Below are 55,472 nucleotides of genomic sequence, written 5' to 3'. Positions count from 1 at the left end.
ACAGAACTGATCACCAGCCCTCTCAGTATAGTTCGCGAAGAAAGGGGGTGCCTGTACTGGGTGAGTACGGTACCGGTCACCGAAGTGGCCGAAATGTCTTGGATCCACAGGTACAGGATTTGGATCCTATCGGGCGGATCCATCCATCCGAGGACTCTCTCGCTGCGTATACTGCCTCACAGCGTTCGCAGACGGCCACAATGCGATTATGGTCGCCCAAAGTGATCACCCCGAGAAGTATCCCCCGACCCAGCACCATCAATCCCTATCAGAAATCCTGTGTAGATCACTGTCAAGAGAACTTCAATAGGAAGCGACCACTTCGCACGGCTACTGGACACTCAGGGTCTGAGAACTCCACGGGAAACGACGGGGGTGATCGCTGATGCAGACGACGAACATCAGCTGGGCCGACTATACCTGGAATCCGGTCACCGGCTGTAGCCACGCTGGTCCGGAGTGCTGGAACTGCTACGCCGAATCGTTCTCACTCCGCCAGGGGCGAACAGAGAGCGAATGGACGCAGGAAAACGCCTCGGAGAACGTCACGATGCATCGCGTTCGTCTCGAGGAGGACCTCGACGGCTACACCTTCCCCGAGGGACCGGGCCGCGTCTTCGTCGGCTCGATGACCGACATGTTCCACCGCGAGGTGGATCCCGAGTTCGTCCAAGAGGTCCTCGATCGCGTTCGCGAGCATCCCCAGCACGTCTGGATCTTCCTGACGAAACGGCCACATCACGCGTCGGAGTGGCGGCTCGGCTGGCCAGAAAACGTCTGGCTCGGGACGTCCGTCGGCTCGGGCCCTGGGGGTAAGTTCCCGTCGACGACCCACCGGATCGAGCAATTACGTGACGTCGACGTCGCGACGAAGTGGGTCAGCTTCGAGCCACTGATCGAGCCGATCGGCGAGGTCGCTCTGGACCACATCGACTGGGCGGTCGTCGGCGGCGAGAGTGGGGCGGCCGACGATCGGCGGGAGATGGATCACGCGTGGGCTCGCGAGATCCTCGAACAGTGTCGCGAGCAGGACGTCGCGTTCTACTTCAAACAGAGCTCCGGGCCTCGGCCGGAGATAGGGACACGGCTGACGGTCAAGAACGACGACTGGGGAGTGTACGAACAGCGACGGATCCGCGAGTTCCCACCGCTTCCGGACGTCACGAAGCGCGCCCGAGGTGATGAGTCGAACCGATGAGTGTCTTCGAAGACACCTACGAGCTCTGGGACAACGCCCTCGAGCACGACGACGTCACGACGGTCGAAGATCCGGCCTCGATCGAGACGCTCCTGGAGGCGCGTGACAGCTGGGAGCAGCTGGGTAACGAGCGTCGCGACGGGACGCTCGTCATCTCGATCGAGATGGCTCGCAAGATTCCGCGTGGCTGGGTCGAGATTGAGGGGCCGGCAGTTCCGCCAGGCCACGAGGAGTTCCGGCCGTTCGACGACATGATCTCGATCATCGACGGCACAGATCGTAGCGCGTTCATCTGCCGATCGGATGCCGTCCGACTCGATATGACGATCCTGGATCCCGACGGCGTCGTCGCGATCGACTTCGATGGAGGTGACTAGACCGATGTCTAAGCAACAAGGACGGGACCTTGAGGCCCTCCCACCGAGTGCGAAGTTCGTGTACAAAGTCCTCGAATACGAGGCGCCACTCACACAGAAGGAGATCATTGAGGAGACACAGCTGACTCAGCGGACCGTCTACAATGCGCTCCAAAATCTCGAAAAGGTCGATGTCATCGACAGCCATCCTCTCCGGACAGATCTTCGTCAAGACGTTTACTATCTAAAGTAAGCCTTGTCGTTTCTGGATGATCGCTCAATACAGGTGAAGGCGTTACCGAAGTAATGATCTACCTCTCCGATAGCTATCAGAAACCGCGTGCGAGATACAGAGGATGGATGCAGCAAACCGACATCGTTCATTCCAAGCAATTCATACTGAACCAGTCGGTCAATAGACCTGCGAGCTCAACAGCCTATTCACTTGAAGAGAATCCGGAATTATCTGCACAGCAGTGCTCACTTCATTTCTCGAAACTCCCCACACCCACAAGAACACTCGGATCTTCCTATTGGACCGATGTCGCCCGACAATAGCTCTCTCGCAGCGTACACCCTCCCGCACTGGCAACAAATTGCCGCGAACCGATTTTGTTGAGCCATTGCATTCACCCAAATTCTCAAAACAATTCCTAACCCCTTCAGACTCTACCCATTGTGTTTAGGTCGTTCACTACACGTGTACTGAGCGATCACCGCCTTCGCAGATTAAGCTAAATGTCGGGCAACATTTGCGCCCTGTATCTTGCACGCGCCGAATCATCTACCGAGAATCTGTCAGAGAGAGCCTGCTGAATACAGAGGATTAGTGCAGCACGACGACTTCGTTTGTTTCACGTCGAAGCCAATGAATCGGCTGTTCAGTAGATATGCGAACCTAACGCGGTTACTTCTATCAGCTACCGTTGGTGTTGGTAGAGCCGTGTCCAGTTAGTCAATCCAGCAAAAGAGAAGAGTTTACTTTCTCTCAGCTGAATTTTCAGTTGCCCGTATCGCCTCGACTCCAAACTGAACTACGTTAGGAGGAAGTTCACTTTCCTGTAGCTCTGTTGTCGTATACCATTGCCATGCATCTGCTCCTACTTCATCAGGTTCGGGGGATATGTCACGATTTGGAACAGTAGCGTAGTATACGTGGTCGATATGCTGATGTCCGACATCCCCATCGTGAACATTTATATCGTACAGCATTTGGTGGCGGGGGTGCGGGAGTACCCGACCTCCAGGAGTGTCAACTGATTGTGTGTTATCAAGAAGCGTTGGATCGAGTCCTGTCTCTTCCCGTACTTCCCGAAGGCCAGCTTCATGAGGTAGTTCATCTCGATCAACGTGGCCTGTTGGAGGGATCGTTTTTCCGATATGTTCGTGTTCGTGTAGTGCTGTTGCCCCATTGTTTACCACGTAAACGGTGGCTGTGAAATGGCGAGTTGTCTCCATGATATGGACAGAAAACTATTGCTACATGTATTCTCCGTATTTAACACGCTATTCTTGACAGCTATCGAGAGGATCAATTGTCTCTTCAGTACCTGCTTAACCTGTACTGAGCAAACACTGCCTTCGTAAATTGAGCCAGATTTCGTGCCACATTCGCGCTATCTATTCAGCAGAAGTTGAATGTTCTGTTCGAATTATGTCAGGAGATGCCTGCTGAATTCAGAGGATTAGTGCAGCATGACGACTCCGCTTGTTTCACTCCGAGGTTGATGAACCATATGTTCACTACACGTGTGAACCGAGTGTCCCTCAGGAACGTTATGAAGTGAATGGCGTGATCGCCGCGATCTCTTGTGCGACCGTTGCGATTCGAAGGACAAACGCTATCAAGACCGCAAGCGGTAGCAGTCCAAACACTACCGTAAGGACACTGAGAAGGAACAACTCAGACGTGGGGGGCGACGATCCAGTATAGGTGGTGAGTTGAACCAGTAATGCAATGGGTACCGATATGGCAAATATGCCGATATAGAGGAGCGATTGAGACAGCGTTGCGAGTTCTTCTTTCATAAACGTGGTTGTAAAGTATTGTCGAGCAACGTCGATGTTCTCCAAATCTGATGTGAGCCGATCAAGAGTCATGTGGAGCCGTTCATGGTCGTCTTCATCGAATTTCGCCTGTAGCAGATGGCAATCGTGGATATAGTCGCTGTAGGTGATGCCGAGGATTGGAACGATTACAGCAGACAGATCATCAGATGTCGATTCCATCTGATCGCTAACCTGTTTGCAGTGGCTTGGAAGATCCGTTAAGAGCGGGTCACTCACTTCATCGGTAGTTTTGGGAAGAAAATCTTCAAGTGAGAGCGCGTGTTGGCGCGTCTGCTGAAGAAGTTGGTAAAGAAAGTCCGATGGGTGGGTTGGGATCATCTCTTGGTTAAGCGCGGTCTGGCGATACTCCGCAGTTCGTTCGATTTCATCTCGCAGTGCGCCGGGCGATTCCAGTTCTTGGGAGAGAATCACCTGATTGATCGCCACGACGACAGTGATGAGCGTGACATTCCCTGTAACCAATGCACTCGCCATATACGTTAGCGGAGTTGTATTTTGGATTATGAATCGAGTAAGGTCGGGGATTAGTACCACCCCTGTCATAAGAAGGAGTATTCCGGTGGCAACGAGATACCGATTACCGGAAAGAAGAACCCATCTTTCGATTTGTGATCTCATTTTCTCAACTCCTAATTCAGTACTACTACAAATAAGACCACGGAGAGACCTATTGCTGGCAGTTCCCAAGGGTTTCACCATAGCCACTGAAAAAGAATGCTATGTGAACTCTCTACATTGACCAATCTTCACTGTCACAAATTAAGCCGGATCTCGTGCGACATTCGCGCTATGTATTCAGCACGACCCAGCGAACACCATCGGCACCTGATAGAAATTCCGGCGTTCAGTTTGCACATGTAGTGAACGGTTATTTCCTACCAAAGTATACATATATTATAGAAGTTCAACAGAGATGGTAGAACAATCTGCTTCTTTCTCACAATTTAAGACTCACAATCGCCATTACTGACAGCAACGGCCTTGTCGCCCACGATCCCGGTCCGAGGCAGCGATGACGTCCGGGGTTGGCCGACAGCCAACGGTCTCTCCTCCACCCATGTCCACCACAGCCCACGCCCTCGGCGAAGTCCAGGGTCGCGACGATCCCGATCGGATCTTCCAGCGCTACGTGTTCGAGGACCCCGACTGCTGTTCGTCGTGCTTCCGTCGGATCAAGAGCGATCATGTCCGGATCACGTGGGGGTCGACCGGCCACGACGTCGAACCCAAGGCGACGCGCGCCGAGCCGATCCGACGTCACGAGACCGAAGATGACGAGATCGGGCCTGAAGGGATCTGCATTGGCTCCCGACAGGTCGACAACACGGCGATCGCCAGGTACCCAGTCCGCACTGTCTGCGAGGACTGCGGTGCCATCGCTGGCCGTGCCGATGATGATCCACTCTCTCGGCGAGAGGCGCTCCGTCGAACAGAGAATCTGGCCGATCGACTACACGAGCTCGGCGAGCCGGTGGACGTAGACACCCTCAAACACGCCGTCGGCCACCTGAAGTCCCTCGAGGCGTTCGCCAGCTACGATACAGAGGTCTTCGAGGCCGCGACGACGGTCTGTGTCCGACGGGCCCGGAGGCGAGCATGACAGTCCACTCGATCGACGAAGGCCAACCCGTCGAAGTCCGCTTCGCCGGTCGCGACGTCCAGGGCGTCGTCGACGAAGTCCGCTGGCGGCCGTCCTGGAACCAGCCGATCGAGGAGATCGTCGTCGTTGCCGAGGGCACACGGATCGCGGCTGGCCGTGCAAACGTTTACCCAAAGTAAGCGCCCCCCATGTGGCCACGGTCTGGCACCTACCGTGGCTGAAGGGGATCACCCCCGCTGGATCGCTTCGGGACGGAGGACACACCCCGACTGATAGACTCCAACGGGCCGCCCCAACTTGCGCTGGGATTCGGCACAAGCCTCCCGGAAGGGGCCCGGCGCACCCATTTTCATGCACTGATCAAAATGTTCGAGAACACACCCGATGACGTCGTCTACGTCGGCGGCGTCGCGATCGTATCGCTTCTGGTGATCGGCCGACTCTATGTCGGCGAATACTACTTCAACGACCGAACCCGGTTCTGGAACCCGCTTCGTCGGCACGTCATCCCGCTACTCCACCGGCTGTTTCAGCGACAGGACAGCGACCTCTACGCCGAGACTCGCGTCCGCGAGTCTGAACTCGTCGACGTCGTCGACCGCCGGCCCGAAGCAGTCCTGAAGGACCTTGCGGCCGCCGGCTACGAACCAAACCCACTGGCATCGCTCGCGAAAGACTGGACTGGTAAGTCGGAGATCGCAAGTTGGGCACACTACGAAGGCCCGCGACCGTTCCATGGTGCCCCACACTTCCTGAAACCCCGACAAGTCCATGTCAGACTCTTTCCTCGCGAAGAGGGGACGGCGATTACCGCCCACGAAGAGGCGAATCCCTGGCGGCCAGACCAGTGGCAGGACCACTATCGCGGCGAAACACTGGATGTCGAGCACGGCGTCGCTGTGGCTGCGTTCGATCTCGGCCTCGATCACATCTTCGACGAACATGCGAACGCACACGCGGAGGCCTGACGAGTGATGGTGGCCACGAGCACACTCCGGGTTGTCCTCTGGGGTACCAGCCTCCTGACGGCCGGCGCGGCGTTCGGGATGGACTGGGCGATTCAGACAGTACAGATCCCGCTGTGGGCCTTGCTCGTCGTGACGTTCGTCCCGACGCGAGACCTCGTCGACGCCGTGACCGACGTGCTCGATGCAACCGTTCGAAAGGTGACACAGGGAGAAGGGAGTAAGGAATAACGGAGGGCAATTCTGTTAGAGACGTGAGTATATGATAGGTTTCGCCCCTGCTGTTCAGTGCAAGTGAAGGACTGAGCAGAGACCGGCATTCACGTACATGTTCGGATTTCTGTTTAACTGCGTGCACCGCCAACAAAAATCATGGATAGTATAGACACGACGAGTAGATCGGTCCAAACTCAATACGACTGGGGGACCGCTAAACCGAGTATCGCCATCATCGATGCCATTGCTACCCTCGAAAACGTAGAACCCATTGAGCTGTCGACGGTGCTTGATACCACTCTATTCGATCACGTTGATCCTGAGTCACTCGATACACTTCTCACAGCTGACGGTAACATTTCAATTTCATTTACTATCGGCGAATACACAGTACAGATTGACGGAAACACACTGGTTGTCCACTATTCCTGACGATTCCGGCTTGCTTTCGGTTTCGTAATCAGCCCGCCCCTGTAGTGAACGGTTGTTTCATATCAAAATTCATCTACTGAATAGGATTTCAACTGAGTCCTGAGGATCCCGTCGTAATCGATCCGGCCCCGTTGAACACGCCATGACACAGGGGTCAGTAACGATCACGCCATGACAGACAACACCCTCGAGATCTCGGAGGAGACACCCACCGACGAGGTCGGCCACCCCATCCATCCGGATTCCGACAAGGACTATCGAATCTGTGCCGCCCAAAAGTCGGATCGGACGACGTCAACCGATCATGGCCGTGAACGAGACGACATCTCCTACTGCACACTCGCTGCTGGCTGGGGTGTTGACGGCAAATCCGAGGGTCCGTGCAAGCACCACGCCGGTGGGATCGAGAATCGCGGCGAGAACAACCCCAACTACAAGCACGGCGCTTACTCGGAATTCGTCGACTTCGTGCAGCAGTCGCTGACCACCGACGAGCAGGCGGCGATGGACGCACTCGATCTCGAGGCGAGTGGCGATGAATTCGCGGCAGACGTCGTCAAAGAGGTCTACCTCAAGTACCTCCGAACCGGTGACGATCGGTTCCTTCGCGAGGCCCGACAGTGGGCCAGCGAATTCGGCGTGATCGAGAAGCCGGCCGAGAAACTTGAAGCGACCGTCGACGCGGACGTCGACCAGACGACCACGCAGGAACTCGGCGAGGATGAGAAAGAGATCGCCCGAGAACTGATCAGACAGCAGCAACAGCAGGATGCGGGTGATCCCGATGAGTAGTCTTCTCGAACCCGACGCCGTCGACGCCGGCGCCGAGCAACTGCTCGAGATCGTTTCCGATCCTGAGCTCAAACGCGATCTGCTCAACCCGTTCGAAACGGGCGACTGGATTACGTACGCGAACGAGCTGACGCGCAACTACATGGCCGAGGAGATGGAGGAAGACCAGTACCACCTCCTCGGTGATCACCACGAGCGCTGGCTCGAGTCATTCGACGGCGGCGACCGCGTCCTTCTCTGTCACCGAGACGGCCTGAAGACGACGATCACGCTGGCGTACCTGATCGCCTCCCTCGAGTACAAGGACGGATTCCGCGCAATCTGGGCGATGAACAATCAGGGTTCGGTCAAGAAGAAAGCCGACACCGAGTTCTGGAAGATGGTCGAGCGCAACCCGTGGCTCACGAACCTCAATGGGCCACGAAAGAAAGACACGATCGAGACGAAAGAGTTCGCCAACGGCTCGATCCTGAACTCGGGCTGGCTGTTCGGCGGGATCGAGGGCGATCGCGCCCACCTGCTCGTCCTGGACGACATCATCAAAGAGAAAGGCGACGGAGACACCGCGGACGTCCTCGACTGGATCCAAGCAGTCTCTGTGCCGATGGTCAAGGAGGGTGGGCGCACGGTGATGATCGGGACGCGAAAGCGCCCGGATGACATCTACAACGACTACCGATCGCTCGAGGGCTACGAGTTCGATGAGTACCCCGCGATCCTCGACTACTGGGACCAGCAGTTCGGCGCCGACGATGACTGGGAAGATCGTCGGCCCGACGAGGACCTCTACACTGAGGTCCCCGACCCCTGGAACGACGGCGAGACGCTACAGATCCTCTGGCCAGAGGCCCGCGGGCCCGAGTGGCTCGCGAACAAGCGCGCCCAGATGTCCGATCACCGATTCTGGCGGGAGTACTGCCTCGTCATCATGGGCTCGTCAGGAAACCTGATCGAGGCGACGGACGTTCGAGCACCTGCTCAGGATGGTGGCTGTTCGATCGACGATCGCGATCCGCCGCCGAAGTACCGCGCCGGTCCGGGCGAGGCCATCATTCTCGGCCACGACCCGGCGAACTCACCGACTGGCGACGACGCAGCCTTCTCGGTCTGGCTGCTCCAGCGTGATGGTCGACGTCGCCTCCTGGATGCTCATGCCGAAGCAGGGATGCAGCCCAGTCAGGTGAAAAACCAGCTCGTCGAGTTCGACCGTCGGTACGACCCAGCGATGATCGTGATCGAGGACAACGGGATGCAGAGCTACGTGGCCGAAGACGCGATCGAGTTCGACTCACAGCTTGCTGCGAAGGTGACTGGGCTCTCGACGTCCGGCCAGAAACACAGCTGGGAGAACGGCATCCCGCGGCTGCGGACGCTCGTTGAGAATGGCTACATCCTGTTTCATCGGGGCCACCGGCCGACGGAGGACTTCGTCACCGCGATGCAGTCCCTCGAGCGACGTGACGGGAAATTGCACGGCCACACGCCGGACCTAATCGTCAGCTGGTACATGGCCGAGAAGGGCTTCCGCCGGCTCGAGTCGATGGGTGCGATCGACGACGTCGACGATCATGACCCCGGCGATGCCGAGGATGAAGATGATGACGACGGCAGCGGTGTAAGTTACCTTTAATTTCGAGATACAACCATGAGTGAGGACGAGACACAGGAGACGAGCGTCGAGCTATCAGTCTCGACACTCGGTAACGGAGAGACGATGTCGAAGGCCCGCGAGACGACGCAACTCGACGAGCGTCGGATCGCGACCGATGTCGGCCATGGGATCCAACCGCCGTACAACCCCGAGACGTTGGCGGCCTTCCAGGAGTTGAACGAAACGCATCAAGCGTGCGTTCGGAAGAAATCGCGGTACGAGGTCGGCTACGGTTTCGATATCGTGCCCCATCCCCAGACCGACGATCCAGACCCAGACGGGGATGCCTACGACGCCGTCGAAACCTTCTGGCGTAGCGCCGATTCGCGCTGGCAGATCGGGCCCGAAGGGACGGCCGCCTCGACGCCGGAAGAGGTACTCGAACTCGCCCGTCAGGACTACCACGGCATCGGCTGGGCCGCACTCGAGATTCTCGTCGAGGGCGATGGTACGCCGATCGGACTGGCGCACGTCCCTGCGACGACAGTCCGGGTGCGGAAGACGACCACCACGATCGAGACCGAAGACGGCGAGGAAAAGGAGGTTATCCAGAGCGGTCACGGCTACGTCCAGGTCCGACAGGGTCGACGTCGATACTTCGGCGAGGCAGGCGATCGGTACCGCGACCAGGGCGAAGACGACGACCGCGAACCGATCTTCGTCGACAAGGAGACTGGCCAAGTTGCCAGCAGCGCTGAGGAACTTCCGAACGCCCCAGCGAACGAACTCATATTCATCCCAAACCCGTCGCCACTCTCACTGTACTACGGCATCCCCGACTGGGTCGCGGCCATGCAGACGATGGGGGCCGATCAGGCGGCGAAGGAATGGAACCACGACACCTTCGAGCACCTCGGCATCCCCTACTACGTCGTCAAGGTCACAGGCGGCACGCTCACTGAGGACTCGAAGGACGAACTCCGGGAGTTGATGGACAACCTCAAAGGAACCAGGTATCGGACGGCGATCCTCGAGGTCGAGGAGTTCCAGCAAGAGCGTGATCTCACTGGCGAGGACGGCACCGACATTGAAATCGAACTCGTCCCGGTCGGCTCGCGTGAGGATCTCGACATGGAGTTCCAGGCGTTCCGCGAGCGTAACGAGCACGAGATCGCGAAGGTCCACGAGGTTCCGCCGATCCTCATCAACGTCACGTCGACGTCGAACCGATCGAACTCGAAAGAGCAGGTCCGAGAGTTCGCCGAAGACGTCGTCGCTCCCGAACAGGCAAAGTTCGAGGCCCGGCTGTATCACATCCTCCACCAGACTGCCCTCGGCGTCGACGACTGGACGATCCAATTCGAGCTTCGCGGCGCCGACCGGCCGGAGAAGAACGCTCGTGTCGCCCGTAACCGCGTCGACGCCGCAGGACAGGCCGTCACGGTAGACGAAGCTCGAGAGGCAGCCGGCTGGGACCCGCTCCCAGAGGATCATCCCATCGATGGCGACACGCTACTCATCAACCTTGGCAACAGTGCCAGCGAACCTGAAGACGAACCACCGCTTGAGGACCAGCTCCCGCCGGAGGACAACAAGATCGGCGAGCGCGACTGGGCCGACGTTGAGGCCGACCTCGCGACGAAAGAGATCGAGACGATGCAGTTCGACTCGTCGAACCTTGATGAGGGCCTGTACGATTTTGACGAGCAGGAGCTCTACCTCTCGTTCCAGCGTGATGAGGGCCAGAGCAGCCTCTACGCCTACGTCGACGTCCCGGCGACGGAGTGGTCGGCGCTCACGAGCGCCTCGAGTCACGGGAGCTACCACTACGACTCGATCCGCCTCGAGTATCCGTACATCGAGATCACGAACTTCCATTCCAGGCTGCCGGAGGGGCCGGCACCCGATCCCGGCGAGGAACCCGACGATATCCCGATGTGACGCGATCGCCGATCGCGAACGCCGATGACCCAGGGAGCGACCCGACTCCCCTGCGCGAGGCTCGACCGGGCGCACGTTCTGACCATGACCAACAAGAACCAGGAGCGCGGCGAGAAGCGTGGCGTCCTCTCCACCGGTCGAGCCCGGAAACTCGAGGACGCCGACGCGGACGCCGACGACGATGACGCGGAGGACTGACGCGTGCCTCCAGTAAGCAAAGCCGGAGGGTCGGCCTTCCGTAAGGACGTCGAGTTCGTCGCGAAGGACGACGACGAGCAGATCGCGGCCGGCATCGTGATGGTGCCGGACAAGGTCGACCTCCAGAACGACTTCGCTCGCGAGGAGACCATCCGCGAGTTCGCCGACCAGTTCGAGGCGTTCGTCGAGGCCGGCCAGGCTGGCGGCGGCGTCATGCACGCCGTCTGGCCGGACGACTGGATGGCCCTCGAGCGCAACGAGGTCCTCGACGAAGCCGAGGAAATCGGCGGGACCGAGGCCCCTGCTGGCGCGTGGGTCCAGGAGTGGGCGATCAACAACGACGATCTCTGGTCGGTCATCACAGACGGAATCCTCGAGGGGTACTCGATCGGGGCCATCCAGGTCGACTGGGATGGCCCGTTCGAGCAGGACGCCGACGCGGTCGACGACGTCGCCGTCCCCGACGCGATCGACGACGAGGCGCTCGTCTGGGAGCTCGTCGACGGGATCATCCGCGAGGTCTCGGCGGTTGATATCCCCGCGGTGCCTGACGCCCAGATCCTCGACACGAAGGCCGACACCGAGAAGCGTCTCGGTGACTACCTCGGCGATCGCGACGGCTTCATCGACGAAGCCCTCGAACGCGGCCACTCCGAAGCCGAAGCCGAGCGCCTCTGGGAGCTACTGAACGACGCGGTCGAGACCGAGGGATCGGCCGAACCGGGCAAGCAGTCGATGTTCGCCCGGGCTGGCAAAGCGTTTCTCTCGGCCCTTTCTGGATCTGGTTCCGGGTCCGATGACGACACCGAGGCGAAGACGTCCGAGGCCCCGGATCGCGGCCGCGATCGCGACCGTGAGAGCAATAAAGAGGGTCGCACACTCTCGACGGCAAACCGCAACTCGCTGTTCGCGACGATCGACGCCTCGCTGGACGTCCTCGAGGACGCCGGCGTCGATCACGGCATGACCCGGTTCACCGATCGCGACGACGTCGGCTTCGATCTCTCCGAACACAGCGCTCGCGAGTGGCCCAACCCCGACAACGATGACGAGGAGGACGAAGACGAAGAGAGCGCGGGAACGACTGGACCGCCTTTCGAATCCGCTGCCGGCGGCGAGACGCCGGACGACAACACGACCATGAGTGACAATGATGATCCGTGGGAAGATGCCCCCGAGTGGGCCAAAGACCTGCGGGACAATCAGGAGGAGAACAGCAAGCGAATCGACGAGATCGCCACTACCGACGACGAGGGCGAGGAGAAAGACGCCTGGGAGGACGCCCCGGTGTGGGCGAAGGACCTCAAAGACCAGCAGGAGAAAAACGCCGATCGTATCGACACGATCTCGAAGCAGACCGGCACCAACTCGCAGCAAATCGGGAAGGTCGAGAACGAAGAGAGCGAGAAGGGCACCGGCTTCACGCTGGACCCGCGGAAGGCAGGGAGGTAACCACCAATGACGATCAGTTCCACCCGCACGCAGAACGAAAAGGCACTCGAGAAACTCGACACGACGGACATGGCCGGCGGCGTCCTGCCGCGGGACCTCTTCGAGGAGTGGTACCAGAAGGTCGTCGACTCGGCGGCCATGCTCCAGGGCGCTCGCACGGAGGACCTCCCGCGGCCGCAGATGGACCTGCCGCGGATCAGCGTCGGTGAGCGGATGCGCCGGGGCTCGGCCGAGAACTCTGGGAACGACGGCCAAGGCGTGGTCAACACCGATGCGGTCAGCCTCGACGTCGAGAAGGGCACCCTCGCGTACGACCTCTCGCGGGAGTCCGTCGACGATACGCTCGACAACGTCGACGAGATCGTCCTGGACATGCTGGCCCGACAGTTCGCGGTCGACACGCAGGACCTCGCGATCAACGGTGACGAGTCCGATGCGGACGCGTTCCTCAACCAGAACGATGGCTGGCTGAAGATCCTCTCGACCTCGACTGACACGAACACCTACGACCATACGGACGCCAACGGCAACGCACAGCCGGTCGACACCAGCCTCTTCAACGAGGCGATCCAGACGATGCCGAACAAGTACCTGCGATCGGATCGCTTCGAGCCCGTGGTCTACATGAACGAGAATCAGGTCCAGTCCTATCGGATGGCCCTGACCGAACGTGAGGATCCACTGGGCTCAGCGGTCATCTTCGGTGACGAAGACATCACGCCGTTCTCCTACGACGTCGTCGGCGTCGCGGCCTGGCCCGAGGATCAGGCCGTATTCACGCACCCGCAGAATTTCGTCTACGGGCTCTACGACGAGGTAGAGATCCGTGTCCTCACCGAGACGGACAAAGTCGCCGAGAACGACCTCTTCGCGCGCTACTTCATGCGCGTTCGCGACGACTTCGCGATCGAAGACGAAGAAGCCGCGGTCCACATCACGGGCATCCAGACCTGAGAGGGCCGACAATGACGACTACTAACGAGAAGGTCCGCGAGTCCTACGAGGAGTATCGTATCGTCCGCCAGCTGTCGTCGGATCCCGCTGTAGCCAACCTCGAAGGTGGCGAGATGTGGTACAACACGACAGCAGACGAGTACCGCGGCTACGAGGCTGGGACTGGCATCGTCTCGCTCAGCACGACGGCCGTCTGAGGTGATCGGAGATGCCAACTATTCGGTACACTGGTGACGGCGGCCGCTATCGCGCCGGCGGCGTGACCTTCGAACCTGGCGACGAGGGCGAGGTCTCTCCAGGGCTGGCCGAGCATCTGGTCGATACCGTCGGCGACTTCGAGTACGTGACACTCGAGAATGCTGACGCGGATAAGACCACGAATGGAGACGATGCGTCGGAAGACAGTCTGGCTGGCGAGGACGAGAGTCCGGAAGATGACGATCTCGTCGACGAACTCCAGGAGCTAACCATCCCCGAGATCGGGGCGGAACTGGAGAGCGGCCGCTTCGACGATCGCCTCGACGCTGTCGCAGAGGCAGAACGCGAGGGCAAGGATCGCGCGGGCGTTCACGACGCGATCGGCGTTCGCCGGGCCGAGATCGAGGGCTAACTCATGACCGCTTGGAACGAGACCGTTGTTCTCGCGAACTCCGAGAGCCTCGCAGCTGGGGCGGAGACGAACGCACTGACCGATGGCCTCCGAGACCCGGTCGTCTGTGTCGCTCTCGAGGACCTCGAGGGATCGGCCGACGATACGCTCACGATCGAGTTCGATGGTGCGGCTGGGACCTACGAAGCCGACGAGCGGACGCTCTCGGAGACACAGTCCTACACGGTCGATATCCCGCAATGCGAGAGCGTCTCGGTGACTAGCTCGAACGGCGTCACGTACAGTATCGAAGTGCGATCGAATCCAGACTAACTCAATGGCAACGGGATACTGTACCGTCGAGGACGTCCGTCGAGCGCTGCAAGAGTCCGGCTTCAGCGGCGCGACGGTCGAGGACAACAACCAAGTCGTCGTCGACGCGATCACGAGTCATCAGGAGTGGCTCGAGAAGACGACGAAACGCCACTGGTACGAACCCAACGGGATCACCGAGGATGATCACGGCATCATCCCGACGTCGCCAAAGTCCCGCGACGACGAGGAAGATATCCCGACCGGCGGCGCGGTTGTTGCCGGCGAGCCTGCAACGCCAAAGACCTGGCAGGGCTCGTACACGCGGATCCGGCTGGCCCGTCGCGACGCCGAATCGGTCTCGGAGTTGCTCGTCCGCACACCAGACGGCTACGAAGACTGGACTACTGAGTACAGTGGTGGGACGTGGCCCAACGCGCTTGGCGACGACTACTACTTGCGGGTGAACAACGGCGGCTGGACTGAGTTGTATCTCGACGCCAAGAACCTCCTCGACGATGACGACGAACCGCTGCTCGAGTCGTATGCGAACGCGGTCTACGTGTCGTATACGTACGGTCACGAGGGGATTCCGCAGACGGTCCGCCGTGCGGTCGCAATGAAGACTGCGGCGCAACTGCTCGCGCCCGACGACGACAGTGCCCTCGGAATCCCCGAGAACGCGAGCCTCCAATCGGTCGAGAGCAAGGTCCAGGCACTCGAGCGTCAAGCCGAGGAACTGTTGGAGGTCTACCTGTGAACCTCACATCCAGCTTTGAGGACAATCTTCGCGAGGCGCTCCTGGACGATGTCGAGCAGCGGGCCCGATCGGAGATCGCGCCGGAGGTCCAGGCCCACGCCCACGAGATTCTCGAGAGTTACGGCACCCGCCACGACTACGACGTCTCGACGCTGATCGAGGCCGGCGAGACGTGGGTCGAACGGACCGATCGTGATGTCCGCGTCCGCTGGGGGTGGCCAGAGCCAGCGATCTACTTCGATCGTGGGACGGCCGATCACCAGATCGAGGCGACGAACGCCGAGGTCCTCTCGTTCGTCTGGGAAGACAGGCACGATCCGCCGGCGTGGGTTCGCGAGGAGTTCGATCGCGAGGGCAACGGCTACCGCGTGTTCTTACCCGAGGTCAACGTCGAGGGACTCCCCGAGTCGCGGTTCATCCGTGACGCGCTGCACTTCGTCCGGAGGTGGCTCGAACGATGAGCGCCGAAATGGACTGGATTCTCGACCAACTCGGGAGCGTCGTCGACGGCGTCGGCACCGACTACACGCTGCGGAACGGCGACCCTGTGACGATCAAGCGGATCAACCGGGACGATAGCGGGGTCTACGAGGGGGCGAGCGGCGTCGACATGACCGAGCCGATCCACACGCGCAAAGAGGACCTCGAAAGCGGCATCTTCATCGGGGCTACACTGGCCGATCGGGATACCAATCCGGTCGGCACCGAGTACGACCACCAGATCGAGGCCATCGTCGGACTCACGATCGAGGGGCTGACGACTCGCGGCGGGAACTACGGCCACGTCGATCCGGACGGCCAAAACGGCGTCCCGTTCGACGAGTTGACGCGGCGAGTCCGGCGGACACTCCTGGAGGGTCGCGGCTACCCGGATCCCAGCATGCCCTACACGTCGTACACGGACCTGCTGGTCACGAATGACGACCCGCAGTCGGCCGAATACCGCGACTTCTACCGGTACCAGGTCGACTGCGTCTTTCGCGGCTACGAGGAGCTACCAAGCCAATGATAGACAATACTCGAACTAACGGAGGTATCGCCAGATGACCGGTGCTGGATCGGCACTCCCGGTCGCGTTCGCGATCGAGGAGACGTTCATGGGGGCGATCGTCGACGACGACTCCGACGGCATCCCCGAGTTCTACGTCCCGGGATACAACCCGACGGTCGAAGAACTCGACCTGCAGCGCGAACTCCAGCGGATCCGCGAGCCCGACAGTGCGTTTCCGCTGACGTCGCTCACCCAGACGATCGAGGGTGCGGTGTCGGTCTCGTTCGATCTCGCGACCGACACCTGGCACGAACTCGTCTTCACGAACAGCACGATCGAACCGGGTCTGCGCCCCTCTGGGCGCTGGTACTTCGGCGTCGATCTTGCCAGTGAGACGCCCCAGCGGGTCACGCTCGGGACGATCGTCACGCAAGTCCAGATCCAGTACCAGCAGGGCCAGAACGTCCGCGTCTCGCTGACGATGCTGTACGCCGACGAGGCTGACGAGACGTCCACGGAAGCGGGCGAGTTCTCGGCGACCGACGTCCAGAAACCGAATGCTTCCGACGTCTACGCTCACCACGGCACGACGCTCACGATCGACACCTCGACCGTCGAGACCTATCTGCAGTCGGCCGACCTCACGATCTCGAACATCGCGCGCTTCCGCGAGGGCGCCAGCGTTCGGCCCGTCGACGCCGTGACGGACGCGGTCGAGCCGTCGCTGTCGACGAACGCGACGTTTACCGAGACCAGTCGGCGTGACCTCGCCTACGGCGGGTCGACGCCGGCGTCGCAGTTGAGTGAGGTCACCGCGACCCTCGACTTCACCAACGACGCTGGTACGACGATCGGCTACTCGCTGTCGCTCAAACCGGAGAACTACGCCTGGAACGATCTGGTCGAAGCCGAGACGGACCTGAGCGACGACGTCAACTGGCACGTCTCGGACGTCCAGGTGGTCTAACATGGCCCGAGAGACGGAGTTCTTCGAGTTCGAGACAGAACTCGAGCGGATCCGAGAACAGAAAGAGGAGGTCACCGACAGCATGGTCGAGGTTTCGCGAGACAACCCTGCGTTCGACGATCTCTCGCGGACCTGCAACGACCTCGATACCTACGACGACGCGATGGTGTGGGCCCGCAATGCCCACGAGGACGACGCTCAACCGGAGTGGGACGAGGACGTCGACGGCGTCACGCTCGGCGGGCTCACTGGCGGCGAGGAGGCCGAAGCGATCGATCGCCTCCGATCGACCGGCGGTGGTGGGAAAGCCCGGCGCAACTACTACGTCGCCGCCGGGACAGTCGAGGCGCCCTACTGCAAAGCGCTCGACAACTGGGAGACCGCAAGCGTCGACGAGCGCGTCGCGATCGTCGCTCAACTCCCACCAGCTTATCTCGAGTGGGCGGACGCGAAGGTTGACGAGATGACGTCGGTGGGTGAGGGAAACGAGAACAGCTCCTGGCGGTTGTACGTGGAGAAACTTCGGGCCAAATCGACGGCCGAGTGATGCTCGACTATCTGGTCGGCGTCGCGATGGTCCACGGCCACGACCCTCGCGAGGCCCGTCAGTACAGTCGGCGTGATCTCGAGATCCTCGCGCTGATGCATAACGAACAGACCTTGTAGAACCCTATTGGCGATGATAGGTTTCAACAGTTGTGCTGAATACAGAGGATATCTTCAGCATGACACCGCCGTTTATTTCAAAACTAAACGTCTGAACTACCCGGAAGAGGACGTGCGAACGTATCGGCTACGGCACGGTCTACTCTTCGTTGGCAAGCGTATTAAGCGCGAGCGGGGCGCGTTTGGGGAGTATCGGCCTTGTTGTTCGCATAGGCGCTGTATGCCGAGAGGGCAGCGATGAGCAGGCCGCCGGCGGCGGTGCTCATTGCGAGTTCGCTGCTCCCCATCTCGATCACCGCAGGGGAGACGAGCGCCCACAGCCCGAGCAGCGTGGTCAGCGACGCGATGGCGACGTTCGCCAGGTGATCCCGCGTTAACCGGTAGAAGTTGTACCCGGCGAGTAGGAAGATCGCCGTCCCGGTCATGGTGTCGTTCCAGATCGCCGCCTCCGTCGCCTCGAACACGAACGGGTAGGCCACGAGCCCCAGTCCCGCCAGGGCGACGATCGCGCTCACCCACTGCATCGTGTCCGTGTTGAGGGCATCACGATCGGCTTCGGTACTGCGGGTCGGTTCGGTATCAGTTGGTGTGTCGCTCATGAAGGCATCCTCTGTAGCCGTCGCGGGAAGAAAACGAGGGTGCCTGCACTTGTCGAGTGGCCGTGTGCTGTCCGGTTTGCTCATTTGTTCTGCCTCTTCTACCGCATTCCCCGTTCCGGGATACTCGGCTTGAACATGATGGTATGTATTCCGCCTGTACTGAGCGTTCGTCCCTTCGCGCTGAACGCACTATGAATTCAACAGAGCTAACCACCACTCACAATGAGCGAATTCGAATCTGAAGCCTCGTTAGACATCGTCGTCGAGCAGCAATCGCTCCGCACGGCTCGCCAGCAGGTCGAACAGGAGTTTACACAGACGCCGATCACCGTCGATGTCCAGACGGACGCCAACCGATCGTCCCAAGCTCGACAGACGTCGTCGCCGGATAACACGCGTGCGGAATCGCGAGAGATGGCTGCTCGCGATCGGGCCCGAACGCGACAACTGCTGACCGACCAGACGGCCGTCCTCGAGGACATCGCCGCGCAGGTAGAGACACTCGCCCCCGAGGAGTCTCAAGATCCCCTCGATCTCGCGGAGCCGACACCGGATCCTGTCGAGGAACCGGACCCAGCAGAGAGTGAGCCACCGGGGGACCTCGCGCTCTCGCTGCCCAGTGGTTCCAGTCCGGAGTTCCCAGAGCAGCCACCCCAGCAGACGGACGGGGGTCGTAACGAGGGTCGCCGACGCCGTCGGGAGCGCCGACAGTATCGGTGGGATCGGCAACGGACAGAGAGCCTCGAGGCGGCCGTCGAACTTCTCGCTGGCCTCGAGGGAGACGACGGCGGCGGGGCTGGAGGGATCCTCGACGAACTGCTTGGCGTCGGTGCCGGCGCCGGCGCTGGCCTACTGAGTGGGGCGATCGGGCCGGCACTCGGTTCCGGGATTGGCTCGGCTGTCGGCACGGCCGTCGGCGACGTCCTCTCCGACGAGGAGGTCGCGCTCAACACCGAGGACGTCGAGGAGATCGGCGTCGATGTCCCCGACGATCCGCTGGCCGTCGATCACCCCGAGGACCCATACGCGGTCGACCACCCAGAGGACCCGTACGCGATCGATCACCCGGACGACCCCTACGCCGTCGATCACCCCGAAGACCCGTACGACGTCGACCATCCGGAGGAACCGTACGCGCTCGATCATCCCGACGAGCCATACGCCGTCGAGGACCCCAGCCCGCTCGAGGTCGAAGACGTCGATCCGATCGAGGTCGAGGCCGTCGACCCGATCGAGATCTCGGTTAGTGGGGGAAGAAGCGGTGGAGATCTCGACACCTCATCTGACGAAGATGTGTCGGTGTTCGATCTGGCCGAGACGTTCATCCGCGAATTGCCAGGCGGTGAAACGGCTGCCGTCGCTGGCGAAGGTGTTGGCACCAAACCTCGGACGACCCGCTCGACGGCCACCGACCCGGCGCCAGGTCTTCCCGATGACTGGCAACCGCCGGACGGGGGCGCCACTGGCACGAACGTCACCGTCGAACCCCAACAGGACGTCACAGTGAACCTCGGTGACGTCAGCGTCGACACTGACCTTGACTCGTTCCGTGACGACATCCTCGACGAGACTGAGCGCATGATCGACGACGCGATCCGTGACCTCGAACGTCAACTTTCACAGTGATCTTTATACATGAATAACCAAACGGGCGGCCATGGACCAACCACGCAGTTCCGAGAGTGCTCTGGAGAGAAACGTCCGCGCGCTTATCCTGTTATTCTTCGGCCCCGTGGTTGTGATCGTTCCTCTCATGGTGCTCAATATGTTCCCTGGCAACTCCTGGATCCCAGTGTTTGGCATTGCCGCCCTCGCCACGCTGAGCTACGGCGCCGTCAAGATGGGGCCACCCGACGACTACCCCGAATAGCCTACGGACCACCGTCGTCGCACGGTCACCGCGACGCTGTTTTCGATACACATGCCCGGACTGAGTGACAAAGCCGTCCTCGAGATCGACCTGGACAACCGGACCGGCGTCTTCGAGTTCCGCGGCGGCCTCGGCGAGAGTGGCGAGGTCACCCGCGAGTTCATCCTCTCCAACCGGGGACAGTATCTCCGGCAGGCGTTCGACCTCGCGTCGGGGGCGATCGACGACATCCAGGACGCCGACTTCGAACGGCGGCGCGGATACCACGTCGACGGTGGCGCCGGCGAGCATTCGTTCTCGATTTCGTTCGAAGCCGGCTTCAACGACGGTCGGTGGGGCGACGGCTCGACCGATCCGACCAACCCCGACGACGTCACGCAGTACGACGCCGCCGGCTGCGGCCCGCTGGACCAGAAACAGATCCTCGAACACTACCTCGCCGAGGCTCGGACCGACTCCGGCGGGCGAGCTCGTCTCTACCACGGTCAGTTTACCGACGGCACCTACGCCACTACGGCGGGGGCCTTCGGCGAGCCGCTGGTCGTCGCGATCAGCGAGGCGCGGATCGAGTGGGACGGCGGCGACAGTCCCTCGTCGATCGAGGGGACGATCGAGTTGACGCGGACGGCGCTGCTCCCGGAGATCGAGGAGGCGCTCAACGGCGTCCAGGAGGCGATCGACGACGCCGTCGACGAACTCGCGGATTACGTCCCGGACGTGTGACCTACCATGAAACTGCTCTACAAGATCCCGCTCGAGGAAGCGTCGCACACTAACCAACGCGATGTACGCCGATCGCAACTCGCGGAGGCTGGCGTCCTCGGTGAGAGTGCGGTCGTCGAGCAGGTATCGAGCGGCGCCGCCGATCTCACCCTCGAGGGCCAGTGGCGGACTGGCACGTGGCACGCCGAACTGTTCGCGACGGAACTCCAGGAACTCGCCAACTCGACGATCGAGGCGACCCCGCTCTTTCGCAAGAACGGGACCATCGCGGAGGCGGGCTACTACGAGGTCGAGAGCGCCAACGTCGAACCGGCACACGCCAACGCTCAGGACGTCTACGCGTGGGAACTCGGACTGAAAAAGAAGGGGACGACGCGGGAGAGTTACCGGCAACTGGCGATCAACCGGCGCCAGGTCGATCACGATTTCGGCAGTGATCTGACGGCGCTGATCGGCGTGCCGGCGGCAGCGCAAAAGGTCCAGTGGTACAACCCGACCGACGGCTCGCGATCCCCGGCGTCGGCGTCCCAGACGCGGTCGGCCGAGTTCGCCGACGTCGAGATGTACGACCTCGACGCCGGCGAGACCGCGGTCGGCAGTGACCCGACGCTGATCTACGAGATCGACTACGGCGACGAGCGCTGGCCGGACTGTCGCGTCTACGACACGCTCGGCGAGGCCGAGAAGTACGTCGAGAACGCCGACGGTCGCGTCCGGGTCTGGGAAAGCGTCTTCGATCCGGCCCACGACCCCGAGGGCAACGTCATCCTCGACACCGGGCGGCTGCGCGTGACGCTCGACGAGGCCAACGGGACGCTTTCGGCCGAGCGCTGGGACGCGACGAACACGGTCTGGAGTTCGGTCTCGCTGTCAAAGCCGTCGACGACGGACCTCTACGACGTCGACCTCACGGAGATCGGCATGGTCCGGGTCGTCGCGCAGTTGACGTTCGACGTCGACGGCACGCTCTACGCCCTCGACGCGATCGCCAAGCGCGGTGGTGAGGATGTCCTCTGGCACATCCCCGATAACGAGTCGGGGCCGATCCCGACCGAACTCCAGAACTGGCTCTCGCCGATCGCCGCGACGACGATCGTCGATCCGCAGGGGACGAAGACGCTCGCCTCCAGGACGGAGGTGCGTCGATAGATGGCCGACGAGACGTACTCATACACCGGATCGGTCCAGACCCTCACCGTACCCGATACGACGAGCGGGGGAGATACGGTCGGCGGGATGATCGTCGATATGTACGGCGCAGAGGGCGGTATCGGGTACGCTCGGAATGAAGCGGGCGGGAACGGCGGATACCTGCGTGCCGAGATACGAGACGGGGTCGAACCGGGAGCACAGTTCGACGTATACGTCGGTGGGCAAGGTGGCGAAGGGTCAAACGGGTCCGGAGGTAGTGGCGGATTTAACGGGGGTGGCGCCGGTGGCGACAGTTACAGCGGCGCTGGTGGTGGCGGTGGTGGCGCGAGCGATATTCGACCGACCGGCGGTGCCATCAGTGACCGTCTCGCAGTCGCCGCGGGAGGCGGAGGAGGTGGCGACGCGACCTCCGACTCGGGGTATGACAGTTACAGGGGGAGTTCCGCTGGTGCTGACGGGGGTGGATTGCAAGGTAATGACGCCTCGAACGCGTCGGCGAATAGCGCGAGCGCCACCGGCGGTTCCGGCGGTACTCAGACGAGCGGTGGATCTGGCGGAAACTCGGCCGGTTCCGGTTCGTCAGGGACAGGTGGCGCTGGAGATGGGGCCGGTTCTCTTAGTCCCGACAATGCGAGCGCCGGCGGTGGCGGTGGAGGTGGCGGTTTGTACGGCGGTGGTGGCGGGGGTGCCGATACTTACGAGGGGTCGTCATCGACATGGGCCGCAGGTGCCGGCGGTGGCGGAGGATCGAGCGGCGTCGCGTCGAACGTCGAGCAATTAAACACGACGATCGGAAGTCAAACCGGCGACGGCGTCGTCGAGGTGACGTACGTCGCCGTCAATCCGCCGAATGCGCCGAGCAACCTGACGGTCGACGCGACTCGCGATACCGAGGCCGACCTCTCGTGGACACTCGCGACCGATGGTGCCGACGAGAATCAGGTAAATATCTATCGCGACACGTCGTCGGGGATCGACCCGTCGACGGACACTCCGGTCGACACTCTCCCGGCAGGAACCGAGACGTACACGGACACGGGCCTCAATAACGGCACGACGTACTATTACGTCGTCACGGCGGAGAACGACGGTGGCGAGTCGAACGCGTCGAACGAAGCCTCGGGGACAACGACGGTCCCGGACGTCACCGGCTTCACTCTCGATGGCACTGTCCAGGGCGAGATGCTGGCCGAGGACTTCGATTCCGGATTGAACACGGGCCAATACCGGATCCAGTGGAAGCGATCGACGAACTCGTCGTACAGTGACGAGGCGACGGTCGCGTACAACGCCGATCCACTGGAGTACAACATCACGGGCGTCCTCGACGGCGAGCAGTACGACGTCAGGATCCGGTCTGAGGGTCCAGACGCGGTCGGCACCTACCACACAGCCAGCGAGATCACCAAGCTCCACGCACCGGACGGCGTCACGAAATGCGATGAGTACGCCCTCGAGTTTGATGAAAGTGGAGAGGAGGTAACCGCGTCGAACGACCCGCTCGCGACCGCGTGGAACAGCTCACGGCAGCTCACGATTGCCGTCGATATACGGATCGACGCAATAAACACCACAACGACATATGCGAACGTCGCGGATTACGCGACCTCAGCAGACGGTTCGGCCCGGTTAGAGCGGGCGAATGACAACAACTACATCCGGTGGACCTTCCCGAAGAGCGACGGGAACACGAATTATGCACCGGCCATCTTCTCCTCGATGGAGGTCGGCGAGTGGCACACCCTGACGCTCGTCGTCGACTATCCAAACGAGAGTCAGTCGTTCGGGTACGTCGACGGCGACCTCGACAGTACCAAAGACGATCCCGGGACGTCGACCGACTGGAATACGGCCGAATCGTTCCGGTATTTCTTCGAGGGGTGGGCCAACTACACGCTCGGCCGTGTCGCGGCGTGGGACCGGCCACTATCGGCGAAAGAGGTTGAGGCGCAGGCGAACGGCGCGCTCCCCCGAGACGGGTTGATCGCTGCGCACGTCTTCAACGAGGGCTCCGGGACGACCTCCGACGACCTCTCGTCGAACAGCAACGACGCGACGATCTCCGGGTCGCCGACATGGGTAGCCGGCGACTCCGACCTTAAGCATTTCAGCCTCCGTGTCGGGTGGAACGACAACTCCAATTTCGACGGCTCGTACCAGATCTGGCGCGACCGTCTCGACGGCAAACGCGATAGCGTCTACGACGATCCTGACCTCGGCGAGCTCATCGCGACCGTCAGCGACACGACGGCCGAGTACTACGACGGCGAGTCCCCCGCGATCGACCCGGACAAGGACTACACCTACACCATCCGGGCTCAGACACAGTACGTCTATGCCGACGGCGTCGGGACGCTCACCCCTGATAGCGCCGGCCTCGCCCAGTACCCGGCCGGGCCGCGGGGCTGGCACGTCGAGATCGACCTGCCGTCGGGGCGGGTCGTTCGGCCGCAGATCCTCGACGACGTCCGGATCGAGCCACGGGTCAACGACCTCCCACGGGTTCGGGTGCCGGTCCCCCGAGACGAGGCCTACACCCTCCAAGACTACGAGGGTGCTGCGATGCGCGTGTTCCGCGACGGCGAGCGCCAACCGATCGACGAACTCGAGGACGTCGTCATCGAACCGGGCAAGTCGGAACTCGTCGGCCTCGGCGGCACCCAACTCGAGCGCCGCGTCCAGCGTGACGTCATCCAGGAGGCGGCGCACACGCTCGCGGACGATCTCGTCACGACCGAGACGGACTACGCGACGGTCGTCGACACGCCCGACGTCGACTCGGTGACGGGCGAACTCCTGCGGTCGGTCGACACCGAGTCCGAGTTCGTCGACGAACTCTCGCCGGCGAGTACCGAGCCGTGGGTGACCGACAGCGGCGGGATCCGCCCCGCGCAGACCTGCTACTACGAGTTCGCCCAGCGAGAGGACTTCGGCAACTACAGCGGGATCGGGTCGGCCGATACGATGGAGGGCTACATCGACGACGCCGTCCGGACGTTTACCTCGAACGGCGACTACATCGAGTTCTATTCCTTCTCGCCAGAGTACACGATCCCGGCCGATAGCGTCGGCTTCGCGATCCGGTGGGGCGGCGACTCGTCGCCAAACGACATGGCCGTCATCGTCAAGGACGCCTCGGACGACACGGAGGTCGGCCGGATCGAGTACCAGTCGGGGAGTCAGTCGTTCGGCCCGTACGTCGATTTCGACGACACGTCGTTCGGGACGACATGGAACGGCAGCGACCTCAAGGCCGGCACGGACTACTACATCCGGCTGGAGTGTACCCAGAGCAACTCCGAGACCTACGTCGGGGCGATCATGCTCCACGACAAGCGGTACTACGATCAATCCCGAGCCGGGCCCGACTTCTACAGTTCCGTCGATACGACGAGTGACCAGGCGAACGCGCCGGCACTGTACCCGCCTCGAGGGACGTCGATCACCTCTGCCGACGCCGAGACAATCTACTCGATCGACGTCGGCTACGTGACCTCGACGTGGTCCGAGACCAGCGGCCCGCAGGCGATCGCGCTGTCGAACGATAACGGGCTGACGTGGACCGAGTCCTCGAACACGACGAGCCTCACGGCCGATTTCGCCGACCTCTCCTCGACGGTCCGGATCCGGCTGACGGCCGGCGCGTACTCGCCGGACGGCACTCGGGATACCGACACGCCACGCGACGGCTACGACGCCCAGCGGATCGACGACTACGAGATCACGTTCGACGGCGACGACACGCCGCTGATCCTCAACGACAGCTGGGACGAGGACCTGCTCGACATCCTTGTCGACATCGCCGAGCGATCAGACTCGCTGTTCGAGGTCCGCCAGGCCGGTGAGACGACCGAGGTCCACTGGGCGCAAGCCGGCCAGCGTGCGAGCACGCAGGATCTCGACCTCGCCTCCTACAGCGTCACGAAGCGCGGCGAGCAGACGCTTCGGGCGACGATCAAGGGCGGCGGGCGGACGACGCGCGAGACGATCGACGCCGGCCACGACACCGCGGTCGCCCTCGAGCAGAGTACCCTCGTCCCCGGCACCGAGACGGTGCGCGATGCGTCGACGGGCGAGAACTACCAGTACCTCCGGGACTACACGATCAGCAACTCGACCGGCGAGCTCACGGTCCAGTCGGGCGGCGAGATCGCCGACGGCCAGACGCTCGAGGTCGAGTACGACTACAAGGTCACGGGGACGTTCGAGGCCGACTCCTACGCCGGCGACCCGCGGACCGATCGGACAAAGACGATCAACGGGCTCACGACCGAGCGCGGCTGCGAGCTCGCCGCGAAACTGATCGTCGACACGGCCTCGACGCCGCGCTGGGAGGCCGACGTCGAGATCCCGGCCGCCGAGTACGTCAACGGTCTCCTGGAGGCGATCGACGTCGACGGGATCGCCGGCGAGGCGATGAGCGTCTACGACCTGGAGATCACGCCGGAGCGGCTCTCGCTGCGGCTGGGGTCGCGCAAGCGCGCCGAGGACTCAATCGAGCAGATTCGGTCGACAGTCGATGCGACGAGCGATCGGGTTTGAGTCATGACATGCTTATCGATAGTCGCCGGCCTCGTCGAATTGTTCGTCGAGACCAGCAGTTCGAACACTGGCCCTTGCTGGGCAGCATCAGGATATTAATTTCGGAGTAGTCTGGCATATTTAGCGCTGACAACGTCTCCTTGACCGGTTGGAGGACATGAACCTCGCAATCGGTGCACCCTCGACCAATGACTCAATTATTCACACTCAAAGAATATGACGCTGCGGCCGTAAGCGAAAAACAATGTCGGAACAGCCTATCTCTCCGTTCAAGTACCTCTGGCAATTCTACTATCCGTTCCGGTACTGGGACAATAGACTTGAGAAGATCAATCAGTATAACGAGGCTGATAAATTAGAGGCGCTTTACAGTCTCGTTCAACTCACCGACATCTACGCCCACGTTTTTGCTGCATATGCTCAGAACCCCGAGATGCCGTGGTTCTTCGTTGCAGAAGAAACGTATCGGGGGGATATAGACCATGTCCTTGAGGCGCTTCGAACCGACGGGATAGCGACCGTTGGAACGCTTTCTGAAGACCTTGACGGGCTAGCTACTGTCGAGTCAAATGAGGAGTTCGACATTCACGAACTGGATGCTTTAGCGGCCGGACTTCTCGGCTGCCCCCACGAAATCGACCCTGAAAACAAAGAGGTCGAGTTCATTGAGGATCCCGATCTCCACAGAGGTGCGAGTAACGCCATCCTCGACTTTGCAGAGAATAATGTAGCCCTGCTCAACGACTTCAAGCACGGCTTCCGCATCCTTCCTGTAACTCCTTCTCACCTGAGAGGGATGCTGGGAAACCAGTTCCAACTCCCTGAAGAACAGAGAGAAGACTTTGAGACCCAGATCAGTGAATTAGAGGAGAGACTCGGAGAAGATAAGTGGGGGTTCAGCTTCATTCGACTCACCTCCGAATCGACCGATTACGGTTACGACTGCAGCATTGACCTCTATCACGTTGACGCATGGGCTTGCTACAAATTTGCGGAACTGACCCTTGACGCGCTTTACAATCTGATAACTCCCCAAGGTGGAATGCCTCTCGAAGAATCCCTGTCTGAAGTACCAGTTCCGGTACTTGAAGGAGAGGACGTAATGTTCGATCACATCTTCGGACTTGCATTTCCGCTTCGTGATGATCCAGAGACGGTTGTTCCTGAGGAAGAATTCAGGGGGTGAAAACCAGTACAACCAGAGGAATCAAAACTATGTCAGATGAACGCGAAATAGACCTCAAAGATCATAAGAAACGCCGGATAGACGACCCCCATCATCCCGACCATCCGCACCGCAGGAACGAACAGGTCGCGTCCCATTGAGACCGAGAAGAAGCCGTAATTTGGTTCTCTAACGTCAGGATCCATCTCCTCAGGGAGGTAACCTGGCACGTTCTTCGCGTGGCTATTGCCCATGACTGCTACGACGCGACCGCCGTCCGCTGCGGCTTCCTCAATCTTCTTGGCGATCTTCTTGTCCCGGTTATTCCCGGACTTCTTCGTCTCGTAGATTCGGAGGATAATGATCGGCCCGAGTCCAGCCATCAGGAGAGTCACGGCACCATACACGTGATGTCCAAGAAACCCCAGCAACGCCGAGAGAAAGATGAGAGAGTAGAACAGGACGAATGCTGTCCCGACCACGATCTTGTGGGAGTTTTTGATGAGAACTGCATCAGTCTCACGGGTGTAGACCACGTTAGCCTCTTGCCCCTTTGCGATGTCGACCAGAGTCTGGTGATCCGTGTAGAGAAAGCTGGCAAACAGATACTCAAAGATCATCATTGCCACTCCGAACCAGCCGTGAAGCCAACTGAGTTCCGTTTCCTCCTTGCTGCCTTCGATGACCAGTATGTCGACCCCTTCTGCCAGTATGTCTCGCTCTTCCCGGAAATCCCCTCTACTGGAATGTACCTCACCCTTGATGATAACTTCGGACATTATTCATCCACGGATATGATAATTAAGCAATTAAATATTTCTCCGGGATCGGGGCGAATTGATTCAGATTACCCCACCTTGTCGTGCAACACTTCCCCCCGCGGAGGGACCGACTGCCACTTCGCACGAGCAATCAGCGTACGCAGCTCACAGTCCTCGCCGACGCCCGTGTAAATAATCTCCCACCGTAATCGCGACGGTCACACATGGCGTGAACGACAGGCATTATTATCTCACCGGACGGAACACTCAAGCGCCTTCCCTGAAATGAACTGTGTGTGAACCGAACGATCCTCGTGGTCTTCGTGGCCCTTCTCGTCGTTCTTTCGGGATGTGCGAGCGGCACTGAAGGAACCGAGGATGCGATCGACGACCCGCAGGCGGTTGGGGACGCCCTCGAGGTCGTCGACCTGAATGTCCAGGACGTCTCGCCCGATGAGGAGTTCATCGCCCTGGAGAACACTGCCGATGAACCCGTCGATCTCTCTGGGTTCGAACTCCGTGATCGAGAAGGTGGGCAGGTCGATGGCGGCCTCTCACCGTTTTCCTTCCCAGATGAGTTCGTCCTCGAGCCCGGGGAGACGGTGAAGGTAACGACCGGTGAAGGCGACGCAACAGAGACCGAACTGTACTGGGGGTACAACGTGAATATCTGGCGGGGCGAGGGCGACGTGGTCCGGCTCGTCGACGCCAACGACCAGATCGTGCTCGAGCACGCCTACGGCGATATCGATCTCAATGAGTCGGACGACGATTCAGGTGTCGATAACGGCGACGAGAGCGATGGAGACGGTGCGAGTACTGTCGAAGGCGAACTCGAGATTCATCACATCGACGTTGGGCAAGGCGACTCGACTCTCATCATCACGCCAGCTGATGAGACGATCCTGATCGACAGTGGGGACTGGCGACAGGATGGCAGTGAGGTAATCGCCTACCTCGAAGCACAGGGGATCGATCGGATCGACCACCTGGTCGCGACACACGCCGATGCCGATCACATCGGCGGCCACGCCGCCGTGATCGAACACTTCGAGACGAACGGTGAGGGTGTCGGGGCCGCGTACGATTCGGGCGTCCCATCGGATTCCGCTACCTACGGGAACTACCTTGATGCTGTCGACAAATATGGTGTCGATCTTCTCATCGTCGAAAGCGGTGATGAACTGCCGATCGAGGGCGACGTCTCCGCCCAGGTGATGAACCCACCCGCCGGGGATTCCGGGGGCGATGTCAACGACAACAGTGTGGTGCTGGCGTTCGAATTCGGCGACTTCCAGTATATGATGACCGGCGATGTCGACACCGGAGTCGAACAGGATCTGATCGACGAGTGGGGGAGTGATCTCGAGAGCGACGTCTACAAAGCCGGCCATCACGGGTCAGCGACCTCGTCGAGCGAAGCCTTCGTAGATACCGTCGATCCGGAGACGGCCATCATCTCGAGTGCCTACGACTCACAGTACGGCCACCCGAGTGACGAAGTGCTCGAACGGTTTGCCGAGCGGGATATCGAAACGTACTGGACGGGAGTCCACGGCGATATTATGGTGCGGACCGATGGCACGTCGATCGATGTGGAGACGTGCGAGTCGTTCTCGACGGACGCCGAGGACATCCTCGCGGAAACGCCCGAATCCGACGACGAGACGACTGCACTGGCATCACGTCCGCGTGTCGCAGGTGGGGTGGCCAGTGGGATTGATGGAGCTGTCGCCCCTGTGATGGGGTGAGAACGATGGATGGGACCTACACCGGCGTTGTTGACCGGATTGAGGACGGCGAGATCGCCGTGATCTTGCTCGAGGAGGACGAGCAGGTGATCGAGCAAGTGAATGTCCCTGTTGATCAGCTGCCCGAGCCCGCTCAAACGGGCGGTGGCGTGCTTTCGGTGACGATCGAGGATGGCGAGGTGGTGTCAATGGAGTACCGGCCGGACGCGACGCGCGACCGCCGTGAATCTGCGCAGGAGAAACTGGATCGGTTGTCGGAGAAGTTGTCCGATCGGGAGGAATGAGCCGGTTCTGGAGTTAGCAAAGAGAGAATCTCAAGGAAGGACCAGCTATGGTACACGAGTGGACCTGTTCCAGAATTCTCGTCCGATAAGAGGTGAATCTTGGACGGTCAAATGCTCAGTACAGACGAAGTAGTTATAAGCGTACCATCGCCCTCTCCGCTACCTGTTAAAATCCACGCGCTGCGTTCAAGCGATGTATCTCGAACTGCGTTTCTGGAAGTTATCGACTTAGACTGTATCACACAATAAAATAGCCATCTTACCTTTCCTTCTAAATTTATTTTATCACAATATTCCAAGATATTGCCGACCTACACCGAATATTTTTCCGTTTCTTTTCCGTAATAGCCATATGGACCCGAATATCAAATACGCACGAAGGCAAATTTCGAAAGCTGAAAACAAACTCGATTATTGTAAAGAAATATGGGTGATAGAAAGAGAAGAGATTGAAGATGAGATTGAAGACGATACCTCTGTTGCACTTAAGGTCTTGGCCAGAGGGTTTATTGAAGCCGGAAAGAAATTTCAAATAGCAGATGTTGTGATTGATTCTCAGTTTTGTATAGAACAATCTGCAAAAGCAATATTCAAACTCGAAGATAAGGATCCTCCAGGAACACATGCTATTGAGTTAGATGACGACCGGGCTATAGGCCTTCTAAATGAATTGCCTGATGAATTAGACATAACAGAAGATGTTAAGAGAGTTATATTTTTAACAAAAGTTTGGAAACCTTACTACGAGGTTGCTAAATACGGGTACCCTAAAGCGAATGTTCCGTCTCATTCATTTATGGAAGCGGAAGACGCGGACAGGGCAATATCTGATGCTGAATTTTGCTTAGAAACAGCTCAGAAATTACTGGATTATTATAACTAACATCTAAATTATATACTTAACTCCAGAAATTTTATGATCTCTCACCGATCTCCAAGTTGTCGACAGCCTCTCTCGGCGTGACGTCCCACGAAACGAGTCGATCGGCGGCCAACTGCCACGCGTGATCGGCAAGTTTGGGATCGACGTCCTCGGTTTCGTAGCTGAACTCTGCGAGTGCGATCGCAATCAGAAGATCTTCCTGTCGAACGGAGAGCATCACCGGCGTTGGCCGCGGCTTTCGATAAAAAGTATCGGAAGAAACGGAAACCACTCGGTGATGGTTAACTGACAAGCCATCCATCTGAGCAGTATGGCCGCACACGCTGAACACGCCGTTCCCGAGCTTCCGTCTCTCGACCCCGAAGTGACACTCCTCGAGTCGACTGCGCCGGGCCCGCTGCACGCGCTCGTCGTCGATCACGTGCTGATGGAGCGATCCACGGCCTGGTGGATCGACACACACGGCTACGCCCAGACCGAGCCGCTCGTCAGGATCTCGCCCAGTCAGCGCATCCTCGATCGGATCCAAGTGGCGCGGGCATTCACCGCTTACCAGCACTACACGCTCTGCGAGCGGTTGCTAGGTGACGAGAGGTTCGCAGCGCCCGGCGTCGACGAGGACGACGTCGGCCTGGTCATCGTGCCAGCGATCGACGCGTTCTATCGCGACGACGACCTCCAGGAGTGCGAGGGGCACGAGATGCTTGTCCACGCGCTCGCGCGCTTGGCAGGTGCGGCTCGACGGTACGACTGTCCGGTGTTGGTCTCGCGAACGGACGACGACGCGTTTGCCGAGCCGGTCGCCTCGTGTGCTACGGATCGCCTCGAGTGCGAGGAGACGTCGGAGGGGCCGCGGTTCAGCGGTGAGAACTTCGAGACGCTAGTCTACTCGTTGGGGGACGGGTGGGTCCAGACGACGCTCGCGTTCTGGGCGACCGTCCTCGAGCAGCGGGAGGCTGTCTATCCGACGGCGATCACTGCGGGTTCGATCAGTGAGGTGGCCTGATGGGACGCACGAACCCAACCTATCGCGATCGGTTGCGTCGCCTCGAAGAGGACTGGCAGCCGTTCCGCCGCGCGCTTCGGCAGGAGTTCCAGGAGGAGTTCGACCAGTTGTTCGATCACGGGCGCGGCTTTGCCGACGCGGCTGGGATCCAGAACGAGATGACGGTGATGGAACCGTTCCTTATCTCGGTCTGCCTCGCACAGGAATTCCGGATTGAGGAACTCGAGTCAGAGATCAAGGAACTTCGCGCTGAATTCGATTAATCCATGGGACAGGCAAGCACACGAATCACGAGTAACGCGAACGAGAATTACTGTCACGTCTATTTTCTCTGAAAGTGTAATCCCCAGTATGAACGCTTCAGATACGGGTATACAAGACTCTCCGAATCTCAAACTGGTACACTTTCAATCATACCATCATATTTATCAGGGTCTGGCTAGTAGCTACTACTACCGATAAAGCCGTGAGAGGTCGATGACCTCGCAGAGGTGCTAAAAGCACCTCGTCTGCTGGGTCCTCGGGTCTGGATTGAAGGTTCGGCGATCCAGCAGGCCAGCGGGTGGGAGGCCGACCACGGTCCGGCACTAACTTCTCTGAGAGGCATCACCGGTCGTAGTTATCGAGATCGTTCTCTAACTTGACAAGAGATGTCTCGCTACAGGAGGTGATACGGTCGTTATCGATTGCGTCTATCCAATTCGTATCGCGTTTGTGATCTTCTGCTACCGCCCCGGCAAAACAGTCGGCAGCTTGGATTCCAGAACTGCTGTGCGAACTATTGTATTTCGGATCCGAATTGGGAACGAATTCTTCGATGTGGCTAGCGATGTCTGCTGAGTCCGATTGTGAGGCGACGTGATCAAATTCGAAAATCACACGACGTGCATCGCGAGCTCTCTGCTCAAAAAGCAGCTCGCCATAGGCGTACCCAGTGAGAGCGAGGTCCCAATCGGGTGGAAAACTGACGTCCTGATACAGGAGATACTGATCGGTTAATGTTTGGAGCTGCTCACGAGTGAACTTGGCGTACCCGAGTTCAGTATCGTCGTTCTCTGCGAGACAGTCGATGAACCGCCGCTTCTGGATCTCGGTGAGATCTGACCATTTCGCTTCCTCAACGTCCGAAACGTTACGGACAGTCTGTTTTGGACATTGCCCTGCCTGGATAATATCGCCGAAGACAACCGCAACGACGACAACATCGCAATGGCCGTTAATCAGACTTCGAAAATGGCCAGACACGTCGCCGAATCCCTGCATTTAGCCGAGCGAATAATCGCATCGGTTTGATATAAGTCTGGCGAGAAAAATAGCCTCTCGGTTACCGTTCGGACCACTGATCCTTGACCGACTAGATGCGCTTGTACTTCTCGACACAGAGGTCGAAGACATCTTGCTCAACAGCCTCCAGTGTCTCGTGCTACAGGACGCGGAACCGATCGTAACTAACACGGTCACCGTCGACCTACAGCCGCTCAAGCTCGATATCGAGCATCTGCTCTTTCGCCTCCTGGATCCGCTTGTATTCCTCGACGTCGGGATCATCGCCATCCGAGTGGACGTTCGCCAGCTTCCGACGCGCCACCGCCTCGACTATCTCTTCGCGGGCGAGAATATCTTCTAATCTGTTATTGGCCACTGTGCCAACCAGTTCAGAACAGTCTGTTCGGCATCGTCGGGATTTGTAATCGAGTTCGTTCCACCAAGCAGGTCTTTCATTCCGTCACTTGTCGCTGCTGGCTCCACTACAGTCGCCTGTTTCGCTTCAGACACACGACGAAGTCGAGTGACCGACGACCCACTCTCTCCACACCGACCGCAGACGAACTCCAGGCTATCCACTTCCTCTGGAGTTGCTTCGCTGACGAGCACCTGAAACAGCGGATCTCCCGGTAGAAGCATTCGAATCGACGGGAACCCCTCAGCAATCTCTGGCTTAAACGACACTACAACACCACTGTCACTTCCGAGTTCTGCCTGTGCAGTCTCACCCCGTGACTCCGGCATCGCTACCGCGCCACCATCTGGCAACTCCAGCACGTACGCGTCATCAACGACTTCGTCGAAGTCATCGGCGCGAGTATGATTTCGGAGAGCAGTAAACGTCCACTCAGCCTCTTCAAGCCGGTCACTCTGCGTCAATAGTGTCTCGATCGTTTCCAAGCTCACCAACGGCTCATACGAACGATCACCGGTACCGATTTCTTCAAACGCCGGGTAGCAATACGGTTCCCACCCATCAAGCCCAGAACTCTCGATAATCGACTCTCGCGTCGATGCGTCACCAGCCTTACTTGTCAGGCCGGTCTCTTCAGCTTTCTTCCGTACACGCTTCGCCCGCGAGTCCGCCTCTTCAACAACTTGCTCGCTAGGCTCTCCAGTGTCCTTCCCGTCGGAACCACCCATTACGGCGTCTTTAATATCTTGCTCGATACTGTTCAGGACGGGACGCATCGGCCCGACCACGTTCTCGAACAACTGCAAACGCCCTTCCAGCTCCTCGTAGATATCGCCGTCAATGCTGTCCTTGTACGCGTAGTTGATGATCTTCACGATCTCGTTCTTCTGACCAATACGGTCAATTCGACCGATGCGTTGTTCGACTCGCATCGGATTCCACGGCAAATCAAAGTTGATCAGCGCATCCGCAGTCTGGAGGTTCAACCCTTCACTCGCGCTGTCTGTGCAGATCAAGATGTTAGTGTCTCCATCGGTGAAATCACGCTTGATCGCTTCTTTACCGACGTTAACCCACTCGCCTGCTGTTTCGTCGTACTGCATCCCGCCCCCACCACTGTACGTACCGACGTTCGGATGCGTATCAGTCAGGGTCTCACGGATGTGCTCGAGTGTGTCGTGGTACTGCGTGAAGATGATGATGTTATCTCGGGCGCTCTGACGGAGCGAGCGAATATCTCGGCGCAGTTGAGCGACTTTCGGGTCTGTATGCGCCTGCTTGAGATCGTCTACGAACTCTTGGAGGGCTGCCCGTTCAGCCTGAACTACATCCGCTGCGCCACGACTGCTTGGCTGATAGGCGTCAAGAGATGCTTGGCCGATCGCCTCGTCGATTGTTGCCTCCGTTACCCCGGCATCCCTGCTAAGTTCGGAGACCTCCTCGGTCATATCCTCGACCTTCTCGTCCAGCTTCTCCATCCGGCGCTGGAGACTCTGCTTAATGGCATGCAGACTGCTCGTCAGGCGCTGGCGGTAAGTGGTCATCACGAAGCCCAACGCGAGCTTCTCCTTCCCGGTCAGCACCTTCTGCGACTGCTTGTACGTCTCATCAATATACTGCTCAACCTGATCGTACAGCGGCTCTGCGCCCCCCAACTCAATGCGTTTCGTCTCGACGTCTCGTGTTGGGACGGTGTCGTCGAGTAATCCGATGTCCTGGCACTTCTCCAGAACCGCACGAGTATTCCGGAAGATGCGGGACTGAACCGGTGTAGCCCACTGGGACGCCTCAACTAGCGCAGCCCATTCCGTTGGGCCACCGTCGAATATTAGTGAGCGTGGATCGTCGAATCGAGACGAGGTCTCTCGCACGCCGACGAGTTTCTCGAGGGCTTTGCGTTGTTGGATTGATTCTGTATCTGTCAAATCGACTAGCTCGTTTGCTTGGTCATCATAGCCGGGATTCGACGTGAGGTGTTCGTGGAGGAGCTGCCCGAAGCGTTCGATTCTGGGCCGTCCTTCGCCCTCTTCGAGATCCAGTTCCTTCTGGAACTGCTGGAGGACTTGTTCCTGTCCATCCGCGACGTTCTGATAGCGAGACCCGATGGTGTCGAGACTATCCTTGAGCGCTTGTCGTGTCTCGAAGAATTCGACGAATCGTTCCTTGTCGTCCCAGCCTTGGGGGAGATCACACAGCCTAAGGAGATCGTAGAGCTCGCCGACATTCAGCTGCATCGGCGTCGCTGTGAGTGCGTAGAGGCATTGAGAGTCATCTTTAACCCGTCCAAGGAGATCGTAGAGCTTCGTCTCTTCGCGAGCGCTGTGTGCCTCGTCCACTACCGTCAGGTCCCATACATTCCCATCGACTAATGGGGCGACATGTTCCTGGTTGTTCTCACGGCGGGCGGTATGCCATGACTCGATTACGACGGTCGGCTCGTCTCTCTCGGTAATGAACGATCCAATCGGCGTGTTTTCCCAAGTGTCGGCGTCGATGGTTCCGGTCGTGGGGATGCGGTTATTTTCCGAGCTCCCGAGAGGACCGATCATATAGTCGCCGTCGTAGGACCGCTCGTGGTAGTAGGCGTGAATGTTGAACCGGTCAAGGAGTTCGTTCTGCCACTGCTGGACCAGCCCCGCAGGAACTAGAAACATGGCGTTCTCCACCTCCCCCACCTGTATCAATCGTGAGAGCGTTAGGCCAGCTTCAATGGTTTTGCCAAGACCGACTTCGTCGCAGAACAAGAGGTTATTCGGGTAGATACTGACTGCCGTATCGGAGATTGTGCGTTGGTGGGGCCAGGGAGTGACAGTGCTGATTTCCTCCGCAAGATGTATCCCACCGGGCGTACGCCCGGCAAGTGAGACCACGCCGGCGGTATCGTCTTCAGGAACTGTCGTTTGTGGATCGTGGTTTTTGACGCGTTCGACGTGTTCGTCGAGCGAGCCGTCGGTGTCTTTCCAGTCGATGATGCCCTGGCGTGCGGCTTCGTCGAGCTGGTAGACATCGACGGAGGGGTGGAAACCGTTCCAGAGGGCGTTGAACGTCGAGACGTCTTCTTCGACGTACTTTGCTTCGCCGCGACTCCATGAGCGATGGACTTTGAAGCGTTCGTAGTTGTACTGCCACGCACTGAGTGTCTCGTTGATGCTCCCCTCGAAGCTGATCTTATTGCCGTCGCGATCCACACCGATGCCGAGCTTTGGATGAAAGAGCCCGTCACCGGCTTTCGGGTCGCCGACCTTGATTTGGAGGTCACCGCGATCTAAGAGGGTGGCGATAATGGCGAGTTGGGATTCAACCCACGGTTCGAGGGGTTCATCCGCGTCAGGGAACATCGCACCTTTTTCGCGTTTCTGGAGGTCGGCACCAGCGATGACACGGACAGTCCCGTCGGTTTCGAGGAGGGAGTCAACGCCTTCAAGGGCGTGCACCAAGCTGCGCAGACTGAGATAACCGGCGAGTCGATCATACCGGATGACTTCGTCGAGGAATGGCCGATAGAACGTCTCCATGAGCGTTCGGTTGGTCCGGAACTCGCTCTCGTACACCGGTTCCCATGAGACGTCCTGTAGCGACATTACTGATGGTCACCGAGTTCGGTTTGCCTGTTTTCACCGGACATATCGATGTGATCAAGGTTGATGTCTAGGTAGTCACCCGTTTCACCAGAGACTAGATTCACCAGAGTTTCCCGCATATCTGATTCCGTCGGGAGAACCTCTAAAAGAGCTGTAATGGTTGCTTCAAACTCTTGGTTCGACTTGAAATCTCTGTCCGAGAGCCAATCCCAAGCAGCACGGGGTCCTTCCCGCTCGTACACGTGAATCGCTGCGTGAACTGCATCGATTGTGTAGGTAAACCGCATATCAGTCGGATTCACGGGATACTTTCGAGAAGAGGGGTTGTCGGCGCTATCACTTTTCAGGAGAACGATGTCCTGCACTCGGTCATCCTGGTCTTTCAGGACGATGTCCTTCTTGCTCTTTCCCCAGATTTTCGTTGTGCGCTTGATGTTGTCAATGTCCACGTTCGCTGCGACACCGAGCTGTCGAGCTTCGTCATAGGGGATGGTATCGTTTTCGTAGATCAGCCAAGAGAGGATGTACCATCGCGTGAGTGAATCGAGTTGCTCGAGACCTTCGGTCTTGAGGAAGCGTTCAGCAAGAACACCAGTTACTGCTTCTCGTGCCTGACCAAGCGCTTCTCGTGGGCGAATTTCTTCGCCCTTCTTATTCACCACTGGGAATGCTTCTGCGTATTTCTGAAGCGTCGGACCGTATGCAGCAATCGCCGTGTCTGTCTTGGAGATGTTATAGCCTGAGTCGAGAATTTCCTCAGCACGTTCACGAGCAGCTTGCCGAATCCCCTCTTGAACATCCTCCCAAAGTGTCCGTTCTGGTGAATTAGTTACCTGCTTGCGAGCAACAAGGAAAATAGAACTATCCGCGCTCGCTTTGCCCTGCATACCGATCCTGTCTGACATCTCTGTCTTGATTGGGTGTGTTGCAGTAATAGTGAATCCAGCACTAATGAGAGCGGAAGTTAGAGTGTCCCAAGCGTCCATTTCCCGATGAGTGAACATCACGGTCATAACGCCGCCAGGACTGAGGAGTTTTTGGACTTCTGAAAAGATCTCTTGCATCTTACTCTCGTAATGTTCATCTGCAAGCTCTTTCTTCGATTGCTCGTCGTCCGCGATCTCCTCGAATCGATACGGGTTTGCTACCGCTTCGTTATCCTTGTCTGTCAGATTCGAACTGTAGATCTCTGGGTGAATATCTTCCATATACTCCTTCTGGATGACATAGAATACATCCGAAAGCTCTGCATACATAATACTGCTATAATACGGCGGATCAACGATTGCTGCGTCAACCGAACCGGGATCAAACTCAGTCGTCAACTGACCTGCATCCGTAGATACAACTTCCGCACTTTCTGTGTCCGGGAGATACGAAACTAGCTTCTCATATGCATCGAACACGTGCTCTGAATGCTTCTGATATCCTCTCCGGGGGGCAGATAGATTGTTGTCAACCGTCATCCGCTTCAGACTAAGGTTATTATCAGTGAAGATATGGCTCCCATAGCCTCTTGAATCTCGCCACTGATTGAGCCTCGTATTATAATTCATAGCCCGACTTCCAGCTAAAGCAAGTATCGTCAGAATTGCATTCGCACGTTTCGTATCGTACTTGCTCTGGATTTCGGGCTTCTGCTTACGGAACGCATTTACAAATTCATATTGTACGACCAGCTGGCGAGGGGTGAATATGTCTCGCCACTCATCCATCCCGTAGCTGGTCGGGTCATTGGTACGGCTACTCACGTCTATTGGTTCACTTAGAAAAGTGAGGAGATCGAAATCGCTCTCGACTCGTTCAGCAGCTTTCGCTATCCCTTTCTGGTCAACTTCCCCGCCAGCACGATAGACACGGTCTCCACTTTCGGTCTCGTAATTCACTCCGTAGATGCTGTACTCAAATTCACCGTCGTGAATCTTCTTCCGAACGTCCTCTTTCTCGTTCACGACATCACAGTGGGGACACTCGGCACTCCGTCCCCTCAGTGGTGCCTCTTTTGGGTCATATTCCGGTTCGTTCTCAACGCGAACGTGGGTATATTCTACTGTGCCATCCTCGTAAATCGGCTTAATCGCATCCCCACCGTCCGATTCCTTATTCAGCCACCACTTGGAGACGAGCGGTATCTCCCCACTACATGATTCACACTGAATGATATACGTCATCGCCGAATTGAGGATCTGGCGACCAGGCTCTTCCGTGGGGTAGTAGGGTTCGATGTTCTCTCTGGCGGTCTCGAGGATTTTGTCTCGCCATTCGCGGATATCTGGATCAAGTGACCCAATCTCGGGCGCGTACTCCAAGCCGGCCTTCAGAATAAGTGAAGGAACGGGATTCAGCTCGTTCGCTTTTGCTGGAATTCCATACCGAATAGTCTCGAAGGGAATAATTCCCCGCCCTGCGGTTGGATCCAGAATTGTTGGGAGTTCTCCGCCCCACGCTTCACGGAGTTTTGACTGAAGCTGCTCGATCTCGGCCTCCGTCGGGGACTGTGTGTTGGGGTTCGGGTACCCGTAATGATCGTCAAGAGTTCCACTCCCTTTCTTTTCGGTGAATTTCTTCTCGACATAGTCAGTAATACCGGTGTCCAGTTCCTTCGGCCCAATTTTCATAAGCCGGAGGAGTTCGTCAGAGTCGAACTCGCCGGGGTACACCGAGGCCAGCACAGCTAGCCGGACCGCTGGAGTAGGTCGTGCAGCAAACCATTTGTGTAGGCTCCGGAGCGCGTGATAACGGCCGGATTCCATATCTTTCTGACTCTCAATATCGATTGCATTGAGAGGAAGTTTCGACTCGATTGCGACGTTCTCGGGAACCTCTGTTTCGTCGAGGAATGATTTCTCAGACATTGTTGGCTATTAGATGTGGTCGGTGAGTAGGACGCGAAGTGCTTTCGTACCGCTGGGGGAGGATGGCGAGCGAGCCTTGGCGTGCCAGTAGTAGCACTCACCCAGACTCATCTGGTCGATTCCCTTCGCAACTTCTCGGAGACGGTCCCGGCGTCGCATCGGCTTCATCGCACGGAACGCGATCGAAAGCCGAACACCAGCAGCCTCCGGGAGACTGACGCTTGCTGGGCCTCCTGTACAGACGGTCTCGGGATCAAGACTCAGCTCACGAAAGGTGGATTCGATGAGGTAACTCACCTCGTTGAACGCTCCGCCACGCAACGTAGCGATACGAATCGTACACCAGTCATCCCAGTCGTATGCTGTATCGTCTGCTCCCGGGAGTTCAGACGGAGAGCTTTCGCCGATGATTGCCTCATTCAGTTCGCATACTGAGACGCTCACTGACTTTTGCGCTCTCTCGAACCGTTCCCGGCGAGCGGTCGCGATATCACGGGGAGCCAGCTCGTACAGTGAGATTTCGTGCTGGTCGTCGACCCGATCGCGCGTCAACACGAACGTGGGTCGATTTCCGTACGCACCGGTGGTGAAGGCGAACGAATTCCCCTCTGCTATCCCCCGGCTCATACTTGAGCTACTTCGCTGGACTCGATTACACGAATTTGCGTGTGCATTGTGACGGTGAACGCGTTGTCGACCGCGAGGAGTCCGTCGAGTGCGTCGAACGTATCCCCATAAAGACGGTCATCGCCTTCGTCGAACTCGATGGCGAACTCGGCCTCTGCGGTACGACCGCCATCAGGGTTCGCGAGATCCTCCGGCTCCATATTGAACCGGAGATGGCTCGCGAAGACGTCCGGGCGTCCCTCGAAATCGACTTCAAACTCCGATTTCGAGTCTGCACCGTCGTTGGCCTCATAATCGAAGTCCATTATCGTGTCCTCCGCGAAGTCCTCATCGTTGCTGAGTTTGTTTGCGGTGAACCACGCACCTTTCCACGCATCAGCTCCGTCGATATGAATCCACACACCTTCGACAATCGGCGTCAGTTCGTCAGGGTGTCCGTTATATTCCTCGCGAGCGCTGGTGAGTTCATCGGCGATGTCAGCCCGCATCTCCTGAAGTGCACGGGAAACGTGTGCCGGTTCGGAGGTGCGAACCTCGATGAGTTTACTGAACGGCTCAGGCTCGTCATCACCACCACCTGAACCACCACCTGAACCACCACCGCTACCGCCGCTAGCCCCCTTATCATCGCCATCCGTTGTCTCATCCTCTATCTCTTCGTCTTCGTCAGGGTCCTCCCACTCGGTCTCACTCCCTACGTCGTCAACCAGCTCGTCGAGAGAGGTATAGAGTGTGTGCGACTGTGAGAGTTTAACGTCCTGGTAGCTGAGATCTGCGTGGAGATTCTTCGCGTCGTCGATCTCGTGGTCGTCCGCCATGAGCGTCGTTCCAGATGTGTAGTACCCGATCTTCTGCTCATCGTCCCAGTATGCGTACCCGTCTTCACGAACGAGTTGGGCAATCGTCTTTCGCAGGGGAATCGGTGACAGTAGGATCTCCGCGTCCTGACGCTTGCCGAACTGTTCTTCGATTGCCCGCGTCGTCATCGAGGCCGCACCGACGTTCCAGATCGTCGCCTCGAACCAATCAACACCGTAGGCGTCCTCACCTTCGGGGATGATAGCGCCTGCCTCATCGAGTTTTTCGATGACACTCTGATGGATGGTGCTGTCGGTCGTGACGTTCCGATGAGCAAGCCCATCCCCAGTAGGGAAGTAGAGGTGCGTGTACGCCTTCTTGATGTCTTGATCCAGCGTACCTTTCGCGCTATCTAGTCGTTCACCGAGCTTGTCCTGCTGTTCGGTGTTAAGTTCGTGCTGATCGCCGAGGTTGTTCTGGATGTGTTTGATGGCGGCGACGCGTTCTGCAGTCCGCTTCGCGTCTGTCACGTCGTTCGCGCTCGCCGCGAGGAAGACGACGTTGTTTTTGAATACCCGTGGCGTCTTCTGCCCACCACTCGACGATGCCGTGTTCTTGAACAGCGTTTGGATTGCCTCTGGGACTGTCTCATAGTCCGTGATGGTAACTGTATCGAAGTCCATCACGCACAGATGTGCTTCGTCAGCCGTATCCGGAATCTCGTGTGGTTCCTCCGGCCCGACAATTATATTGAGGCTACCCTGACCGAGCGCCTCGTCGAGAGCTTCTTCGAGGTGCCGTCGGGCGAGCCCGTCTTGCAGCTGCTCGACGACGGAATCGATGAGTTTCGTCAAATTCGGCTCGGACTTGAACTGGATCTTCTCACCGTTGTCTCCGTGCAGGTAGAAACACGCAGACCGGCGACCTTCTCCAAGGAGGTTATTGAGCGCGTCATCGTAGTGCGCCAACTCAACCTCGGTATTGGCGATTGCGTGGCGAAGTGGACGGCGTGTGGTGCCACGCCCGTCGGCCCCTTTGACGATGCTTTTCCAGAGGATCGCTGTCGTAAGGTGTGTTCCAAGCGGTGGGTGGCCGTTCTTGACCCAGTTCCGATCTTCCTCTTCTGCGTTCGCCGTCCCGTCTTCCGAGTAGATGTCGGCTTTGATTGCGGCTTCGAAGTCCATATCCACCGACGAGAACAGTCGGAGGAGCGTCGAACGAACGTCCCCATCGGAGGGATGCAGATCGAACAATCGAACGAAGTGGCGTTCTTGGTTGTCGTTCTGGTGCTGCCAGAGTCGGTATACTGCGCGAGAGAGTAGCTTAAGCGCTCCGCGAGTACGCTGGAACGACGGAAGTGAGTCGAGTTCCTCTGTGAGTGTATCGATGACCGTAGGGTGAATTGGATAGCTGTCTTCGAGGCGGTCTCGATGTTCCGGACTTGCCGCACTATCTGGGAAGGAATCTTGATCCCCCGCGTAGAACGATGCGTAGGCATCTACAGTAGCGTCGCGACCATCTCCTTCGACGCTTTCGAACAGACGATGTCGAAGGACAGCAGCAATTTCGTTGTCTTCGGTTGGGGTGATGGAGCCTTCGACTCGGTCGCTGATGCTGTTGAACTCTGAGATGGTCTCGGAGACGAGCCCGCGAACGTCCTCAGCTTGATCCGCAAAGGCGGTATCCGCGATGCTCAGAACGACGGTAACCTTGTCGTTGTTCTGTGTCGCGGACAGCAGCGACATCAGGAAGGTATTCGTTTGCTTTGCGAGCGTCGAATCCCCGATTTCGACAGCGGCAGCTTGTTCGAGATATGCCGCGATCTCGTCGATGAGGATGAGCGAGGGGTTGTCGTTCCGCTCGAAGAGTCGTTCGAGTTTGGTAGTTCCTGGAGGGGTTCGGTTCTCGTCGTTTTCGCGCAGGAACTCATGGCCTTCACGGCCGAAGAGCTGGTATGCTATTTCCCCCCACATCGTCTTCGTTGCCGGAGCATCAGGATCATCGTAGTTCGAACGGGCGTCCTCGGCATCAACGTGAGTTCCGACGAAAACCGCTGTGTTTGCATCGAGACCGAGTGCGGCGGCGTCGGTATACTCGTCAGCGATGTCCTGATCGAGGATGAAGTCAGAAAGATCGGGAACAGCACTCGGTGATTCTGCGAGATGATAAGCGGCGATCTGGTTGTGGGTTTTCCCACCACCGAAGCTGGTGTCGAGCCGGAGAATGCCGTTGGTGCCGGTGTAGTCGTCGTTATGCGCGCCGACGAAACGAGTTGCGAGACGCGTGAGCAGTTCCTGAAGACCGCTAGTGGGGTAGGTTTTCTCGAAGAAGAGACGTGGGTCAGCGTAGACGCCGGGTGCGTCGTTGCTATGGGCGACGTCTGCGAGACTGGCCGCGAATTGGTCTTCGGCGAGTTCACCGGTTAGAACGTCTTGGCGAGGTACACATGTGTCGAAGATACTCGGCGGTCGATTCGTCTTACCGGCGATTGTGGGCGTGTCGCTCATTCTTTTGTAGAGGTAGTACCATTGGTGCGTTCCTTGAGGAGCGTCTTGATGACGGAATCAAGAGACGTATGCTCCTCTTCGTCTTTTATTTCCTCCAGTTGTTCTTTCGTCCAGCCCTTTACTCGTATCATTGGCATGACCATACCCTAAAGTATCTACTGTCCTGTATTTCCAACATAGTCGGTAATCGCTGTGTAAACAGACAGTTGTCTTAGTTGTTTGGTATTTCAGATATCAGTGTGAAGCAATAGGTGTGGATCCGGTCGTCCAAATCACGCGCTTCAAATTAACGGAACACAAGAAGGTACCACCCCGAAGCGCTCGGTCAACCGCATTCGGTGAGCATAGAGTGCAATCTTCCGGCCGTTCTAGCATTGAGTTTGGCGGACTCTGATCGCACGCAATGACGTACTTCTTGTCGGCAGCCTCTCCTTCAGTTCGAAAGTTCACTATGTCGCCGGCGTCGTCGGGTTTGTCGTACTGATAGGGATGTTCGGTCGGTCGGCGTAGTGATGACTCGCCATCTCGATTGAGACGGCCGTCGCGCCCCAGCGCTTGAGCTCGTCGACGACGCTCTGGAACGACTCCTTTCGCGTCAGCGAGAGATCACTCGGATAGGATTTACGCTCTGCAGGCGGGGTCCGATCGAGGTGGACGGGCCAGTCGACGCTTCGGTCGTCGGTCTGCTGGGTACTACTCATCGTTCACCTCTTCGCGTGGATCCTCAACGAGTTCGTAGATACCCGTGTCGTAGAGGTCGCGGATGTGATCGTGTTCAGCCAATCGCGTAAATCGGCTTGAGACCCACTGTCTCGAGGTGTCGATGTCCTCCGCGCGCATGAACAACGTCGGTGACGCACGGCCCTCTGTGGCGAGGTACTCGACAATTTGTTTATCGAGATCGTTCAGGTCGTCGGGTGTGAGGGTCACACTACTATGGTTTCTCACCGCCATTTACAAGTGCAACGTTTGGGCGGACCGCTGATATAGTTTCGGACATCTATAGACTAACGCTATTTACATTCGCAACCTTTACAAGCGCAAGTGTTCTACTATAGAGTGAGCACGGAAGTCGGCCTCAGAAGATGGCCGCGGGCGTTCCAGCGCCCTCGACCGTGCTGGTGCAACCAGCGTATGAGTGTTCACACGCAGACCGACGAAACGATTTCGGAAGAATCGGCAGAAACGGAACCCACCCGGATCGACATAAGTACGATCGCGGCCCAGACAACGTCGACGGTCGACGCGCTCCCGGACTGGGGCGTCCACAACGCGGCGTGTCACGCAGTCCGCGATACGCTTGAGCGCGTCGTCGAAACGGAGGGGATCTGAAATGCAGGTCAACACGCGCCCGAAACCGGACTGGGAGGCAGCCTATCAGCAGTACCGGGGCCCCGAACCGTCGATCGACGAAGCCGAGGCAGTCGCCGGTCCCGAAGGCCTGCTCACCGACGGCGGCGAGGATAGCCACACCGAACCCACCGAGACTCCGCTGCCCATGGCCGACGGTGCAGGCGACGACGATCGCGATCCGCTGCACGTCGGCGATCACGTCCAAGACGTCACCGAGGACGACGACGAGAAGACGATGATCGTCGTCGAAACGACGCCGTACATCGCCGACGAGTACCGACTCGAGGGTACGAACAAGACCGTCGCGGACGTCAACCCCGAGTTCGATCCGACCGACATCGTCTACGGGATCGTCTACCCCGATCGGACGACCAAGTCGATCGAGACGCTGAAGAGCTATGCGTTCCCCCGGGGCCGGCTCGAACGCGTCGCAGCTGTCCACGACGTCGGAGGTGAGGAGTGATGGCGATCGAGGCTAGTAGCGCCGACGTCGCAGGGGCGCTCGAAGGTGAGCAGGTGACGCCACTCCCACGATCGTTCCTCGTCGAGGCCAGCGGGCCGGCGACGATCATCCGGGAGCACGGCGACGTGACCGAGCGGACTGAAGGCGAGGTCGAGATTTCCTACCGGATCGAGACCCTCGAGGAGTTCGGCGAGTTCTGGGCCCTGCGGAACAAGCGCCATCCGAAGCAGGAGGCGATCAACAGGCTACTCGGGCGGCAGGAAGACGACCAGGTCCGGTACGACGAACAGGCTGCTGAGTGGGATGTCCAGATTGACGTCCACGTCCAGGCCTACTTCGGCCTCGCCGAGACGATCGTCGAGTTCGACGGCGACCTCGACGTCTTCGACACGCCGGATCGACGGTTCTTCCAGCGCATCGCGAACAATATCGGCAAGAACGTCGACGAGTTCGTCGCGGACTTCGCCCACGACCTGAAACCGTCCTCACTGTGGGGACCTGGCACGCGGATCGCAGAACTCGCTGTCAAGCACGGCAACCGGGAAGACCTCGATGGAGCCGTCGAGGCACTTTGTGAGGCGCTCGAAGAGGATGATTGACGAACTCGGCTTCGAGTACACGACCGTCGACGGCTGCCGCCGCATTCAGATCGTTCCCGATACGTCGGGGCGCGACGGGTGACAGATCGAAGAGGAACACACTGGGGTCACGTGACGCGAAGTCGGTCGAGAGCCAATTTCCGGTGTTGAGATTGAAACAGCGGGTATCACGATCGGCGAATAGTTATTTTGACCCTGTTGAAACTCTCTGTTGTTGATGGGGACTCGGCGGTCGTGTTACGTATAGGTGGACGATGTAACGCGACTGATTGGAATTCACCCAACTCCTGTCAAGAATCGCGTGCTGGATAGAGAGGATGGATGCAGCAAACCGACATCGTTTATTCCAAGCGGTTCGTGCTGAAGCTGCCGATCAGTAGACCTGCGAATATATCAGTGAGGGTTGAAGCAGCCTTCATGCAACGGTGAAGCCGGAGTAGGCGGATATCTCGGTGAATGAGGCCTGGAAGCACGTCGTCGAGTTGATGGCTATTCTTCGATCTCGAATTGTGGATTCCAGACTACTTCCCACAGATGGTCGTCTGGGTCAAGGAAGTGACCTGAATATCCGCCCCATTCACGGTCACGTGGTGGGTCAGTGATTTCTGCGCCTGCTTCGTCCGCTGTCTTCAGTACGGCATCGACCGCTTCTTTCGACGCAACGTTGTGGCCGAGGGTAAATTCTGTAGAACTGGGTGCTACCTCCTCAACGTTCGCGTCTTCCGCGATTTGCTGTTTCGGGTAAAGTGCAAGCTGCAAGCCGTTATTCAACGGGAAGAAAGCAACAGCTCCACCTTCAAATTCAGTTCCGACTATACCCTCCGTCGGCCAACCCAAACCTTCGTGGTAAAAGTCGAGTGACGTTTCGAGGTCGCTGACTCCCAACGTGATGACGGTAATTCGTGGTTCCATAAGTGGGCTCGCCTGTTCTGGACTGACGGTTTCCAGCATCGTAGAGAATGGACTGGTGGGGAGATATACCTAACCCTGGCAACACGACGGCGAGCCACAGTGTCAAGAGAGCTATCGATCGTGTTCGATGTGCAAAACGATTCATAATTCACCTGTACTGAGCGATCACGTTCCTGTTGATCAAGTCTGGCTCGTGATACACTCCGCCCTGTATCTTGCACGTCTCGGATCAACCTCTCCAGAAACTGTCGAACCGGTGTACGAGATACAGAGGCTGTGTGCAACATTTCTCTACAATTTGGTATCGATGCGTGCCGCATTTGAGCCCTCTATTCAGCACACCAGCTAAAACCTATCATCACTTGCGGATTTCAACAGAGCCGTGAAGACCTGAGATCCCCTACGCAGTTTGGGTATATGATTGTTATTATTGACTCGTCGGTGAGTCTTTCGGAAACGAGGCGCGGAACTCCTTTTACATCTGTCCGTGAACTATACTGTTATGATTTCGAGAACAGATGTCTTCACAGATTCGTGGCCGCCCACCGAGCTCCCGAATCGAAATGACGAACTCGAACATCTCTCGCGACGGCTCGGGCCGACTACACACGGATATGAAGGCGAGGACGTCCTAATCTATGGCTCTAGCGGCGTAGGGAAAACCGCTACAACTCGCCATTTTCTCACCCGGAAGTTACCGGCCTATTCCGAAGCCGCGTGGGCGGAAATACACTGTGGTGATAAGACTCGGAACATGCTCCTCAAAGAGGCCGCTGCGAAACACCCCGACGATGTCACCGTTCATCTGAACTGGAAACCACGTCGATTGAAAGCGGCGCTCGAACGCGTTGTCGACGGCAAGCCGTATATTCTCGTCCTCGATGAGGCAGATTCGATCGCAGACCACGAAATTCTCGCCGATTTAGCGGATGTTGAGGGCGTCTCCGTTATCGTTATCGTTCACGATAGCACCGAGTGGCTGGGCAATCTCAACAACGCCGTTATCGGCAACTTCGGTATCGATTCGACGATTCGATTCGCCCCCTACAGTACAGACGAACTCGTCGAGATTCTCGAACCACGGATCAGAAAGGGGCTGAATTATGACGCGTTCAGCAACGACCAACTCAAGCGGATCGGAGACGAGACCAACGGGGTTGCGCGCTACGGGATCAAAGCGGTGTGGGCAGCCGCGGAGATCGCGACGAAACGTGGCAACGACACGGTCACGGATGCCGACATTGACGACTGCTTCAAGCGCGCGAAGGTGAAAATGCGTGAAGCAAATCTGAAGAGTCTGTCATACAGTCACCGTGTGATCTACGAGTTAGCACGTCGACTGGGGCCGACGGTCGACAAATCGGTGTTGGAAAGCGCGTATAATACCCACTGTGAGGAGATCTACGCCGATCGCCACCGAGATCCCGTGGGCTGGCGTCAAGTGAGGAATTACTTGGAAAAACTCGAAAAATACGATCTGATCGAACGGAAGGGGATGACGAGAGACCGACGATACAAGGTGACCGATCCCGGCCTCAAGGCGAGTATTGATCTCGATTTCGTCTTTTTGACCGCGTAGCAGTTAATCAGCCGTCATTGTCGCCGTCGCTCTCACCGAACTGTTCGAGTTTCCCTCGAGATATTGTCGAAGTGCAGCCCGAACAATCTCAGAGTCGTTGGGTGGGAACTCGTGTTTCTCCTTTTCCAGTTCCATTGCTTCCTCGAGATCGTCTCCGATCCGGACGCTGAGTTGTTTTGCCATGTTGCCCCTGTTGGAATGCAACACAAATAAGACTAGGGTAAGTGTTTGTTGCATGTGGTGCAACCAGTGCACCACAAGCATTATATTGCAATACACGTAACACAGAGTTATGTCGAGTCGAACAGACGACGGAGAAACAGTGATTCACGTCAGATGTGATCCGGATTTGAAGACTGATGTCAGAGTCGCTGCTGCCGAGCAGGACAAGTCGATGAGTCAGTACGTCCGCGACACTCTCCGGTCGTCAGTAGACGAAGACATGTCAGACGTATAGCTCACCAATTAAATTGCAGGAGTCGGGTGTCCTCAGTATCCGACTCGCCAGCCAAAGTCCACGGTACGCATGACCTCAAACGCGAACCGGCGATATCGTAATTCGGCGGCTACAGCGGCTATCGCTACCGGTAGATGGCGATTACCGATACTTGCCCTTTCGGAAATGAGGCAGGATACTTTTAGTGCGTATTGGGACCAACAGCAGAACCAGACACTCGCGGCGACTTCCGGAGCGCGCCAAGTACCAGCTCAACCACGCTCCGGTTGTCCGCGGGCTACAGAACACAGACCACCCGGAGCCCATAGACGCTCCGGATACACTGCAGCCATGACTACGAACACAGACCACGACGAAAACGCTAACGGATCAGACAGTACTGAAAGTACCTACCTCCAGGCCGTCCTCGAGCGCGCCGAAACGCGTAATGGCGTCTTCTTCCACGGAGGCGGGCTACGATGACGGGCTGGAACGCTACGCTCGTCACTCCTGACGGCGAGGAGATCGAACCATCGACGAAGCTCGCTGGCACCCACGGGCCTGTCCGAGAACAGCCCTCGAAAGCCAGCGATATTCACGCAGCGAAACTCGAGAAGAGTCTCACCAAGACGGGGTCAACTGGCGAGTCGTTCCAGTGTCCGGACTGCGGACGCGAGCATAATGATCGCGAAGCCGAGGCCGACTGCCTTCGGTCGCACGTTCGCGAGCGGGCTGACAAACTCCAGCGCTGGGCCAACGATGGCCACGACGACCTCCCGGGGGTGGGAGCATGATCGCTGGCCAACTGGCGCTCCTCCAGGACCCTGCAGCTGAGCCGCTGGCGAACTACCACAACTCGGGCTACCGGGCCCTCGAAGTCGAGGAAACCCAGACCTACCTCGACGACGAGCTCACGATCCAGTCGGGGATGGTCGCCGGACGTGTCCCCAGCCAGCGCGAGAAGGTGGTCACCGACGGCCACGCGATCGAGGTCGAGCAGGTCACCACGAGCGAGAAGGTCGCTACCGAGTTCGTCGCCGACGTCGACGGCGAGGGCTGGATCCTCGCCGAGCGTACCCACTCTAGCGAGGAGGATCACGAACCGGACTGGCCGTTCAACGACCTCTCGACGCGCGTCGGTCAGGAGATCGACCCGATGCAGCTCAAACCCTACGAGTTCGTCCGGAACCAGCGCGACGCCGATCGCGACTACACCGTCGAGATGGCCTCGCGCGAGTACAACATGGATGATGTCTCGATCGAGTGGGGCCAGGGCGCGCTCAAGAAGGACGCGATCAAGTCCGACGTCGGCGTCGCGCTGACGACCCACTGGCGTGACCAGTTCGTCCGCCTGGTCATCTACGGCAGTGGCTACCTCGCGATCTGGGAGCCCGCCGAAATGAAGCCCGAACTGCTCGGTCGGTTCATCCACGAGGAGGTCGTCCCAATCGCACACTACGGCGAAGATGAAGTCGAGGAGGATGTCGAGGAAACCGACCAGGAGACGCTCGACAACGAGCGGGTGACAGCATGAGCGTCTACGAGACGAAGACCGTCCGCGTCCACGAGCCCGATCGCGGCCAGTACATGTATTTCATGCTGACCCGGTTCGACGGCGAGGACCACATCCTCGGCGAGATCGGCTACACTGGAGAGTACATCGACATCGCGATCGTGGGGATGAACAAAACCAGTCAGGTTCACGACACCGACGCCTACGCGCTCGCCGAGAAGTATCCCGGCGACCTCCACGGAACGACCTGGTTCAAGTTCGCCTACAACGTCGAACACGGCGGGATCTTCGACGACCTCGAGGACGGCGATCACCTCACCCCCGACGACGTCGAGAACCTGATTGGTGAGGAGGTGACGGCATGACGCCACGCTACGAGGTCGTCGGTGCACTCGACCGCTCGGTTGCGGAGTCGGTCGGCCACCTCGGCGGCGGGGCGATCCTCGTCGACGACGGCGACGGCGATCTCCTGGTCGCGAGACCCGCGGGTGATGACGATGAGTAAGTGCGCAGAGTGCGGGATGCGAACGTCTCCCTCCCGTCGCGTTTGTAAATCCTGCGCACTCGAAGATTGCTGGGGAACGCCATCGGACCACTTCGATTCGGGCGGTGACGGCGTCCGCTGCTGGGTCCAGGACATCGCCGAGACGTGGCACGCGTCGATGTACTTCGAGGGGTCACGCCACGTCGCGGCCTGCGGAGAGATCCTCGAGACGCCCGTCGCTGACCTCAAGGGAGATCCGCGGTTTTTCGACCAGACCCACACCTGCGAGGACTGCAAGCGGGCCCTCGAGGACGACGAGGCTGAGACGACAATCCCCGACGGTGGCGAGTTCGAACGAGCGAACGAGATTGCGACCGACGGCGGCGAGATTGACGTCTACCAGTGGGTGCTCGACACCGTTCACGAGTACCCCGCACAGACAGACTCGAGGTGGGGCTGCAGGGGTAACCTCGTCCATCAGGGACGGAAACTCGACGGCGTCACGAAAGACGACGTTCGGGAGGCGATCACCCGTGCGGTCGACAACGAGGACCTCATCTCGTGGCATGGACTGCTGGCCCGAGCCGATATCGAGACGCTTCGGGAGATCGTCCGCGTCGAGACCGAAGAGCACGAGATCACCCGCCAGATCCTCGTCGGGAAGTGCAACAAGCTGATCGCGGCGAAAAAACAGGAGCAGGCCGACGAGAATATCGATCAGGAGGTCGCAACCGACGGCGGCCTCGAGGAGGTGTTCCGTCGTGAGACGATCGTCGCGACAGACGATGGGATCGCGATCGGCAAGAGCGCTGCACCGAGTGAGGTGATGCCCGATGAGTAACGCCGTCAGTACGGCCGAAATCGACCCGTTCGTACTCGAAGACGCCGATAGGGCACACCTCGAGACAAACTACTATGAGTGGTCGGATCCGCTCGACGTGCTTGCGACCGGTACTGTCGAGTGGGATGTTCCGCTCGGTGACAACTGGCTGTTCGCGACGGTCGTACTCGAAACGAGTCAAGGAACCGAGTACACCGTTAGGATCGGACCCGACGAGACGGAGATCTTCCACGACGGAGACGCGAAAGGCCGAGTGAAACGACTCGAGCCAGCCTCAGATGGTCCGATCGCGAGTGACGAGGTCTGGCACTGCAGCAAATGCGGATTCGGGCCCGCAACGCAGCGCGGTGTCAAGATCCATGACGGCTGCTCCCATGAGGGTGATCCCGAGGTTCTGTCAGAGGCACCGGACACGAACACCCTCGAGGAGGAGGCCACGGACGACGCGCCGGCGGGCACCGGCGACGACGTCCAGAACACGATCGACGCCGAAGACGTCTCCGTTGACAGTGTCGACGAACCCGACCACGACGAGAGTGAGATCACGCTCCCCGATGGAGTAACCGTTGACGACGTCGAGACTGCTGTCGAAGAGAACGAAACGCTCGGCGACGTGGCCCACGAGATCGGTGTCACGCGCGGCCGGGCCCGGACGATTACGGTCACGATCGGCTGCTACGGTGACGTGAAGGACCTCCCCAGGGGTGGTCGCTGATGATCCATAAGCGCCCAGCCGATCGTACTGTCGACTGGGAGACTATCCAACGGCACCGTCGCGGTCCGGACGCCTCGATCGAGGAAGCCGAGGCAGTGGCCGGTCCCGAGGACGAGTCCGCTCAGGTGACGGTGATCAGCTGGCTCGCGTTCGTCGCGATCTGCCTGCTGGTCCTCGGTACCGCGTTCGCGATCGCCAACGGAGTGATCGTGCCATGAGCACAGTCACCGGGTCGCCCCGATACACCGAGGTCAGTGTCTCGAGTCACGCCTACGAGCGCTGGGCCGAACGGTCCAACCGTCCGAAGCTGAACCCGCGCGTCGCCTGGCTCGAGGCCGTCCCGATCGACTACCCGAGCATAAAGCCACCAGCAGAGTTTGCTCGGCTCCACGAGGTGACAGGCCTGATCCTGTTGGCCGAGAGTGATGGCACGTTACGAACGTGCATCCCGCTGTCGAACCGCCCGCGAGACGAACAGCAGTACATCCGGTCACAGGTGAGTCCCGAATGAGCCAAACCACTACGCCGAACTCCAACGATTGCGCCGACGAACTGACTGATGAAGAACGGGATCTGTTCGAGCGGATAGCCGAGAAGCACCAGGAGGACGATGAAGTCAGGCGGATCTGTGAGCTCGTACTTCACTCGGACTTCGCCTCGGATAAGGAGGTGACGAACTCTTGAAGTCCCTCTTTGTCCATGACGTGGGGCTTTTCCTCGATCGTTCGTCGGGCGGAGACGAACTCCCGTCGGTCTTCGGGATCGGGGGCTTCGATCGATCGATCGTCGAGGATTTCGCGGACCTCGTCGACGAGTTCGTTCGCTTCGTGGTCGAGACTCTGGTGACAGTGGATACAGAAGTCTCGATCACTGGGGGTGTCTTCGCCACACCGCGGACAGGGGACCGGTGCAACGTCTTCGGGTTCGTCGGATTCGACCTCGAGGCCGTGGAGTTGCGCGTACGCGCGCTCGTTCGATTCTTCGCCGAAGCGGGCCATGTACCGAGCAGTGTGCTCGGATCCACGTTTGCGGCCCTGGCGGTCTTCGATTCGAGCAGTCGAGAAGTTCTGCAGGATGAGCCACCGTGTGTTCGACTTCCGGAAGGCGGTCGGCGTGACGTCCTTTGTGACGTCGACGCGTTCCGCAGCATACTTGAAGTAGTTCAGGAACGTGGCGTAGCTGGGCCGGTCGGCCGAAGAGAGCTTGCTCCAGAGCCAAGCCTGGTCGTCGTCCGGAGTCGGGTGATCGGTCAGCCATCGCTGCAGGTATGGGACCGACGTGATGAGGTGGACAGTCCGTTCACCTTCCTTTCCGTCGACGTGGAGGCCGACCGAGTGCTCGCCGTCGAAGACGTCGCCGACGCGAAGGTCGTAGAGTTCGCCACCGCGGAGACCCGCCTCGAACTGGACTGCGAACAGTGCCTCGTCACGAGGATTTCGAGAACCGTTTTCGATCATCGCTTGGACGTCGTCATGAGTGAGGAGGTCGCGCTCGGACGGAACGGGATCGAAGTCGTTACTCGTCCCGGTTGGAATCCAGTCGACGCTTTCAGGAGGCTCGTCCAGTTTGAGCCGATACCGAGCGAACGATCGGAGAGCCGTTCGGTAGTCCTGGTTGGTATGCTCGTTGGTGTATTCGTCGTTGATCCAGCGGGCGATCGCCTCCGCGGCGGCGCGGTACTCAAGCGTGAGTCCGAGCAGACCGTTCTCCTCGAGGAGTTCCTCGACGTCCTCTTCGGTCGT

The 55,472-nt window shown here is 58.7% G+C and carries 62 protein-coding genes (1 of these 62 cut by a window edge); 47 read left to right on the top strand and 15 right to left on the bottom strand.

What is annotated here, in order from left to right; genetic code table 11:
- Positions 1–385 precede the first annotated feature (385 nt).
- Genes MUG98_RS20085 through MUG98_RS20075 form a run of 3 tightly spaced genes read left to right on the top strand, consistent with a single transcriptional unit; the run spans position 386 to position 1,807 of the window.
- Positions 386–1,198: a phage Gp37/Gp68 family protein gene (locus tag MUG98_RS20085; RefSeq protein WP_265109197.1), complete on the top strand. Its 813-nt coding sequence runs from the start codon at positions 386–388 to the stop codon at positions 1,196–1,198.
- Entirely contained in the window at positions 1,195–1,575 is a 381-nt protein-coding gene (locus MUG98_RS20080) for a hypothetical protein (protein WP_265109196.1), read from the top strand. Before MUG98_RS20085 ends, MUG98_RS20080 begins: the two co-directional genes overlap by 4 nt.
- 4 nt (positions 1,576–1,579) lie before the next feature.
- Positions 1,580–1,807, top strand: coding sequence for a MarR family transcriptional regulator (locus MUG98_RS20075; protein WP_265109195.1), 228 nt, complete (start codon positions 1,580–1,582; stop codon positions 1,805–1,807).
- 725 nt (positions 1,808–2,532) lie between these two features.
- Here the strand turns inward: MUG98_RS20075 and MUG98_RS20070 are convergent.
- Positions 2,533–3,012, bottom strand: a complete 480-nt coding sequence (locus MUG98_RS20070) for an NUDIX hydrolase (RefSeq protein ID WP_265109194.1) — start codon at positions 3,010–3,012, stop codon at positions 2,533–2,535.
- 318 nt (positions 3,013–3,330) lie between these two features.
- A complete protein-coding gene (locus MUG98_RS20065) occupies positions 3,331–4,242 on the bottom strand; it encodes a DUF7972 family membrane protein (RefSeq protein ID WP_486606246.1) in 912 nt (303 codons plus the stop codon).
- A gap of 439 nt (positions 4,243–4,681) precedes the next feature.
- Here MUG98_RS20065 and MUG98_RS20060 point away from each other — a divergent pair, with 439 nt between their 5' ends.
- The 18 genes from MUG98_RS20060 (at position 4,682) to MUG98_RS19980 (ending at position 17,931) form a co-directional block, all read left to right on the top strand.
- Entirely contained in the window at positions 4,682–5,224 is a 543-nt protein-coding gene (locus MUG98_RS20060) for a hypothetical protein (protein WP_265109192.1), read from the top strand.
- Positions 5,221–5,403 (top strand): hypothetical protein, encoded by a 183-nt coding sequence (locus MUG98_RS20055; protein WP_265109191.1) that lies wholly within the window; start codon positions 5,221–5,223, stop codon positions 5,401–5,403. The genes MUG98_RS20060 and MUG98_RS20055 overlap by 4 nt, the downstream gene beginning before the upstream one ends.
- Positions 5,404–5,589: 186 nt before the next feature.
- On the top strand, positions 5,590–6,192 hold the full coding sequence (locus tag MUG98_RS20050; protein ID WP_265109190.1) for a hypothetical protein: 603 nt from the start codon (positions 5,590–5,592) through the stop codon (positions 6,190–6,192).
- Positions 6,193–6,198: 6 nt separating this feature from the next.
- Complete coding sequence (locus MUG98_RS20045) at positions 6,199–6,420, top strand: hypothetical protein (protein ID WP_265109189.1); 222 nt, start codon at positions 6,199–6,201, stop codon at positions 6,418–6,420.
- Positions 6,421–6,561: 141 nt separating this feature from the next.
- The gene (locus MUG98_RS25600; protein WP_425601062.1) at positions 6,562–6,837 is read left to right on the top strand and encodes a HalOD1 output domain-containing protein; all 276 of its coding nucleotides are present in this window, start codon (positions 6,562–6,564) and stop codon (positions 6,835–6,837) included.
- Positions 6,838–7,008: 171 nt separating this feature from the next.
- A complete protein-coding gene (locus MUG98_RS20040; protein ID WP_265109188.1) occupies positions 7,009–7,629 on the top strand; it encodes a hypothetical protein in 621 nt (206 codons plus the stop codon).
- A complete protein-coding gene (locus tag MUG98_RS20035; protein WP_265109187.1) occupies positions 7,622–9,259 on the top strand; it encodes a phage terminase large subunit family protein in 1,638 nt (545 codons plus the stop codon). Before MUG98_RS20040 ends, MUG98_RS20035 begins: the two co-directional genes overlap by 8 nt.
- A 15-nt stretch (positions 9,260–9,274) precedes the next feature.
- Positions 9,275–11,161: a phage portal protein gene (locus MUG98_RS20030; RefSeq protein WP_265109186.1), complete on the top strand. Its 1,887-nt coding sequence runs from the start codon at positions 9,275–9,277 to the stop codon at positions 11,159–11,161.
- A 201-nt stretch (positions 11,162–11,362) separates the two neighbouring features.
- Complete coding sequence (locus MUG98_RS20025) at positions 11,363–12,811, top strand: XkdF-like putative serine protease domain-containing protein (RefSeq protein ID WP_265109185.1); 1,449 nt, start codon at positions 11,363–11,365, stop codon at positions 12,809–12,811.
- A 6-nt stretch (positions 12,812–12,817) separates the two neighbouring features.
- Positions 12,818–13,765, top strand: coding sequence for a phage major capsid protein (locus MUG98_RS20020; protein ID WP_265109184.1), 948 nt, complete (start codon positions 12,818–12,820; stop codon positions 13,763–13,765).
- A gap of 11 nt (positions 13,766–13,776) precedes the next feature.
- Entirely contained in the window at positions 13,777–13,962 is a 186-nt protein-coding gene (locus MUG98_RS20015) for a hypothetical protein (protein WP_265109183.1), read from the top strand.
- Positions 13,963–13,973: 11 nt separating this feature from the next.
- On the top strand, positions 13,974–14,375 hold the full coding sequence (locus MUG98_RS20010) for a hypothetical protein (RefSeq protein WP_265109182.1): 402 nt from the start codon (positions 13,974–13,976) through the stop codon (positions 14,373–14,375).
- A gap of 3 nt (positions 14,376–14,378) precedes the next feature.
- Positions 14,379–14,687, top strand: coding sequence for a hypothetical protein (locus tag MUG98_RS20005; protein WP_265109181.1), 309 nt, complete (start codon positions 14,379–14,381; stop codon positions 14,685–14,687).
- 4 nt (positions 14,688–14,691) lie between these two features.
- The gene (locus MUG98_RS20000; protein ID WP_265109180.1) at positions 14,692–15,426 is read left to right on the top strand and encodes a hypothetical protein; all 735 of its coding nucleotides are present in this window, start codon (positions 14,692–14,694) and stop codon (positions 15,424–15,426) included.
- The gene (locus MUG98_RS19995) at positions 15,423–15,887 is read left to right on the top strand and encodes a hypothetical protein (protein ID WP_265109179.1); all 465 of its coding nucleotides are present in this window, start codon (positions 15,423–15,425) and stop codon (positions 15,885–15,887) included. The genes MUG98_RS20000 and MUG98_RS19995 overlap by 4 nt, the downstream gene beginning before the upstream one ends.
- Positions 15,884–16,435 (top strand): hypothetical protein, encoded by a 552-nt coding sequence (locus tag MUG98_RS19990; protein ID WP_265109178.1) that lies wholly within the window; start codon positions 15,884–15,886, stop codon positions 16,433–16,435. The genes MUG98_RS19995 and MUG98_RS19990 overlap by 4 nt, the downstream gene beginning before the upstream one ends.
- A gap of 34 nt (positions 16,436–16,469) precedes the next feature.
- The gene (locus MUG98_RS19985; protein ID WP_265109177.1) at positions 16,470–17,384 is read left to right on the top strand and encodes a phage tail tube protein; all 915 of its coding nucleotides are present in this window, start codon (positions 16,470–16,472) and stop codon (positions 17,382–17,384) included.
- A gap of 1 nt (position 17,385) precedes the next feature.
- Positions 17,386–17,931 carry a hypothetical protein gene (locus tag MUG98_RS19980; RefSeq protein WP_265109176.1) on the top strand — a complete coding sequence of 182 codons (546 nt, stop codon included), beginning with the start codon at positions 17,386–17,388 and terminating at the stop codon, positions 17,929–17,931.
- A gap of 280 nt (positions 17,932–18,211) precedes the next feature.
- Here MUG98_RS19980 and MUG98_RS19975 read toward each other — a convergent pair whose 3' ends face one another.
- The gene (locus tag MUG98_RS19975) at positions 18,212–18,649 is read right to left on the bottom strand and encodes an SPW repeat domain-containing protein (protein ID WP_265109175.1); all 438 of its coding nucleotides are present in this window, start codon (positions 18,647–18,649) and stop codon (positions 18,212–18,214) included.
- Between the two features lie 222 nt (positions 18,650–18,871).
- Here MUG98_RS19975 and MUG98_RS19970 point away from each other — a divergent pair, with 222 nt between their 5' ends.
- From MUG98_RS19970 to MUG98_RS19945, 6 genes are all read left to right on the top strand, one after another.
- Complete coding sequence (locus MUG98_RS19970) at positions 18,872–20,275, top strand: hypothetical protein (RefSeq protein WP_265109174.1); 1,404 nt, start codon at positions 18,872–18,874, stop codon at positions 20,273–20,275.
- 31 nt (positions 20,276–20,306) lie between these two features.
- Positions 20,307–20,519 carry a hypothetical protein gene (locus tag MUG98_RS19965; protein ID WP_265109173.1) on the top strand — a complete coding sequence of 71 codons (213 nt, stop codon included), beginning with the start codon at positions 20,307–20,309 and terminating at the stop codon, positions 20,517–20,519.
- Between the two features lie 51 nt (positions 20,520–20,570).
- Positions 20,571–21,242 carry a hypothetical protein gene (locus tag MUG98_RS19960; RefSeq protein WP_265109172.1) on the top strand — a complete coding sequence of 224 codons (672 nt, stop codon included), beginning with the start codon at positions 20,571–20,573 and terminating at the stop codon, positions 21,240–21,242.
- Positions 21,243–21,248: 6 nt separating this feature from the next.
- The gene (locus MUG98_RS19955; RefSeq protein WP_265109171.1) at positions 21,249–22,391 is read left to right on the top strand and encodes a hypothetical protein; all 1,143 of its coding nucleotides are present in this window, start codon (positions 21,249–21,251) and stop codon (positions 22,389–22,391) included.
- Complete coding sequence (locus MUG98_RS19950) at positions 22,392–26,936, top strand: fibronectin type III domain-containing protein (RefSeq protein ID WP_320443090.1); 4,545 nt, start codon at positions 22,392–22,394, stop codon at positions 26,934–26,936. It abuts the gene before it with no gap.
- Between the two features lie 244 nt (positions 26,937–27,180).
- Positions 27,181–28,122 carry a hypothetical protein gene (locus tag MUG98_RS19945; RefSeq protein WP_265109170.1) on the top strand — a complete coding sequence of 314 codons (942 nt, stop codon included), beginning with the start codon at positions 27,181–27,183 and terminating at the stop codon, positions 28,120–28,122.
- A 32-nt stretch (positions 28,123–28,154) separates the two neighbouring features.
- On the opposite strand, the gene MUG98_RS19940 is transcribed toward MUG98_RS19945, so the two are convergent.
- Positions 28,155–28,880, bottom strand: a complete 726-nt coding sequence (locus tag MUG98_RS19940; RefSeq protein ID WP_265109169.1) for a hypothetical protein — start codon at positions 28,878–28,880, stop codon at positions 28,155–28,157.
- Positions 28,881–29,158: 278 nt separating this feature from the next.
- On the opposite strand from MUG98_RS19940, the gene MUG98_RS19930 reads away from it, so the two are divergent.
- From MUG98_RS19930 to MUG98_RS19920, 3 genes are all read left to right on the top strand, one after another.
- Positions 29,159–30,613 carry a lamin tail domain-containing protein gene (locus MUG98_RS19930; RefSeq protein WP_425601061.1) on the top strand — a complete coding sequence of 485 codons (1,455 nt, stop codon included), beginning with the start codon at positions 29,159–29,161 and terminating at the stop codon, positions 30,611–30,613.
- Positions 30,614–30,618: 5 nt separating this feature from the next.
- Positions 30,619–30,897, top strand: a complete 279-nt coding sequence (locus MUG98_RS19925; protein WP_265109168.1) for a DUF3006 domain-containing protein — start codon at positions 30,619–30,621, stop codon at positions 30,895–30,897.
- 352 nt (positions 30,898–31,249) lie between these two features.
- Positions 31,250–31,780, top strand: coding sequence for a HEPN domain-containing protein (locus tag MUG98_RS19920; protein ID WP_265109167.1), 531 nt, complete (start codon positions 31,250–31,252; stop codon positions 31,778–31,780).
- A gap of 31 nt (positions 31,781–31,811) precedes the next feature.
- On the opposite strand, the gene MUG98_RS19915 is transcribed toward MUG98_RS19920, so the two are convergent.
- Positions 31,812–31,997 (bottom strand): hypothetical protein, encoded by a 186-nt coding sequence (locus MUG98_RS19915; protein ID WP_265109166.1) that lies wholly within the window; start codon positions 31,995–31,997, stop codon positions 31,812–31,814.
- 93 nt (positions 31,998–32,090) lie between these two features.
- Between MUG98_RS19915 and MUG98_RS19910 the strand changes: the two genes are divergently transcribed.
- Both MUG98_RS19910 and MUG98_RS19905 read left to right on the top strand, forming a co-directional pair.
- On the top strand, positions 32,091–32,786 hold the full coding sequence (locus MUG98_RS19910; RefSeq protein ID WP_265109165.1) for a hypothetical protein: 696 nt from the start codon (positions 32,091–32,093) through the stop codon (positions 32,784–32,786).
- Positions 32,786–33,049, top strand: coding sequence for a DUF8156 family protein (locus MUG98_RS19905; protein ID WP_265109164.1), 264 nt, complete (start codon positions 32,786–32,788; stop codon positions 33,047–33,049). Before MUG98_RS19910 ends, MUG98_RS19905 begins: the two co-directional genes overlap by 1 nt.
- 343 nt (positions 33,050–33,392) lie before the next feature.
- Here MUG98_RS19905 and MUG98_RS19900 read toward each other — a convergent pair whose 3' ends face one another.
- A complete protein-coding gene (locus MUG98_RS19900; protein ID WP_265109163.1) occupies positions 33,393–34,049 on the bottom strand; it encodes a DUF3800 domain-containing protein in 657 nt (218 codons plus the stop codon).
- A 133-nt stretch (positions 34,050–34,182) separates the two neighbouring features.
- On the opposite strand from MUG98_RS19900, the gene MUG98_RS19895 reads away from it, so the two are divergent.
- Positions 34,183–34,413 (top strand): hypothetical protein, encoded by a 231-nt coding sequence (locus tag MUG98_RS19895; RefSeq protein ID WP_265109162.1) that lies wholly within the window; start codon positions 34,183–34,185, stop codon positions 34,411–34,413.
- Here the strand turns inward: MUG98_RS19895 and MUG98_RS19890 are convergent.
- The 6 genes from MUG98_RS19890 to MUG98_RS19865 form a co-directional block, all read right to left on the bottom strand.
- A complete protein-coding gene (locus MUG98_RS19890; protein ID WP_265109161.1) occupies positions 34,410–38,048 on the bottom strand; it encodes a DEAD/DEAH box helicase in 3,639 nt (1,212 codons plus the stop codon). The two genes, MUG98_RS19895 and MUG98_RS19890, sit on opposite strands and share 4 nt — an antisense overlap.
- The gene (locus MUG98_RS19885) at positions 38,048–40,903 is read right to left on the bottom strand and encodes a DUF1156 domain-containing protein (RefSeq protein WP_265109160.1); all 2,856 of its coding nucleotides are present in this window, start codon (positions 40,901–40,903) and stop codon (positions 38,048–38,050) included. Before MUG98_RS19885 ends, MUG98_RS19890 begins: the two co-directional genes overlap by 1 nt.
- 9 nt (positions 40,904–40,912) lie before the next feature.
- Positions 40,913–41,530 carry a DUF7680 family protein gene (locus MUG98_RS19880; protein ID WP_265109159.1) on the bottom strand — a complete coding sequence of 206 codons (618 nt, stop codon included), beginning with the start codon at positions 41,528–41,530 and terminating at the stop codon, positions 40,913–40,915.
- Entirely contained in the window at positions 41,527–44,835 is a 3,309-nt protein-coding gene (locus MUG98_RS19875) for an ATP-binding protein (protein ID WP_265109158.1), read from the bottom strand. Before MUG98_RS19875 ends, MUG98_RS19880 begins: the two co-directional genes overlap by 4 nt.
- 449 nt (positions 44,836–45,284) lie before the next feature.
- Positions 45,285–45,536 carry a hypothetical protein gene (locus tag MUG98_RS19870; protein WP_265109157.1) on the bottom strand — a complete coding sequence of 84 codons (252 nt, stop codon included), beginning with the start codon at positions 45,534–45,536 and terminating at the stop codon, positions 45,285–45,287.
- The gene (locus MUG98_RS19865) at positions 45,529–45,765 is read right to left on the bottom strand and encodes a hypothetical protein (protein ID WP_265109156.1); all 237 of its coding nucleotides are present in this window, start codon (positions 45,763–45,765) and stop codon (positions 45,529–45,531) included. Before MUG98_RS19865 ends, MUG98_RS19870 begins: the two co-directional genes overlap by 8 nt.
- Before the next feature lie 204 nt (positions 45,766–45,969).
- On the opposite strand from MUG98_RS19865, the gene MUG98_RS19860 reads away from it, so the two are divergent.
- Genes MUG98_RS19860 through MUG98_RS19850 form a run of 3 tightly spaced genes read left to right on the top strand, consistent with a single transcriptional unit; the run spans position 45,970 to position 47,250 of the window.
- On the top strand, positions 45,970–46,167 hold the full coding sequence (locus tag MUG98_RS19860; protein WP_265109155.1) for a hypothetical protein: 198 nt from the start codon (positions 45,970–45,972) through the stop codon (positions 46,165–46,167).
- A 1-nt stretch (position 46,168) separates the two neighbouring features.
- Positions 46,169–46,651 carry a hypothetical protein gene (locus MUG98_RS19855; protein ID WP_265109154.1) on the top strand — a complete coding sequence of 161 codons (483 nt, stop codon included), beginning with the start codon at positions 46,169–46,171 and terminating at the stop codon, positions 46,649–46,651.
- Positions 46,651–47,250 carry a hypothetical protein gene (locus MUG98_RS19850; protein WP_265109153.1) on the top strand — a complete coding sequence of 200 codons (600 nt, stop codon included), beginning with the start codon at positions 46,651–46,653 and terminating at the stop codon, positions 47,248–47,250. Before MUG98_RS19855 ends, MUG98_RS19850 begins: the two co-directional genes overlap by 1 nt.
- A gap of 489 nt (positions 47,251–47,739) precedes the next feature.
- On the opposite strand, the gene MUG98_RS19845 is transcribed toward MUG98_RS19850, so the two are convergent.
- On the bottom strand, positions 47,740–48,201 hold the full coding sequence (locus MUG98_RS19845; RefSeq protein ID WP_265109152.1) for a VOC family protein: 462 nt from the start codon (positions 48,199–48,201) through the stop codon (positions 47,740–47,742).
- A 463-nt stretch (positions 48,202–48,664) separates the two neighbouring features.
- On the opposite strand from MUG98_RS19845, the gene MUG98_RS19840 reads away from it, so the two are divergent.
- Complete coding sequence (locus tag MUG98_RS19840) at positions 48,665–49,741, top strand: Cdc6/Cdc18 family protein (protein WP_265109151.1); 1,077 nt, start codon at positions 48,665–48,667, stop codon at positions 49,739–49,741.
- Positions 49,742–49,744: 3 nt separating this feature from the next.
- Here MUG98_RS19840 and MUG98_RS19835 read toward each other — a convergent pair whose 3' ends face one another.
- Positions 49,745–49,924, bottom strand: a complete 180-nt coding sequence (locus MUG98_RS19835; RefSeq protein ID WP_265109150.1) for a ribbon-helix-helix domain-containing protein — start codon at positions 49,922–49,924, stop codon at positions 49,745–49,747.
- Positions 49,925–50,033: 109 nt separating this feature from the next.
- On the opposite strand from MUG98_RS19835, the gene MUG98_RS25595 reads away from it, so the two are divergent.
- The 10 genes from MUG98_RS25595 (at position 50,034) to MUG98_RS19790 (ending at position 54,241) form a co-directional block, all read left to right on the top strand.
- Entirely contained in the window at positions 50,034–50,198 is a 165-nt protein-coding gene (locus MUG98_RS25595) for a toxin-antitoxin system HicB family antitoxin (protein ID WP_425601060.1), read from the top strand.
- Positions 50,199–50,528: 330 nt separating this feature from the next.
- A complete protein-coding gene (locus MUG98_RS19830; protein WP_265109149.1) occupies positions 50,529–50,660 on the top strand; it encodes a hypothetical protein in 132 nt (43 codons plus the stop codon).
- Positions 50,657–50,971: a hypothetical protein gene (locus MUG98_RS19825; protein WP_265109148.1), complete on the top strand. Its 315-nt coding sequence runs from the start codon at positions 50,657–50,659 to the stop codon at positions 50,969–50,971. The genes MUG98_RS19830 and MUG98_RS19825 overlap by 4 nt, the downstream gene beginning before the upstream one ends.
- On the top strand, positions 50,968–51,711 hold the full coding sequence (locus MUG98_RS19820; protein WP_265109147.1) for a hypothetical protein: 744 nt from the start codon (positions 50,968–50,970) through the stop codon (positions 51,709–51,711). The genes MUG98_RS19825 and MUG98_RS19820 overlap by 4 nt, the downstream gene beginning before the upstream one ends.
- A complete protein-coding gene (locus MUG98_RS19815) occupies positions 51,708–52,055 on the top strand; it encodes a hypothetical protein (RefSeq protein WP_265109146.1) in 348 nt (115 codons plus the stop codon). Before MUG98_RS19820 ends, MUG98_RS19815 begins: the two co-directional genes overlap by 4 nt.
- Positions 52,052–52,195, top strand: a complete 144-nt coding sequence (locus tag MUG98_RS19810; RefSeq protein WP_265109145.1) for a hypothetical protein — start codon at positions 52,052–52,054, stop codon at positions 52,193–52,195. Before MUG98_RS19815 ends, MUG98_RS19810 begins: the two co-directional genes overlap by 4 nt.
- Positions 52,188–53,015 (top strand): hypothetical protein, encoded by an 828-nt coding sequence (locus tag MUG98_RS19805; protein WP_265109144.1) that lies wholly within the window; start codon positions 52,188–52,190, stop codon positions 53,013–53,015. The genes MUG98_RS19810 and MUG98_RS19805 overlap by 8 nt, the downstream gene beginning before the upstream one ends.
- Positions 53,008–53,730: a hypothetical protein gene (locus tag MUG98_RS19800; RefSeq protein WP_265109143.1), complete on the top strand. Its 723-nt coding sequence runs from the start codon at positions 53,008–53,010 to the stop codon at positions 53,728–53,730. The genes MUG98_RS19805 and MUG98_RS19800 overlap by 8 nt, the downstream gene beginning before the upstream one ends.
- On the top strand, positions 53,730–53,948 hold the full coding sequence (locus tag MUG98_RS19795; RefSeq protein WP_265109142.1) for a hypothetical protein: 219 nt from the start codon (positions 53,730–53,732) through the stop codon (positions 53,946–53,948). Before MUG98_RS19800 ends, MUG98_RS19795 begins: the two co-directional genes overlap by 1 nt.
- Entirely contained in the window at positions 53,945–54,241 is a 297-nt protein-coding gene (locus MUG98_RS19790) for a hypothetical protein (protein ID WP_265109141.1), read from the top strand. Before MUG98_RS19795 ends, MUG98_RS19790 begins: the two co-directional genes overlap by 4 nt.
- A 130-nt stretch (positions 54,242–54,371) precedes the next feature.
- Here MUG98_RS19790 and MUG98_RS19785 read toward each other — a convergent pair whose 3' ends face one another.
- Positions 54,372–55,472, bottom strand: the 3' portion of a protein-coding gene (locus tag MUG98_RS19785; protein WP_265109140.1) for a site-specific integrase. It continues 264 nt past the right edge of the window; the window shows 1,101 of its 1,365 coding nt (coding positions 265–1,365); its start codon lies off the right edge, out of view — the gene reads right to left on this strand; it ends in the stop codon at positions 54,372–54,374.

This window comes from Halosolutus halophilus (assembly GCF_022869805.1).
Lineage (GTDB): Archaea > Halobacteriota > Halobacteria > Halobacteriales > Natrialbaceae > Halosolutus > Halosolutus halophilus.
This window is presented reverse-complemented; position numbering and strand designations above follow the sequence as displayed.

Excerpts from the sequence above, each read along its gene's own strand:
- MUG98_RS20085 (WP_265109197.1), top strand. The coding sequence starts at position 386 with ATGCAGACGACGAACATCAGCTGGGCCGACTATACCTGGAATCCGGTC.
- MUG98_RS20080 (WP_265109196.1), top strand. The coding sequence starts at position 1,195 with ATGAGTGTCTTCGAAGACACCTACGAGCTCTGGGACAACGCCCTCGAG.
- MUG98_RS20075 (WP_265109195.1), top strand. The coding sequence starts at position 1,580 with ATGTCTAAGCAACAAGGACGGGACCTTGAGGCCCTCCCACCGAGTGCG.
- MUG98_RS20070 (WP_265109194.1), bottom strand. The coding sequence starts at position 3,012 with ATGGAGACAACTCGCCATTTCACAGCCACCGTTTACGTGGTAAACAAT.
- MUG98_RS20065 (WP_486606246.1), bottom strand. The coding sequence starts at position 4,242 with ATGAGATCACAAATCGAAAGATGGGTTCTTCTTTCCGGTAATCGGTAT.
- MUG98_RS20060 (WP_265109192.1), top strand. The coding sequence starts at position 4,682 with ATGTCCACCACAGCCCACGCCCTCGGCGAAGTCCAGGGTCGCGACGAT.
- MUG98_RS20055 (WP_265109191.1), top strand. The coding sequence starts at position 5,221 with ATGACAGTCCACTCGATCGACGAAGGCCAACCCGTCGAAGTCCGCTTC.
- MUG98_RS20050 (WP_265109190.1), top strand. The coding sequence starts at position 5,590 with ATGTTCGAGAACACACCCGATGACGTCGTCTACGTCGGCGGCGTCGCG.
- MUG98_RS20045 (WP_265109189.1), top strand. The coding sequence starts at position 6,199 with ATGGTGGCCACGAGCACACTCCGGGTTGTCCTCTGGGGTACCAGCCTC.
- MUG98_RS25600 (WP_425601062.1), top strand. The coding sequence starts at position 6,562 with ATGGATAGTATAGACACGACGAGTAGATCGGTCCAAACTCAATACGAC.
- MUG98_RS20040 (WP_265109188.1), top strand. The coding sequence starts at position 7,009 with ATGACAGACAACACCCTCGAGATCTCGGAGGAGACACCCACCGACGAG.
- MUG98_RS20035 (WP_265109187.1), top strand. The coding sequence starts at position 7,622 with ATGAGTAGTCTTCTCGAACCCGACGCCGTCGACGCCGGCGCCGAGCAA.
- MUG98_RS20030 (WP_265109186.1), top strand. The coding sequence starts at position 9,275 with ATGAGTGAGGACGAGACACAGGAGACGAGCGTCGAGCTATCAGTCTCG.
- MUG98_RS20020 (WP_265109184.1), top strand. The coding sequence starts at position 12,818 with ATGACGATCAGTTCCACCCGCACGCAGAACGAAAAGGCACTCGAGAAA.
- MUG98_RS20015 (WP_265109183.1), top strand. The coding sequence starts at position 13,777 with ATGACGACTACTAACGAGAAGGTCCGCGAGTCCTACGAGGAGTATCGT.
- MUG98_RS20010 (WP_265109182.1), top strand. The coding sequence starts at position 13,974 with ATGCCAACTATTCGGTACACTGGTGACGGCGGCCGCTATCGCGCCGGC.
- MUG98_RS20005 (WP_265109181.1), top strand. The coding sequence starts at position 14,379 with ATGACCGCTTGGAACGAGACCGTTGTTCTCGCGAACTCCGAGAGCCTC.
- MUG98_RS20000 (WP_265109180.1), top strand. The coding sequence starts at position 14,692 with ATGGCAACGGGATACTGTACCGTCGAGGACGTCCGTCGAGCGCTGCAA.
- MUG98_RS19990 (WP_265109178.1), top strand. The coding sequence starts at position 15,884 with ATGAGCGCCGAAATGGACTGGATTCTCGACCAACTCGGGAGCGTCGTC.
- MUG98_RS19985 (WP_265109177.1), top strand. The coding sequence starts at position 16,470 with ATGACCGGTGCTGGATCGGCACTCCCGGTCGCGTTCGCGATCGAGGAG.
- MUG98_RS19980 (WP_265109176.1), top strand. The coding sequence starts at position 17,386 with ATGGCCCGAGAGACGGAGTTCTTCGAGTTCGAGACAGAACTCGAGCGG.
- MUG98_RS19975 (WP_265109175.1), bottom strand. The coding sequence starts at position 18,649 with ATGAGCGACACACCAACTGATACCGAACCGACCCGCAGTACCGAAGCC.
- MUG98_RS19970 (WP_265109174.1), top strand. The coding sequence starts at position 18,872 with ATGAGCGAATTCGAATCTGAAGCCTCGTTAGACATCGTCGTCGAGCAG.
- MUG98_RS19965 (WP_265109173.1), top strand. The coding sequence starts at position 20,307 with ATGGACCAACCACGCAGTTCCGAGAGTGCTCTGGAGAGAAACGTCCGC.
- MUG98_RS19960 (WP_265109172.1), top strand. The coding sequence starts at position 20,571 with ATGCCCGGACTGAGTGACAAAGCCGTCCTCGAGATCGACCTGGACAAC.
- MUG98_RS19955 (WP_265109171.1), top strand. The coding sequence starts at position 21,249 with ATGAAACTGCTCTACAAGATCCCGCTCGAGGAAGCGTCGCACACTAAC.
- MUG98_RS19950 (WP_320443090.1), top strand. The coding sequence starts at position 22,392 with ATGGCCGACGAGACGTACTCATACACCGGATCGGTCCAGACCCTCACC.
- MUG98_RS19945 (WP_265109170.1), top strand. The coding sequence starts at position 27,181 with ATGTCGGAACAGCCTATCTCTCCGTTCAAGTACCTCTGGCAATTCTAC.
- MUG98_RS19940 (WP_265109169.1), bottom strand. The coding sequence starts at position 28,880 with ATGTCCGAAGTTATCATCAAGGGTGAGGTACATTCCAGTAGAGGGGAT.
- MUG98_RS19925 (WP_265109168.1), top strand. The coding sequence starts at position 30,619 with ATGGATGGGACCTACACCGGCGTTGTTGACCGGATTGAGGACGGCGAG.
- MUG98_RS19920 (WP_265109167.1), top strand. The coding sequence starts at position 31,250 with ATGGACCCGAATATCAAATACGCACGAAGGCAAATTTCGAAAGCTGAA.
- MUG98_RS19915 (WP_265109166.1), bottom strand. The coding sequence starts at position 31,997 with ATGCTCTCCGTTCGACAGGAAGATCTTCTGATTGCGATCGCACTCGCA.
- MUG98_RS19910 (WP_265109165.1), top strand. The coding sequence starts at position 32,091 with ATGGCCGCACACGCTGAACACGCCGTTCCCGAGCTTCCGTCTCTCGAC.
- MUG98_RS19905 (WP_265109164.1), top strand. The coding sequence starts at position 32,786 with ATGGGACGCACGAACCCAACCTATCGCGATCGGTTGCGTCGCCTCGAA.
- MUG98_RS19900 (WP_265109163.1), bottom strand. The coding sequence starts at position 34,049 with ATGCAGGGATTCGGCGACGTGTCTGGCCATTTTCGAAGTCTGATTAAC.
- MUG98_RS19890 (WP_265109161.1), bottom strand. The coding sequence starts at position 38,048 with ATGTCGCTACAGGACGTCTCATGGGAACCGGTGTACGAGAGCGAGTTC.
- MUG98_RS19885 (WP_265109160.1), bottom strand. The coding sequence starts at position 40,903 with ATGTCTGAGAAATCATTCCTCGACGAAACAGAGGTTCCCGAGAACGTC.
- MUG98_RS19880 (WP_265109159.1), bottom strand. The coding sequence starts at position 41,530 with ATGAGCCGGGGGATAGCAGAGGGGAATTCGTTCGCCTTCACCACCGGT.
- MUG98_RS19875 (WP_265109158.1), bottom strand. The coding sequence starts at position 44,835 with ATGAGCGACACGCCCACAATCGCCGGTAAGACGAATCGACCGCCGAGT.
- MUG98_RS19870 (WP_265109157.1), bottom strand. The coding sequence starts at position 45,536 with ATGAGTAGTACCCAGCAGACCGACGACCGAAGCGTCGACTGGCCCGTC.
- MUG98_RS19860 (WP_265109155.1), top strand. The coding sequence starts at position 45,970 with ATGAGTGTTCACACGCAGACCGACGAAACGATTTCGGAAGAATCGGCA.
- MUG98_RS19855 (WP_265109154.1), top strand. The coding sequence starts at position 46,169 with ATGCAGGTCAACACGCGCCCGAAACCGGACTGGGAGGCAGCCTATCAG.
- MUG98_RS19850 (WP_265109153.1), top strand. The coding sequence starts at position 46,651 with ATGGCGATCGAGGCTAGTAGCGCCGACGTCGCAGGGGCGCTCGAAGGT.
- MUG98_RS19845 (WP_265109152.1), bottom strand. The coding sequence starts at position 48,201 with ATGCTGGAAACCGTCAGTCCAGAACAGGCGAGCCCACTTATGGAACCA.
- MUG98_RS19840 (WP_265109151.1), top strand. The coding sequence starts at position 48,665 with ATGATTTCGAGAACAGATGTCTTCACAGATTCGTGGCCGCCCACCGAG.
- MUG98_RS19835 (WP_265109150.1), bottom strand. The coding sequence starts at position 49,924 with ATGGCAAAACAACTCAGCGTCCGGATCGGAGACGATCTCGAGGAAGCA.
- MUG98_RS25595 (WP_425601060.1), top strand. The coding sequence starts at position 50,034 with ATGTCGAGTCGAACAGACGACGGAGAAACAGTGATTCACGTCAGATGT.
- MUG98_RS19830 (WP_265109149.1), top strand. The coding sequence starts at position 50,529 with ATGACTACGAACACAGACCACGACGAAAACGCTAACGGATCAGACAGT.
- MUG98_RS19825 (WP_265109148.1), top strand. The coding sequence starts at position 50,657 with ATGACGGGCTGGAACGCTACGCTCGTCACTCCTGACGGCGAGGAGATC.
- MUG98_RS19820 (WP_265109147.1), top strand. The coding sequence starts at position 50,968 with ATGATCGCTGGCCAACTGGCGCTCCTCCAGGACCCTGCAGCTGAGCCG.
- MUG98_RS19815 (WP_265109146.1), top strand. The coding sequence starts at position 51,708 with ATGAGCGTCTACGAGACGAAGACCGTCCGCGTCCACGAGCCCGATCGC.
- MUG98_RS19810 (WP_265109145.1), top strand. The coding sequence starts at position 52,052 with ATGACGCCACGCTACGAGGTCGTCGGTGCACTCGACCGCTCGGTTGCG.
- MUG98_RS19805 (WP_265109144.1), top strand. The coding sequence starts at position 52,188 with ATGAGTAAGTGCGCAGAGTGCGGGATGCGAACGTCTCCCTCCCGTCGC.
- MUG98_RS19800 (WP_265109143.1), top strand. The coding sequence starts at position 53,008 with ATGAGTAACGCCGTCAGTACGGCCGAAATCGACCCGTTCGTACTCGAA.
- MUG98_RS19795 (WP_265109142.1), top strand. The coding sequence starts at position 53,730 with ATGATCCATAAGCGCCCAGCCGATCGTACTGTCGACTGGGAGACTATC.
- MUG98_RS19790 (WP_265109141.1), top strand. The coding sequence starts at position 53,945 with ATGAGCACAGTCACCGGGTCGCCCCGATACACCGAGGTCAGTGTCTCG.